Annotated in this window: 54 protein-coding genes and 1 pseudogene (2 of these 55 cut by a window edge); 40 read left to right on the forward strand and 15 right to left on the reverse strand. The window is 59.6% G+C overall.

The window, feature by feature from the left end; all coding sequences use genetic code 11:
* The 6 genes from ACM6IO_RS07750 to ACM6IO_RS07775 all read left to right on the forward strand — a co-directional run.
* On the forward strand, window positions 1-1523 hold the 3' portion of the coding sequence (locus ACM6IO_RS07750) for a phosphate ABC transporter permease (protein WP_414911251.1). Its footprint begins 760 nt before the window's first position; the window shows 1523 of its 2283 coding nt (coding positions 761-2283); its start codon lies off the left edge, out of view; the stop codon is at window positions 1521-1523.
* 15 nt (window positions 1524-1538) lie between these two features.
* The gene (pstA, locus tag ACM6IO_RS07755; RefSeq protein ID WP_008030699.1) at window positions 1539-3209 is read left to right on the forward strand and encodes a phosphate ABC transporter permease PstA; all 1671 of its coding nucleotides are present in this window, start codon (window positions 1539-1541) and stop codon (window positions 3207-3209) included.
* Window positions 3210-3368: 159 nt separating this feature from the next.
* Window positions 3369-4202: a phosphate ABC transporter ATP-binding protein PstB gene (gene pstB / locus ACM6IO_RS07760; RefSeq protein ID WP_008030698.1), complete on the forward strand. Its 834-nt coding sequence runs from the start codon at window positions 3369-3371 to the stop codon at window positions 4200-4202.
* A 71-nt stretch (window positions 4203-4273) separates the two neighbouring features.
* Complete coding sequence (gene phoU / locus ACM6IO_RS07765) at window positions 4274-5035, forward strand: phosphate signaling complex protein PhoU (RefSeq protein WP_008030696.1); 762 nt, start codon at window positions 4274-4276, stop codon at window positions 5033-5035.
* A 168-nt stretch (window positions 5036-5203) separates the two neighbouring features.
* Window positions 5204-6160, forward strand: a complete 957-nt coding sequence (locus tag ACM6IO_RS07770) for a response regulator (RefSeq protein ID WP_008038130.1) — start codon at window positions 5204-5206, stop codon at window positions 6158-6160.
* A gap of 207 nt (window positions 6161-6367) precedes the next feature.
* A complete protein-coding gene (locus tag ACM6IO_RS07775; RefSeq protein WP_192417719.1) occupies window positions 6368-7264 on the forward strand; it encodes a peptidoglycan DD-metalloendopeptidase family protein in 897 nt (298 codons plus the stop codon).
* A 113-nt stretch (window positions 7265-7377) separates the two neighbouring features.
* Here the strand turns inward: ACM6IO_RS07775 and ACM6IO_RS07780 are convergent, their stop codons facing one another.
* The 3 genes from ACM6IO_RS07780 to phoB form a co-directional block, all read right to left on the reverse strand.
* Entirely contained in the window at window positions 7378-8718 is a 1341-nt protein-coding gene (locus ACM6IO_RS07780; RefSeq protein WP_008030693.1) for a hemolysin family protein, read from the reverse strand.
* Between the two features lie 123 nt (window positions 8719-8841).
* Entirely contained in the window at window positions 8842-10128 is a 1287-nt protein-coding gene (gene phoR / locus ACM6IO_RS07785) for a phosphate regulon sensor histidine kinase PhoR (protein ID WP_230427582.1), read from the reverse strand.
* Between the two features lie 81 nt (window positions 10129-10209).
* A complete protein-coding gene (gene phoB, locus ACM6IO_RS07790) occupies window positions 10210-10899 on the reverse strand; it encodes a phosphate regulon transcriptional regulator PhoB (RefSeq protein WP_007896474.1) in 690 nt (229 codons plus the stop codon).
* 153 nt (window positions 10900-11052) lie between these two features.
* On the opposite strand from phoB, the gene ACM6IO_RS07795 reads away from it, so the two are divergent.
* Window positions 11053-11442, forward strand: a complete 390-nt coding sequence (locus tag ACM6IO_RS07795; RefSeq protein ID WP_192228182.1) for a hypothetical protein — start codon at window positions 11053-11055, stop codon at window positions 11440-11442.
* Between the two features lie 66 nt (window positions 11443-11508).
* Here the strand turns inward: ACM6IO_RS07795 and ubiA are convergent, their stop codons facing one another.
* Together ubiA and ACM6IO_RS07805 are read right to left on the reverse strand one after the other, a co-directional pair.
* Window positions 11509-12399, reverse strand: coding sequence for a 4-hydroxybenzoate octaprenyltransferase (ubiA, locus tag ACM6IO_RS07800; protein ID WP_414911252.1), 891 nt, complete (start codon window positions 12397-12399; stop codon window positions 11509-11511).
* Window positions 12399-12950, reverse strand: coding sequence for a chorismate--pyruvate lyase family protein (locus ACM6IO_RS07805; protein ID WP_008038114.1), 552 nt, complete (start codon window positions 12948-12950; stop codon window positions 12399-12401). Before ACM6IO_RS07805 ends, ubiA begins: the two co-directional genes overlap by 1 nt.
* Before the next feature lie 201 nt (window positions 12951-13151).
* Here ACM6IO_RS07805 and ACM6IO_RS07810 point away from each other — a divergent pair, with 201 nt between their 5' ends.
* The 3 genes from ACM6IO_RS07810 (at window position 13152) to ACM6IO_RS07820 (ending at window position 14956) form a co-directional block, all read left to right on the forward strand.
* Window positions 13152-13319 (forward strand): rubredoxin, encoded by a 168-nt coding sequence (locus ACM6IO_RS07810; protein WP_007954349.1) that lies wholly within the window; start codon window positions 13152-13154, stop codon window positions 13317-13319.
* Between the two features lie 20 nt (window positions 13320-13339).
* Window positions 13340-14488, forward strand: coding sequence for an NAD(P)/FAD-dependent oxidoreductase (locus tag ACM6IO_RS07815; protein ID WP_192228183.1), 1149 nt, complete (start codon window positions 13340-13342; stop codon window positions 14486-14488).
* 192 nt (window positions 14489-14680) lie between these two features.
* Window positions 14681-14956: an HU family DNA-binding protein gene (locus ACM6IO_RS07820; RefSeq protein ID WP_003213368.1), complete on the forward strand. Its 276-nt coding sequence runs from the start codon at window positions 14681-14683 to the stop codon at window positions 14954-14956.
* Window positions 14957-15368: 412 nt separating this feature from the next.
* Here ACM6IO_RS07820 and ACM6IO_RS07825 read toward each other — a convergent pair whose 3' ends face one another.
* Window positions 15369-15764, reverse strand: a complete 396-nt coding sequence (locus ACM6IO_RS07825; protein ID WP_192228184.1) for a DUF6124 family protein — start codon at window positions 15762-15764, stop codon at window positions 15369-15371.
* 904 nt (window positions 15765-16668) lie between these two features.
* Between ACM6IO_RS07825 and tssA the strand changes: the two genes are divergently transcribed.
* From tssA to ACM6IO_RS07965, 28 genes are all read left to right on the forward strand, one after another.
* Window positions 16669-18225 (forward strand): type VI secretion system protein TssA, encoded by a 1557-nt coding sequence (gene tssA, locus ACM6IO_RS07830; RefSeq protein ID WP_008038109.1) that lies wholly within the window; start codon window positions 16669-16671, stop codon window positions 18223-18225.
* A 32-nt stretch (window positions 18226-18257) separates the two neighbouring features.
* A complete protein-coding gene (gene tssB, locus ACM6IO_RS07835; RefSeq protein WP_008030679.1) occupies window positions 18258-18761 on the forward strand; it encodes a type VI secretion system contractile sheath small subunit in 504 nt (167 codons plus the stop codon).
* A gap of 25 nt (window positions 18762-18786) precedes the next feature.
* Window positions 18787-20262, forward strand: coding sequence for a type VI secretion system contractile sheath large subunit (gene tssC, locus ACM6IO_RS07840; RefSeq protein ID WP_008030678.1), 1476 nt, complete (start codon window positions 18787-18789; stop codon window positions 20260-20262).
* 13 nt (window positions 20263-20275) lie between these two features.
* On the forward strand, window positions 20276-20683 hold the full coding sequence (gene tssE / locus ACM6IO_RS07845) for a type VI secretion system baseplate subunit TssE (protein ID WP_008030677.1): 408 nt from the start codon (window positions 20276-20278) through the stop codon (window positions 20681-20683).
* 34 nt (window positions 20684-20717) lie between these two features.
* Entirely contained in the window at window positions 20718-21095 is a 378-nt protein-coding gene (locus tag ACM6IO_RS07850) for a hypothetical protein (protein ID WP_235864454.1), read from the forward strand.
* Window positions 21096-21138: 43 nt separating this feature from the next.
* Complete coding sequence (locus ACM6IO_RS07855) at window positions 21139-21651, forward strand: PAAR domain-containing protein (protein ID WP_414911253.1); 513 nt, start codon at window positions 21139-21141, stop codon at window positions 21649-21651.
* The gene (locus tag ACM6IO_RS07860) at window positions 21648-22451 is read left to right on the forward strand and encodes a hypothetical protein (RefSeq protein WP_192420511.1); all 804 of its coding nucleotides are present in this window, start codon (window positions 21648-21650) and stop codon (window positions 22449-22451) included. The genes ACM6IO_RS07855 and ACM6IO_RS07860 overlap by 4 nt, the downstream gene beginning before the upstream one ends.
* The gene (locus tag ACM6IO_RS07865; RefSeq protein WP_008030673.1) at window positions 22448-22654 is read left to right on the forward strand and encodes a hypothetical protein; all 207 of its coding nucleotides are present in this window, start codon (window positions 22448-22450) and stop codon (window positions 22652-22654) included. Before ACM6IO_RS07860 ends, ACM6IO_RS07865 begins: the two co-directional genes overlap by 4 nt.
* 86 nt (window positions 22655-22740) lie before the next feature.
* Entirely contained in the window at window positions 22741-23106 is a 366-nt protein-coding gene (locus ACM6IO_RS07870) for a hypothetical protein (RefSeq protein WP_414911254.1), read from the forward strand.
* Between the two features lies 1 nt (window position 23107).
* Window positions 23108-23536, forward strand: coding sequence for a hypothetical protein (locus ACM6IO_RS07875; protein WP_414911255.1), 429 nt, complete (start codon window positions 23108-23110; stop codon window positions 23534-23536).
* A 276-nt stretch (window positions 23537-23812) separates the two neighbouring features.
* On the forward strand, window positions 23813-24280 hold the full coding sequence (locus ACM6IO_RS07880; protein ID WP_414911256.1) for a hypothetical protein: 468 nt from the start codon (window positions 23813-23815) through the stop codon (window positions 24278-24280).
* Between the two features lie 24 nt (window positions 24281-24304).
* On the forward strand, window positions 24305-26092 hold the full coding sequence (tssF, locus tag ACM6IO_RS07885; RefSeq protein WP_008030663.1) for a type VI secretion system baseplate subunit TssF: 1788 nt from the start codon (window positions 24305-24307) through the stop codon (window positions 26090-26092).
* Entirely contained in the window at window positions 26056-27063 is a 1008-nt protein-coding gene (gene tssG / locus ACM6IO_RS07890; RefSeq protein ID WP_008030662.1) for a type VI secretion system baseplate subunit TssG, read from the forward strand. Before tssF ends, tssG begins: the two co-directional genes overlap by 37 nt.
* Before the next feature lie 13 nt (window positions 27064-27076).
* Window positions 27077-29719 carry a type VI secretion system ATPase TssH gene (tssH, locus tag ACM6IO_RS07895; RefSeq protein WP_414911257.1) on the forward strand — a complete coding sequence of 881 codons (2643 nt, stop codon included), beginning with the start codon at window positions 27077-27079 and terminating at the stop codon, window positions 29717-29719.
* Window positions 29720-29729: 10 nt separating this feature from the next.
* Window positions 29730-31247: a sigma-54 interaction domain-containing protein gene (locus ACM6IO_RS07900; protein ID WP_192228188.1), complete on the forward strand. Its 1518-nt coding sequence runs from the start codon at window positions 29730-29732 to the stop codon at window positions 31245-31247.
* Window positions 31248-31340: 93 nt separating this feature from the next.
* Window positions 31341-31481, forward strand: a complete 141-nt coding sequence (locus ACM6IO_RS07905) for a hypothetical protein (protein ID WP_008030659.1) — start codon at window positions 31341-31343, stop codon at window positions 31479-31481.
* Window positions 31482-31498: 17 nt separating this feature from the next.
* Window positions 31499-32695, forward strand: a complete 1197-nt coding sequence (tagH, locus tag ACM6IO_RS07910) for a type VI secretion system-associated FHA domain protein TagH (protein ID WP_414911258.1) — start codon at window positions 31499-31501, stop codon at window positions 32693-32695.
* Window positions 32696-32700: 5 nt separating this feature from the next.
* On the forward strand, window positions 32701-33201 hold the full coding sequence (tssJ, locus tag ACM6IO_RS07915) for a type VI secretion system lipoprotein TssJ (protein ID WP_008030657.1): 501 nt from the start codon (window positions 32701-32703) through the stop codon (window positions 33199-33201).
* 2 nt (window positions 33202-33203) lie between these two features.
* Complete coding sequence (tssK, locus tag ACM6IO_RS07920; RefSeq protein ID WP_008030656.1) at window positions 33204-34535, forward strand: type VI secretion system baseplate subunit TssK; 1332 nt, start codon at window positions 33204-33206, stop codon at window positions 34533-34535.
* A gap of 5 nt (window positions 34536-34540) precedes the next feature.
* The gene (gene icmH / locus ACM6IO_RS07925; RefSeq protein ID WP_008030654.1) at window positions 34541-35416 is read left to right on the forward strand and encodes a type IVB secretion system protein IcmH/DotU; all 876 of its coding nucleotides are present in this window, start codon (window positions 34541-34543) and stop codon (window positions 35414-35416) included.
* Between the two features lie 13 nt (window positions 35417-35429).
* Window positions 35430-38969: a type VI secretion system membrane subunit TssM gene (gene tssM / locus ACM6IO_RS07930; RefSeq protein WP_192228189.1), complete on the forward strand. Its 3540-nt coding sequence runs from the start codon at window positions 35430-35432 to the stop codon at window positions 38967-38969.
* A complete protein-coding gene (locus tag ACM6IO_RS07935) occupies window positions 38969-39697 on the forward strand; it encodes a PP2C family protein-serine/threonine phosphatase (RefSeq protein ID WP_414911259.1) in 729 nt (242 codons plus the stop codon). The genes tssM and ACM6IO_RS07935 overlap by 1 nt, the downstream gene beginning before the upstream one ends.
* The gene (locus ACM6IO_RS07940) at window positions 39694-40695 is read left to right on the forward strand and encodes a serine/threonine-protein kinase (protein WP_253405530.1); all 1002 of its coding nucleotides are present in this window, start codon (window positions 39694-39696) and stop codon (window positions 40693-40695) included. The genes ACM6IO_RS07935 and ACM6IO_RS07940 overlap by 4 nt, the downstream gene beginning before the upstream one ends.
* A gap of 28 nt (window positions 40696-40723) precedes the next feature.
* Window positions 40724-42790: a type VI secretion system tip protein TssI/VgrG gene (tssI, locus tag ACM6IO_RS07945; protein ID WP_414911260.1), complete on the forward strand. Its 2067-nt coding sequence runs from the start codon at window positions 40724-40726 to the stop codon at window positions 42788-42790.
* An 11-nt stretch (window positions 42791-42801) separates the two neighbouring features.
* The gene (locus ACM6IO_RS07950) at window positions 42802-43608 is read left to right on the forward strand and encodes a DUF4123 domain-containing protein (protein ID WP_223480126.1); all 807 of its coding nucleotides are present in this window, start codon (window positions 42802-42804) and stop codon (window positions 43606-43608) included.
* A 29-nt stretch (window positions 43609-43637) separates the two neighbouring features.
* The gene (locus ACM6IO_RS07955) at window positions 43638-44159 is read left to right on the forward strand and encodes a DUF3304 domain-containing protein (protein WP_414911261.1); all 522 of its coding nucleotides are present in this window, start codon (window positions 43638-43640) and stop codon (window positions 44157-44159) included.
* A gap of 98 nt (window positions 44160-44257) precedes the next feature.
* The gene (locus ACM6IO_RS07960; protein ID WP_414911307.1) at window positions 44258-44773 is read left to right on the forward strand and encodes a DUF3304 domain-containing protein; all 516 of its coding nucleotides are present in this window, start codon (window positions 44258-44260) and stop codon (window positions 44771-44773) included.
* Window positions 44758-47376: a T6SS phospholipase effector Tle1-like catalytic domain-containing protein gene (locus ACM6IO_RS07965; RefSeq protein ID WP_414911262.1), complete on the forward strand. Its 2619-nt coding sequence runs from the start codon at window positions 44758-44760 to the stop codon at window positions 47374-47376. Before ACM6IO_RS07960 ends, ACM6IO_RS07965 begins: the two co-directional genes overlap by 16 nt.
* A gap of 190 nt (window positions 47377-47566) precedes the next feature.
* On the opposite strand, the gene ACM6IO_RS07970 is transcribed toward ACM6IO_RS07965, so the two are convergent.
* Window positions 47567-47950 carry a DUF6124 family protein gene (locus ACM6IO_RS07970; protein WP_223434092.1) on the reverse strand — a complete coding sequence of 128 codons (384 nt, stop codon included), beginning with the start codon at window positions 47948-47950 and terminating at the stop codon, window positions 47567-47569.
* A gap of 333 nt (window positions 47951-48283) precedes the next feature.
* Between ACM6IO_RS07970 and ACM6IO_RS07975 the strand changes: the two genes are divergently transcribed.
* Window positions 48284-48667 carry a helicase gene (locus tag ACM6IO_RS07975; RefSeq protein ID WP_414911263.1) on the forward strand — a complete coding sequence of 128 codons (384 nt, stop codon included), beginning with the start codon at window positions 48284-48286 and terminating at the stop codon, window positions 48665-48667.
* A gap of 60 nt (window positions 48668-48727) precedes the next feature.
* Here ACM6IO_RS07975 and ACM6IO_RS07980 read toward each other — a convergent pair whose 3' ends face one another.
* Window positions 48728-49480, reverse strand: coding sequence for a Fic/DOC family protein (locus tag ACM6IO_RS07980; protein ID WP_253405522.1), 753 nt, complete (start codon window positions 49478-49480; stop codon window positions 48728-48730).
* On the reverse strand, window positions 49477-49734 hold the full coding sequence (locus ACM6IO_RS07985) for a hypothetical protein (protein ID WP_084317754.1): 258 nt from the start codon (window positions 49732-49734) through the stop codon (window positions 49477-49479). Before ACM6IO_RS07985 ends, ACM6IO_RS07980 begins: the two co-directional genes overlap by 4 nt.
* Window positions 49735-49830: 96 nt before the next feature.
* Between ACM6IO_RS07985 and ACM6IO_RS07990 the strand changes: the two are divergent.
* Window positions 49831-49944 (forward strand): annotated as a pseudogene (locus tag ACM6IO_RS07990) (helicase); the annotation flags it as partial.
* A gap of 95 nt (window positions 49945-50039) precedes the next feature.
* On the opposite strand, the gene ACM6IO_RS07995 reads toward ACM6IO_RS07990, so the two are convergent.
* From ACM6IO_RS07995 to exbB, 6 genes are all read right to left on the reverse strand, one after another.
* Window positions 50040-51440 carry an aminoacyl-tRNA deacylase and HDOD domain-containing protein gene (locus tag ACM6IO_RS07995; RefSeq protein ID WP_008030618.1) on the reverse strand — a complete coding sequence of 467 codons (1401 nt, stop codon included), beginning with the start codon at window positions 51438-51440 and terminating at the stop codon, window positions 50040-50042.
* Between the two features lie 78 nt (window positions 51441-51518).
* Window positions 51519-53594: an ATP-dependent DNA helicase RecG gene (recG, locus tag ACM6IO_RS08000; RefSeq protein WP_008030616.1), complete on the reverse strand. Its 2076-nt coding sequence runs from the start codon at window positions 53592-53594 to the stop codon at window positions 51519-51521.
* Between the two features lie 9 nt (window positions 53595-53603).
* On the reverse strand, window positions 53604-54533 hold the full coding sequence (locus tag ACM6IO_RS08005) for a LysR substrate-binding domain-containing protein (RefSeq protein ID WP_414911264.1): 930 nt from the start codon (window positions 54531-54533) through the stop codon (window positions 53604-53606).
* A 269-nt stretch (window positions 54534-54802) separates the two neighbouring features.
* The gene (locus ACM6IO_RS08010) at window positions 54803-55549 is read right to left on the reverse strand and encodes an energy transducer TonB (RefSeq protein ID WP_008038061.1); all 747 of its coding nucleotides are present in this window, start codon (window positions 55547-55549) and stop codon (window positions 54803-54805) included.
* Window positions 55546-55974, reverse strand: a complete 429-nt coding sequence (gene exbD, locus ACM6IO_RS08015) for a TonB system transport protein ExbD (protein ID WP_008030611.1) — start codon at window positions 55972-55974, stop codon at window positions 55546-55548. The genes ACM6IO_RS08010 and exbD overlap by 4 nt, the downstream gene beginning before the upstream one ends.
* Before the next feature lie 6 nt (window positions 55975-55980).
* A protein-coding gene (gene exbB / locus ACM6IO_RS08020; RefSeq protein ID WP_414911265.1) for a tonB-system energizer ExbB crosses the window boundary here: on the reverse strand, window positions 55981-56614 show its 3' portion. 335 nt of this gene lie beyond the right edge of the window; only the last 634 of its 969 coding nucleotides appear in the window; its start codon lies beyond the right edge, outside the window — the gene reads right to left on this strand; it ends in the stop codon at window positions 55981-55983.

Consider the following 56614-nt stretch of genomic DNA (forward strand, 5'->3'; position numbering starts at 1 on the left):
TCTTCGTCGACCCGCGTCAGCAGTGGCTGTATGTGATTAACGGTCGTGCGCAAGCCGACGTGTTCAGCCTGCGCGACAAGAGCCTCAACGGTCGCTACAAGCTGCTCGAAAACGGCGAAGCCGAGATCACCGCCAGCACCCAACTGGTGGGCGGTATCTCACTGATCCTCGGCGACTCCAAAGGTGGCCTGGCCCAGTGGTTCATGGCTCGCGACCCGGATGGCGAACTGCGCCTGAAGCAGATCCGCACCTTCCAGATGGGCGCTACGCCAATCGTTGAAATCACTGCCGAAGAGCGTCGCAAAGGCTTCATCGCCCTCGACGCTTCCGGCAAGCTCGGCGTATTCCACAGCACCGCGCACCGCACCTTGCTGGTGGACCAGGTCGTGGAAGGCCAGGGCCTTTTCGGTCTGTCGCCACGGGCCAACCGCGTGATCGTGGAAGCCGGCGGCAAGATTCAACCGCTGCTGCTCGACAACCCGCACCCGGAAGTGTCGTGGAGCGCGCTGTGGAGCAAGGTCTGGTACGAGAACTACGACGAGCCTAAATACGTCTGGCAATCGACCGCCGCCAACACCGATTTCGAACCGAAGCTGAGCTTGTCTCCGCTGACCTTCGGCACCCTGAAAGCCGCGTTCTACGCCATGCTGCTGGCCGCGCCACTGGCCGTCGCTGCGGCGATCTATACCGCGTACTTCATGGCCCCGGGCATGCGCCGCAAGGTCAAGCCGGTGATCGAGCTGATGGAAGCGATGCCGACGGTGATCCTCGGTTTCTTCGCCGGTCTGTTCCTCGCACCGTATGTAGAAGGGCATTTACCGGGCATCTTCAGCCTGCTGATGCTCTTGCCGATCGGCATTCTGGTGGCCGGCTTCGTCTTCAGCCGCCTGCCTGAGTCCATCCGCCTGAAAGTGCCGGACGGTTGGGAAAGCGCGATTCTGATTCCGGTGATCCTGTTCGTGGGCTGGCTCTCGCTGTACATGAGCCCGTTCATGGAGAACTGGTTCTTCGGCGGCGACATGCGCATGTGGATCTCCCACGACCTGGGCATCACCTACGACCAGCGCAACGCACTGGTGGTCGGGCTGGCCATGGGCTTCGCGGTGATCCCGAACATCTACTCCATCGCCGAAGACGCCGTGTTCAGCGTGCCGCGTGGCCTGACCCTCGGTTCCCTGGCCCTCGGTGCCACGCCGTGGCAGACCATGACCCGCGTGGTAATCCTCACCGCCAGCCCGGGCATCTTCTCGGCGCTGATGATCGGCATGGGCCGCGCGGTCGGTGAAACCATGATCGTGCTGATGGCCACCGGTAACACCCCGGTCATGGAAATGAACCTGTTCGAAGGTCTGCGCACCCTGGCCGCCAACGTCGCAGTGGAAATGCCCGAATCGGAAGTCGGCGGCAGCCACTACCGCGTGCTGTTCCTCTCGGCGCTGGTGCTGCTGTTGTTCACCTTCGTCATGAACACCCTCGCAGAACTGATTCGTCAGCGTCTGCGCAAGAAATACTCGTCGCTTTAAGAAAGGTAGAAGTCTGTGAAACAGAACTCCCTGAATGGATGGTTCAAGAGCGGCGCCCCCGGCGTCTGGATCAGCGGTGGCGCGGTGTCCATCGCGGTCATCATGACCATTGGCCTGCTGGCGGTGATTGCCGTGCGCGGTCTGGGTCACTTCTGGCCGGCGGATTTGATTCACGCCAGCTACGACGTGCCGGGCCAGGCCAATCACCTGGTCATCGGCGAAGTGGTACAGAAAGAAGAAGTGCCGCGCGCGCGCCTGAAAAGCGCCGGGCTGCCAGTGCCTGACGAAGGCCCGGAGTTCATGACCCGCGAGCTGATCAAGGTCGGCAACCGCGACTTGAATGGCAACGACTTCACCTGGATCGTCGGTGAGTGGCTGACCAACCAGAAGACGCCGCCTGAGCTGATGGCCATCGAGCGTCGCGAGTGGGGCAACTTCTACGGCTACCTGGTCAACGTCAAACAGGACGGCAAGGTCATCGCTGAAGGCGAAGCCGCGTGGCCTGAGTTGCAGGCCCGTGTTGCCCGCGTCAACCAGCTCGCCTCTCAGCTCAAGACCCTGGAAAAAGTCGACATCGGCGCGATCAACTCAGGTCTCGAACGCATCCGTCTGCACGGTCGCAAACTGGAACTGGCCGGCAAGCTCGATGCCACCGCACAAGCGGACATGGAATCCGAGCGCGCCGAGCTGAACGCACGTTATCAGGACATCGAAGCACGCCTGAACGACCTGCACGCCCAGTTCAATCGCGACAGCCTGACGGCCCGCGACGCCAACGGCAAAGAGATTGAAATCGGCATCGGCAAAGTGGTTCACGCCTATCAGCCGAACGCCATGGGGACGATGACCAAGATAGGTTTCTACTTCAGCAAGGTCTGGGAATTCCTCAGCGACGACCCGCGTGAAGCGAACACCGAAGGCGGGATTTTCCCGGCCATCTTCGGCACCGTGATGATGACCCTGATCATGGCAATGATCGTGACTCCGTTCGGCGTACTGGCGGCGGTTTACCTGCGTGAATACGCCAAGCAGAACACGCTGACGCGGATTATCCGCATCGCCGTGAACAACCTGGCGGGCGTTCCGGCGATCGTTTATGGCGTGTTCGGTCTGGGCTTCTTCGTTTACGTGCTGGGCGGCTCGGTCGACCGGTTGTTCTTCCCTGAAGCGCTGCCGGCACCGACCTTCGGTACGCCGGGTCTGCTCTGGGCTTCGTTGACCCTGGCGCTGCTGGCGGTGCCGGTGGTGATCGTGGCCACCGAAGAAGGCCTGGCGCGGATTCCTCGCACCGTGCGTGAAGGCTCGTTGGCCCTCGGCGCGACCAAGGCGGAAACCTTGTGGAAGATCGTGCTGCCGATGGCCAGCCCGGCAATGATGACCGGGATGATCCTCGCCGTGGCTCGCGCCGCCGGTGAAGTGGCGCCGCTGATGCTGGTGGGTGTGGTGAAACTGGCGCCGTCGCTGCCGCTGGATGGCAACTACCCGTACCTGCACCTTGACCAGAAGATCATGCACCTGGGCTTCCATATTTATGACGTCGGCTTCCAGAGCCCGAACGTCGAAGCCGCACGACCGCTGGTGTACGCCACCGCGTTGCTGCTGGTGCTGGTGATCGCGACATTGAACCTGTCGGCCGTTTATATCCGTAACCACCTGCGCGAGAAATACAAAGCGCTGGATAGCTGATTTAGCGCCGCTCCCTGTAGGAGCCAGGCTTGCCGGCGAAGGCGATTTCAAGGACGCCTTCGCGGGCAAGCCTCGCTCCTACAGGACGGCAACACCGCTGGCCCATTATGTGAGGCCAGCGGACAACCGAACCGAATTTGTCAGCACAGGGAGCTTCCCATGCAGCACGAAACACATACCCACGGCATCAACATGTCTGCCCTGGGCCGCGACAAACAGAGCCTGAGCCTTGCGCAGGAAACCGTGGCCATTGAAGTGCCGGGCCTGAGCCTGTTCTACGGCGACAAACAAGCGCTGTACGACGTCAGCATGAACATTCCGAAACAGCGCGTGACCGCCTTCATCGGCCCGTCCGGCTGCGGCAAGTCCACGCTGCTGCGCACCTTCAACCGCATGAACGACCTGGTTGACGGCTGCCGCGTAGAAGGTGAAATCAACCTCTACGGCAACAACATCTACCGCAAGGGCGAAGACGTGGCCGAGCTGCGTCGTCGTGTCGGCATGGTGTTCCAGAAGCCGAACCCGTTCCCGAAAACCATTTACGAAAACGTGGTTTACGGCCTGCGCATCCAGGGCATCAACAAAAAGCGCGTCCTCGACGAAGCCGTCGAGTGGGCGTTGAAAGGCGCGGCGCTGTGGGACGAAGTCAAAGACCGTCTGCACGAGTCGGCACTCGGCCTGTCCGGTGGTCAACAGCAACGTCTGGTGATCGCGCGCACCATCGCCGTGGAACCGGAAGTGCTGCTGCTCGACGAACCGTGCTCGGCACTCGACCCGATCTCGACGCTGAAAGTCGAAGAGCTGATCTACGAACTGAAATCGAAATTCACCATCGTCATCGTGACCCACAACATGCAACAGGCCGCGCGGGTTTCCGACTACACGGCGTTCATGTACATGGGCAAACTGGTGGAATTCGGCGATACCGACACCTTGTTCACCAATCCGGCGAAGAAGCAGACCGAAGACTACATCACTGGTCGCTACGGCTAGGAAGCTGTTGTTGCTCACTGAACTGACGCTGCGGTCCACCGCACCTTACCGGACGCTCCAAGGACGCCAACATGATTAGCAAAGAAGGCCTTACCCATCACATCTCCCAGCAGTTCAACGCTGAGCTCGAGGAAGTGCGCAGCCACCTCCTGGCCATGGGCGGGCTGGTCGAGAAACAGGTCAACGACGCGGTCACTGCGCTGATCGAGGCCGACTCCGGCCTGGCCCAGCAAGTGCGCGAGATCGACGACCAGATCAACCAGATGGAGCGCAACATCGACGAAGAATGCCTGCGCATTCTGGCCCGTCGTCAGCCGGCCGCGTCCGACTTGCGGCTGATCATCAGCATCTCCAAGTCGGTGATCGACCTTGAGCGCATCGGTGACGAAGCAACCAAGATCGCCCGTCGCGCCATCCAGTTGTGTGAAGAAGGCGAAGCCCCGCGCGGCTATGTCGAGGTGCGCCACATCGGCGACCAGGTGCGCAACATGGTTCGCGATGCACTGGACGCGTTTGCCCGTTTCGACGCCGACCTGGCGTTGTCGGTGGCGCAGTACGACAAGATCATCGACCGCGAATACAAGACCGCCCTGCGCGAGCTCGCCACCTACATGATGGAAGACCCGCGCTCTATCTCGCGGGTCTTGAGCATCATCTGGGTGCTGCGTTCGCTGGAGCGCATCGGCGACCACGCGCGCAATATTTCCGAGCTGGTGATTTATCTGGTGCGCGGCACCGACGTGCGTCACTTGGGCCTCAAGCGCATGAAAGAAGAAGTTGAAGGCACAAGTGGTGAAACCGCTAATGTTCCGGGCAAAGTTGACGATAAGTAAGATTGCCCAAGTAAAGCGCCCGGCCTTTTGGCCGGGCGTTTTTGTTTACGGGTTTGTGAATTTGAATGCAGCACCCGCGAACGAAAAGTCCCGGCGTGACTGAAGGTTTATGGCGATGCGCCATCAGTAAAGCGGTATGCTTGCCGGGATTTTTTAAAGGGGTGATGGATGAGTAAGGTCAGTGTATTGGTCGTGGATGATGCGTCGTTCATTCGTGACCTGGTGAAGAAGTGCCTGCGCAACTACTTCCCGGGGATCCGGATCGAAGACGCGGTCAACGGCAAGAAGGCTCAGGCCTTGCTGGCGCGGGAAGCGTTCGACCTGGTCCTGTGCGACTGGGAAATGCCGGAAATGTCCGGCCTGGAACTGCTGACCTGGTGCCGCGAGCAGGACAATCTCAAGACCATGCCCTTCGTCATGGTGACCAGCCGTGGCGACAAAGAGAACGTTGTCCAGGCGATTCAGGCCGGTGTATCCGGCTACGTCAGCAAGCCGTTCACCAACGAACAACTGCTGACCAAGGTCAAGCAGGCGCTGAACAAGGTAGGCAAGCTCGACACCTTGATGAACAGCGCACCGACCAAAATGAACTCGGCGTTCGGCAATGATTCCTTGAGCGCGTTGACCGGCGGCAAGCCTGCCATGGCCAGCGTTGCACCTGCTGCTGCACCGATTGCCCGACCTGCCGCCGCTGCACCCGCGCCAGCACCCGCGGCGGCTGCCCCGTCCCGTGGCCTGCTCAACAGCCCGCCGGTAAAAGCGCCGGCGGCGTCTGCAGCGCCTACCGGTGGTCGTGGCCAAGGCCAATTGCGCCTGCCCAATGGCATTCAGCAATGCGTGATCAAGGCGTTGAGCCTCAAGGAAGCGCTGCTGGTGGTCAAACGCAGCGAAGCCCTGCCGCAAGTGCTCGACAGCGCCGTGCTCGATCTGGAACAGGGCGACAACGCTGAAGTCGCCCGCCTGAACGGTTACCTGCACGCCATCGTCGCCCACGAGCAGAAACCCGACAGCGAATGGCTGCAACTGACGTTCCGCTTTGTCGACCAGGATGCGCAGAAACTGGATTACATCTCCCGTTTGATAGCACGTGGTACGGCGCAGAAGCATTTCGTTCCAGGCGCATAACCTTCGTCGCCTGACAGTCCGCCTTCGCGGGCAAGCCTCGCTCCTACAGTACGGTGTGAACCTGTAGGAGCGAGGCTTGCCCGCGAAGGGGCCATTAGATTCACCACACATCCCCCCGACCTGCCCATTTTGAAACATCTGCCGACTACCCGGGTCCATTGCAGCTGCTAGGCTCATCCCCAGGCCTTACTCGACAGAATCCTGCCCATGCTCGCGCGCCTGCTGTTTTGCTGTGGTCTGTTCATGGCGTCCTCTACGGCCATGGCCATGACCATCTACAAATCCACCGATGCCAATGGCGTGGTCTCCTACAGCGACCGCCCCACGAAAGGCTCCAAGGTGTTCACTTTTCGTGATCGCATGGTCGAGCACCTTGAGCGTCAGGTGTACCTCGTCATCACCAAGAAAAAAGGCGTGGACAGCGTGTACGTGCGCAACGACCTGTACGCGCCGGTACAGATCGAGTTGAGTTTCGCCGGGCTGCAGAACGTCAGCGGTGCGCCGAGCCGACCGATTCGCCGGGTCATGCCGGCGCGCAGCAGCATTCGTCTGGCGCTGCTCACGGCGACGCGGGCCGAAAGGCCGCTCGCGTACACCCCCAGATTTGAATACTTCCTGGGTGATCCCTCAGGGGCCGCCATGGCCTATCGATACCCGTTCCCCTGGCGCGGTGGACCGTTTCGGCTGAGCCAGGGCGCCAATGGCCAATACAGCCACTTCGGCCCCAAGAATCGCTACGCCATGGATATCGCGATGCCTGAGGGCACGCCGATCATTGCCGCGCGGGGCGGGGTAGTGGTGAAAACCGAGAACGCCCAGACCGGGCGCGGCAACGATCCGTCAGGCAATTTCGTGCGGGTGCTGCACGATGACGGGACGATGGGCGTGTACTTGCACCTCAAGCGAGGTTCGGTGAGTGTTCGCGAGGGGCAGCGGGTGTCGGTGGGCAGTCCGCTGGCGCTGTCGGGCAACACCGGCAACAGCAGCGGGCCGCACCTGCATTTCGTGGTGCAGCGCAATACGGGGATGGGGCTTGTGTCGATTCCGTACCAGTTCAATCAACCGGTGGGGGCATTGCCCAACTTTGCGTTGGGCAAACAGTGATGTGTGGTCCGGACTGACGCTTTCGCGGGCAAGCCTCGCTCCTACAGTACGGTGTGAACCTGTAGGAGCGAGGCTTGCCCGCGAAGGGATCGATATGGTTCCGGATCAGCCGATCAATCCAGCATCAACACCTTGGCCAAAATAATCTTCGGCCCTTTCATCTTCTTGATGATGATTCGCAAACCTTCAACTTCCAGCACTTCTTCCTCTTCCGGCACCCGTTTCAGGGATTCATACACCAGCCCGGCGAGGGTTTCGGCTTCGACGTGGTCCAGGTCAATGCCCAGCAGGCGCTCGACCTTGAACAACGGCGTATCGCCGCGAACCAGCAGCTTGCCTGGCTGGTACGCGAGGATCCCGCGCTCGGCCTTGCGGTGTTCGTCCTGAATGTCGCCGACCAGCACTTCCAGCACGTCTTCCATGGTCAGGTAGCCGATGACGTTGCCATCGGCCTCTTCGACCAGTGCGAAGTGTGAGCCGCCTTTGCGGAACTGCTCCAGCAATTGCGACAGCGGCATGTGGCGCGACACGCGTTCCAGCGGTCGGGTCAGCTCAGCCAGGTTGAACGACTCGGGAATGTGGTCCAGCGCGGCCAGTTCCAGCAGCAGGTCCTTGATGTGCAGCAGGCCGACGAACTCCTGGCGATCGCTGTCGTACACCGGATAACGGCTGAACTTGTGGCGACGGAACATCGCCAGGATCTCCTTGAGCGGCGCGTTGAACTCCAGCGTCACCAGGTCTTCGCGGGAGTTGGCCCAGTCGACCACTTCCAGCTCGCCCATTTCCACGGCCGAGGCCAATACGCGCATGCCTTGGTCGCTCGGGTCCTGGCCACGGCTGGAGTGCAGGATCAGTTTCAGTTCTTCGCGGCTGTAATGGTGCTCGTGATGGGGGCCGGGTTCACCCTGGCCAGCAATGCGCAGGATGGTGTTGGCGCTGGCGTTGAGCAGGTAAATCGCCGGGTACATCGCCCAATAGAACAAGTACAGCGGCACGGCGGTCCACAGCGACAGCAATTCGGGTTTGCGGATGGCCCAGGATTTCGGCGCCAGTTCACCCACCACGATGTGCAGGTACGAGATAACGAAGAACGCGGCGAAGAACGACACGGCCTTGATCACTTCGGCCGACTGCACGCCGACGGCTTCCAGCAGCGGTTCGAGGATGTGCGCGAACGCCGGTTCACCAACCCAGCCGAGGCCCAGGGAGGCGAGTGTGATACCCAATTGGCACGCTGACAGGTAGGCATCGAGCTGACTGTGAACGGTGCGCAGGATGTGCCCGCGCCAGCCGTTTTTATCAGCGATGGCCTCGACCCGGGTCGAGCGCAGTTTGACCATGGCAAATTCCGCCGCAACGAAAAATCCGTTGAGCAACACCAGGATCAGAGCAAAAAGAATCATGCCGAAGTCGGCAAAGAGTGTTGCGAGGGTCAAGCCAGGGGAAGGGTCCATGATGGAGTTTTGCGGGTTCCGTGTATTCGAAAAGGGGGTCAATGCGGTGCCTGAAGGGCAGGCACAAGTCAGCCAATGTAGCGGCTGACCGGGTGCTTGCCTAGTGGCGAATGCTGGCCGGTATCAGTCGGCCGTGCTGATGACCCGGGATTTGGTGACCTGGGCGGGCGCGAAATGGCAGGTAAACGTACTGCCGTGGCCCGGCACGCTGCTGATTTCCATCCGTGCGCGGTGGCGCAGCAGCACATGTTTGACGATTGCCAGCCCAAGCCCGGTGCCGCCGGTGTTGGAGTTGCGGCTGGAATCGACGCGGTAGAACCGTTCGGTCAGGCGCGGCAGGTGTTTGCTGTCAATGCCGATCCCGGAATCCTGCACGCTCAGGTGCGCGCCTTGCTCGTCAGCCCACCAGCGAATGCGGATATTGCCTTCGGCCGGGGTGTATTTCACCGCGTTGAACACCAGGTTGGAAAACGCACTGCGCAATTCGGCTTCGCTGCCCTTGAGCAGAATCGTCGGATCGGCTTCCAGGGTGATGCGCTGGTTTTTCTGCCCGGACAGTTGCTGAGCGTCGCCCTTGATCGATTGCAGCAAGCCATCGATGGCCACGGGCTGGTTGTCCGACGGGTAATCGGTGGCTTCCAGCTTGGCCAGCAGCAGCAAGTCGTTGAGCAACGTCTGCATGCGCCCGCCTTGCTGCTGCATTTGCTGCAGGGCACGGGTCCAGCGCGGGTTCACGTCATCGACGTTGTCGAGCAGGGTTTCCAGATACCCGCAGATCACCGTCAGCGGCGTGCGCAGTTCATGGGAAACGTTGGCGATAAAGTCTTTGCGCATCTGTTCCAGCTGATGGATGCGCGTCACGTCGCGCACCAGCATCAAGTGTTCATTGTTGCCGTAGCGGGTGATGTACAGCTGAATGCGCAGTCGATCGTTGATCGGCGAGGGGATTTCCAGCGGTTCGGCGTAGCTGTCCTGCTCGAAGTATTCCTTGAAGCGCGGATGGCGCACCAGGTTGGTCACTGGCTGGCCACTGTCCTGCGGCGTTTTGAGACCGAGCAGGGTTTCCGCGGCGCGGTTCCACCATTCGAGGTTGCCGTCGGTGTCGAGCATGATCACTGCGTCTTTCAGCGCGGCGGTGGATTCCTGGACCCGGTCGATCACCGCTTGCAGGCGTCCGCGCACGCGTTGGTCGCGGCGTTGCAGGTGATAGATGCTGTCGAACACTTCGCCCCACAGGCCGTAGCCATCGGGCGGCGCTTCATCGGGTTTGTGCAGGCGCAGCCACTCGTGCAGACGCAGCAATTGCTTGAGGGTCCAGGCCAGGTAAAGGCCCAGGCCCGCAGCGAGGCTCCAGCCGTAGTAGCCGGTAATCAGGCCGATCACCAGGCAGGCGGTGACCAGTAGCAGCATGTGGCGAATCAGGGTGCCATGCCAGTTTTGGTTCACTTGAACGCGCGTCCTTGTCAGCTTGTCGGGCGGGAAAGGGCTGAATCAGGCTTTGGTGGAAAACCGGTAGCCGGTGCCGCGCACGGTTTGTACCAGATTTTCGTAGGCATCACCGAGGGCTTTGCGCAGGCGACGGATGTGCACGTCGACGGTGCGCTCCTCGACATACACATTGCCGCCCCACACCTGATCCAGCAACTGGCCACGGGTGTAGGCGCGTTCCTGGTGGGTCATGAAGAATTGCAGCAAGCGGTATTCGGTCGGGCCCATCTCGGCGGGTTTGCCGTCGATGGTCACGCGGTGGCTGATCGGGTCCAGCAGCAGGCCGCCGACTTCAATCGGTGCCTCGCCATCGGTAGGGCCGGCGCGGCGCAGCACGGCTTTGAGGCGCGCAACCAGCTCACGAGGGGAAAACGGTTTGGTGATGTAGTCGTCGGCGCCAACTTCCAGGCCCTGGATCTTGTTGTCCTCTTCGCCCTTGGCGGTGAGCATGATGATCGGGATGTCCCCGGTCAGTTCATCGCGCTTGAGGCGGCGGGCCAGCTCGATGCCGGAGGTGCCGGGCAGCATCCAGTCGAGCAGGATCAGGTCCGGTTTACGGTCGACGATGATCGCGTGGGCCTGTTGCGAATTTTCGGCCTCCAGGCAGTCGTAGCCGGCCATTTCCAACGCAACGGCGATCATTTCGCGAATGGGCGCTTCGTCGTCGACGATCAGAATGCTCCTGCCAACCATGCCTTTAATCCTCTTGTCATTTAACTGTCTTGCGCCGCATTAGATAACGGAATTATTGCAGTCGTGTGACAGTATTTTAGTCGCCCGGCGATTGTCGCGAACCTGAACTAAGCTCTAAGTCCGAATCCTGACAACCACAAAAGGAAGGTTTCCATGAAGAAATACTCGCATTCCTTCAAGGCTTTGATGCTGACCGCAGCCCTGGCGTTGCCGGCAATGGCCTTCGCGGCTGAGCCTGTGATGATGAAAGACGGTGTGATGGCGGACCACAAGGGCATGACCCTGTACACGTTCGACAAGGACACCACCGCTGGCAAGTCGGTGTGCACTGGTGAATGTGCAGAGTACTGGCCACCGTTCAAGGCGGAAGCGGGCGCCAAGGCCGAAGGTGACTGGACAATCGTCACGCGTGACGATGGCACGATGCAGTGGGCCTATAAGGGCAAACCGCTGTACTACTTCAAGAAGGACGCGAAACCGGGTGACAAAACGGGCGACAAAGTGAAGGACGTCTGGCACGTGCTCCAAGGGCCGAAGATGTAAGCCCGATCCGAAACGGCGGCCTCGTTTCCGTAGGAGCGAGGCTTGCCCGCGAAGGCGTCAGCCGCCTCACCGCATCGCGTAATCCAAAACAATCCCCACAAAAATCGCCAACCCCGCCCAATGGTTGTGCAAGAACGCCTTGAAGCAGCGCATCCGGTCCTTGCCACGGGTGTACCAGAACTCCCACGCAAAACAGCCCGCCGCCGCCAGCAATCCCAAGTGGAACCAGCCACCCAGCTCGAATTTCGACCCGGCCAGCAGCAGGCAACCCAACGCCAAGCCTTGCAAGGTCAGGATGATCACCCGGTCCGCCTCGCCAAACAGAATCGCCGTGGATTTCACACCGATCTTCAAGTCGTCGTCGCGATCAGTCATCGCGTAATAGGTGTCATAACCCACCGTCCACAGCAGGTTGGCGATCCACAGCAGCCACGCCGCTGCCGGCAGTTCGCCGGTTTCGGCGGTGAACGCCATCGGCATCCCCCAGGAAAACGCCGCGCCCAGCACCACTTGCGGGTAATAGGTGTAGCGCTTCATGAACGGGTAAGTGAAGGCCAGCGCCAAACCGCCGAACGACAACCACACCGTTGCCGCATTGGTGCACAACACCAGCAGGAAACTCACGCCCATCAGCAATGCAAAGAACACCAGCGCTTCTTTGGAGCTGATCTTGCCGCTCGGCAGCGGGCGCTGTTCGGTGCGTTTCACATGGCCATCGACCTTGCGGTCCGCCCAGTCGTTGATCACGCAACCGCCGGCGCGGGTCAGCACCACGCCGAGCACGAAGATCACCACGTTGGCCAGCGACGGCGAACCTTTACCGGCAATCCACAGCGCCCACAGCGTCGGCCACAGCAGCAGATAAATGCCGATGGGTTTGTCCATGCGCGTCAGCTGAATGAAATCCCAGGCCCGAGGGTTCAAGCGGTTCAGGGACTTGAGCAGGCTCTGGTACATCAGCAGTTCTCCGGATGGGCGCGGGTGGCGTGCCACAAGGTCGGCAGGAAAATCTCGGCCACCAGCACGCTCAAGGCGCCACGGTCGAAGCGCGAGCGACGGCCCCACAATTCAGGTGCTCGGCACTCCACCGGCAGCCACTCCTGAGGATAGTGACAAACCTCGATGGCGCGACGCTGAAACGCCTGATCGCAAAACAGCAACTCGCCCAGCGAGCGACTGCCCAACTCGTCCATGTGCAACCCGTCGCCCTGCAACGCGCTGCGTGCCGCCACACTGCGGGCGAACACCCAGGCTTCACCGTGGCCGCGCAGATACACCTCGCGCACCCAGCCTTCACTGTCTTCGGCCAGGTCCAGTGCCGCACATTCGTCCGCGCGCAGCGGTTGCCAGCCTTCGAAAAGCGGCGTGACGCTGAAGCTGTCATTCGACAGACGGGTCAGCCGTCGGGTCAGCGAACCTTCGTCGAACAACCAGTCGAGGGTAGACGTGTCGGGGAGCGGCGAAAGTCGGCTTTGGGGAAGCCAGAAAGGAGGTTTTGAGTGCGGCACAGTGAGTCATTATTGGCAGCAAATGAGGCGGCGAGCTTACCATGTCGGTCGGTGATTTTGATTGATCCGGCGCCCCATTGCGTCGAACAGGCTTGCATCTGCCGGGCCCGATCAGTACAAAACGCCCTGAGCCGGACGGCAGCGCTGCAACCATCGACCGTTCGCGCCGGCAATAAGCCTGAATCCTGAGGATGTACCTGAATGAAAAAGTGGCAATGTGTGGTCTGCGGCCTGATCTACAACGAAGCCGACGGCTGGCCGGATGACGGCATTGCGCCGGGCACCCTGTGGCAAGACGTGCCGGAAGACTGGCTGTGCCCGGACTGCGGCGTCGGCAAGATGGATTTCGAAATGATCGAAATCAACTAAGACATTTAGAGGAGTAAGGAATGAACGCACCTGTCGTGATCGTCGGCACCGGGCTGGCTGGCTACAACCTCGCCCGGGAGTTTCGCAAACTCGATAGCGAAACCCCGCTGCTGCTGATTACCGCCGATGACGGGCGCTCCTACTCCAAGCCGATGCTCTCCACGGGCTTCGGCAAGAACAAAGACGCCGACGGCCTGAGCATGGCCGAACCCGGCGCCATGGCCGAACAGCTGAAGGCCGAAGTGCGCACCCACACGCGCATCAGCGGCATCGACCCGGGCCACAAACGCCTGTGGATCGGCGAAGAATCAGTGATCTACCGCGACCTGATCCTGGCCTGGGGCGCCGAAACCGTGCGCGTGCCCATCGAAGGTGATGCGGCGGACGCCGTGTTCCCGATCAACGACCTCGAAGACTACGCGCGCTTTCGTGCGGCAGCGGCCGGCAAACGTCGGGTGCTGTTGCTCGGTGCCGGCCTGATCGGCTGTGAATTCGCCAATGACCTGATCCTTGGCGGTTACGAGGTGCAACTGGTTGCACCGTGCGAACAGGTCATGCCGACCTTGCTGCACCCGGCGGCAGCCGCTGCGGTCCAGGCCGGGCTGGAAAGCCTCGGCGCACGTTTCCACCTCGGGCCGGTGCTCAACCGCTTGCAGCGTGTTGAAGAGGGTTTGGAAGCGCATCTGTCGGACGGTCAGGTGATCCCGTGTGACGTGGTGGTCTCCGCCATCGGCCTGCGTCCGCGCATCGACCTGGCGGCCGCCGCCGGTGTGCAGGTCAATCGCGGCGTAGTGGTCGACCGTCACCTGAAAACCTCCCACGCAAACATCTACGCCCTGGGCGACTGCGCCGAAGTCGACGGGCTGAATCTGCTGTACGTGATGCCCCTCATGAGCTGTGCGAGAGCGCTGGCACAAACCCTCGCCGGCAACCCGACAGCGGTGAGCTACGGCGCGATGCCGATCACCGTCAAAACGCCGGTTTGCCCGTTGGTGGTATCCCCGCCGCCACGGGGTTTGGAGGGCGTCTGGACCGTCGAAGGGCAGGGCGCTGACATCAAGGTTTTATGCCGCGATGCCGCCGGAAAACTGCTCGGTTATGCCCTGACAGGCACGGCGGTAATGGAAAAACTCGCACTGAACAAAGAACTTCCGCCGCTGCTGGCGTAAATACCGGTCGTTCTGTCGGAATCACCCCGCTTTTGCCCCCACAAACGTCGCGCCGAGACTGGCGCGGCTCTTCCGTGCGTGCCATTCTCACTCCCGTCTGCCGCAGAGTAGAGCACCTGCGGCGCTTTGGGCGCTGTTCCAACGAGAACAGCACGGACATAACAACAAAAAACCGTCAAAGGGGCTTCACTAATGCGTAAACCAGAACTCGCCGCCGCCATCGCGGAAAAAGCAGATCTCACCAAAGAACAGGCCAACCGCGTTCTCAACGCCGTTCTCGAAGAAATCACCGGCGCCCTGCACCGCAAGGACAGCGTGACGCTGGTCGGCTTCGGCACCTTCCTGCAACGCCACCGCGGCGCACGCACCGGCAAAAACCCGCAAACCGGTGAGCCCGTCAAAATCAAGGCCAGCAACACCGTTGCGTTCAAGCCAGGCAAATCGTTGAAAGACAGCGTTAATCCGTAACACGCACCGACGCCCGCATAGCGGGTGAGCGGAACAAAAAATGGGCACGCCAACCAGGTTGGGTGCCCATTTTTTATGGCTGACGAGGTTCATGCCGGGCGCCCACGGATCAGACAACACAAAACCATTGTAGGAGCCGGCTTGCTGGCGATAGCGGTGGATCAATCAACATCAATGTTGCCTGACACACCGCCATCGCCAGCAAGCTGGCTCCTACAGTCCTATGTGCCAGCGAATTCCCCACTCCCCCCGCAGTAATTCAGCGACAAGGGCCTCCCCATCTTTTCAGCTGACAACACTCACTGTAGGAGCCGGCTTGCCGGCGATAGCGTCCTATCAACCAACATCAATTTCGCCTGACACACCGCCATCGCCAGCAAGCCGGCTCCTACAGGTTTACGTGCGTGGCGAATCAGCCGGTTCGACTTTGTTGCCTGGCGAAAATCGCCGCCATTTCCGGATCATCGAGGTGATCCAGCGCCCGCTCCACCAACAAATGCACCCCGTCAGCCATACGACTGAGCGCCAGGGCTACGGAGCGGCGTGAGCCGTCCACATCGTCGGCGAGGTCGGCGGCGATGGCGCTGATGGATAGCAGGTCTTCCGAGGCGTTGGCGAGGAGGGCTTCGGTGTTGATGCCGGGGCAGACGCTGAAGAGTTGGCCGTTGTGTTTCGGTGGTTTGGGTTCGGTTGGCGGGAAGTGATGGTCGAGGGCGCGTTCGGCGGCTTCGTTGAGTTTGTTTGAGTCGGGGCTTTCGTATGGGGAAACCGGATCGGTTTCCGGTGGGTTTGGTGTGACCTTGAACATGGTTACTTTCCTTTAGTAGGGCCGTGACCATTTCGCGACTAAACGAAAAGGAGGCGGCTGTGCGCAAGTTAGTCGACCGGTAAAGTCACCAAAACCCGGCGCGCCCAAGGGCGCCATGCGCACAGCCACCATCAAGTGCAGGCAAACACCTGACTGGATGACACTTGTGCAACCGTAGATGACTAGCCGGGCGACTAAACCCGATCACTGATGAGCAGTGACACGAACCAAGTTACCGACCGCCCCCAAGGCGCACAAGCCGGCGGATTCTGGCGTAGCCGTAGGCAACGACGCAAGGTGTTGTAGCTTGCAGGACGTAACCTTGAGGTGTTTTAAACAAGCACTCTTGAAGGGTGTTTAACCATCGGAAATGTTGGCACTTCAATAATCCTCGTATTAAAAATATTGCGATACCGGAAGTTCCATTGTGGAACTTAAGCCTATATCAAACTGCCATCATAGTGATGGCACTTTTCTCTCGGGCTGTTGTCGCTGCTTTTCTGTCAAAAAATGACAGCACCTTTCGGAAGCCTCCTACATTTATTGTTTTTTATTCTTGTCATGATTCAAGCCTGCGTCAGCGATTCCATAAATAGCGATGGCGGATGTTTGGAGGCGGTGGCTCTAGGTCGTGGCTTTCAGCCCAATACATCAGGTGTGGAAATATTAAACAGCTATCAGGGAATCCCTTGCGATATATAAGGAATTCTCCTACGTGAATTAGGGACGCTTCGTCTTATTGTTTAATCGGGTGCTTGCTAGTGGCCATCATCGTGAGTACGATGCGCCCACTTTGAAAGAGCACGATCTCAATTGGATGAGACATTTCGCAGCTCTTTGATTCTGTCTCACGCCGTTGGAACTCCAATGAGCGTATGACCGTAATCCAAACTAAAGGCCATGGATGTCCTACTCAAGCAAACTTTCTGCTCATTACCTCGATCTCGCAAAAGCCTCTGTTTCCAAAGAGAATTTCGCGGGCGAGGATGTTCGCTTTTCGAGCGAATATGAGTCACTGGAAAGCGAGCTGGCCAAAGCCTCGTCCATGCACGAAAGCGGTCAGATCGACTGGCTGAAAATCCGTGAAAACAGCGAAAACCTGCTGCGCACCCAGTCCAAGGATTTGCGCGTCGGCGCCTGGCTGACCTGGGCCCTGTACCAGCGCGAATCCTTCCAAGGCCTGCTCGCGGGCCTCGGTTTGCTGCACTACCTGTGCGAAAGCCACTGGGCCGAAGTCCACCCGAACAAGGCACGTACGCGCTCCGCTGCGATCAGTTGGCTGGTGCCGCGTCTTGAGCAGGTGCTGACCGAAAACGTCGCGATCAAAGAGCAGTTGCCGATGTTCCGCCGTCTGGTGGAACACCTGGAAGGCCTCGACGCCGCGTGCACCGAGCACCTGGGCGATGACGCGCCGTTGCTGCTGCCAATCTCCCGCCGTCTGAAAAACATGGTGCAACGCGCCGCCGACAACCAGCCGGAACCAGGCGTGGTCGGTGCGGCCGTGGCTCAGGTCAAACAAGTCGCGACGCAACTGTTGACGCCCGGCGCGCCGATCGACAACGAAAAAGAAGCCCACAAAGCCCTGCGCGCGCAGCAAGAAAGCGCCCGGCCGCTGTGCGCCTGGTGGCTCAAGCAGAAAGCCACCGACCTGCGTGCCCTGCGCCTCAATCGCACGCTGTTGTGGTTGCCCATCGACGCTGTCCCCGAACGTAACGCCGAGCAGATCACCGTGCTGCGCGGCTTGCCGGCGGACAAGCTCAAGGCCTATCAGGACCGTTACGACCAGGGCAAATACGCTGACCTGTTGGTGGAACTGGAGGCGAGCCTGGCGAAGGCGCCGTTCTGGTTCGATGGCCAGCGAATGGTCTGGGAATGCCTCCAGGCACTCAACGCAGAAATGGCGATGCGCGAAGTGGAAATCCACTTCGCGCTTTTGGTTCAGCGCCTGCCCGGTATCGTCGAATTGCGCTTCCATGACGGCGCGCCGTTTGCCGATCCGGCCACCCGCGCCTGGATCAGCGCCAACGTCATGCCGCACCTGCAAAGCGCCAGTGCGCCGCGCAAAGTCGAAGTCGCCGACACCCAGCCCGCCTGGGAACTGGCCCTCGAAGAGGTCCTGCCGATTCTGCGCAAGGACGGCCTCAAGGCCGCTGTGCAAATCCTCAAGCAGGGCCTGCAAAGCGCCAACGGCGGGCGCGTGCGGTTCTTCTGGCAGTTCGCCCTCGCGCGGCTGTGCTTCATGGCCAAGAAATACGAACTGGCCAAGACCCAACTCGAAACCCTCGACCAAACATTACAGGACTCAGGCCTGCACGCCTGGGAGCCCGATCTTGCGCTGGAAGTGCTGCATTTACTGCATAGCTGCTGCGAGTTGTTGCCGCAGAACCATGCCGTACGTGAACGCAAGGAAGAGATTTATCGCAGGCTGTGCCACCTCGATCTCGAAGTGGTACTCGAATAGGCCCCAGGGCCACAACCGCAAGGAGAAAAGCCATGGCCAAAGAAGGCTCGGTAGCCCCCAAGGAACGCATCAACGTCACGTTCAAACCTGCCACCGGTGGTGCCCAGGAAGAGATCGAACTGCCGTTGAAACTACTGGCAATCGGTGACTACACCCACCGCAAGGACGAACGCAAAGTCGAAGATCGCAAGCCGATCAGCATCGACAAGATGACCTTCGACGAGGTGCTGGCCAAGCAAGAGCTGCAGCTGACACTGAGCGTACCGAACCGTCTTCAGGAAGAAAGCGACACTGAAGAACTGGCCGTGAAACTGCGCGTCAACTCGATGAAGGACTTCAACCCGGCCAGCCTGGTCGAGCAAGTGCCTGAGCTGAAAAAACTGATGGAACTGCGCGACGCGCTGGTGGCCCTCAAAGGCCCGCTGGGTAACGCGCCTGCGTTCCGCAAAGCCATCGAAGGCGTTCTCGCCGACGACGAATCCCGCGGTCGCGTACTGGGTGAGCTGGGCCTGAACGCCGCAGCCCAGGACGTCTGAGTCTCCATCAGCCAAGGAAGCCAACATGAGCACGAGTGCAGCGCAGCAAAAGAGTAACGAGAACGGCGAATACAGCATTCTCGACAGCATCATCGCCGAAACCCGCCTGACCCCGGACGACGAAGCCTACGACATCGCCAAGCGCGGTGTGTCGGCCTTCATCGAAGAGCTGCTCAAGCCGCAGAACAACGGCGAGCCGGTCAAGAAAGCCATGGTTGACCGCATGATCGCCGAGATCGATGCCAAGCTCAGCCGTCAGATGGACGAGATCCTCCACCACCCGGACTTCCAGTCCCTGGAATCGTCGTGGCGTGGCCTGCAGTTGCTGGTCGACCGCACCAACTTCCGCGAAAACATCAAGATCGAAATCCTCAACGTCTCCAAAGAAGACCTGTTGGACGATTTCGAAGATTCGCCGGAAGTGATGCAGGCTGGCCTGTACAAGCACATCTACACCGCTGAATACGGCCAGTTCGGTGGTCAGCCGGTAGGCGCGATCATCGCTAACTACTTCATGTCCCCAAGCTCGCCGGACGTGAAACTGATGCAGTACGTGTCCAGCGTTGCGTGTATGTCCCACGCGCCGTTCATTGCCGCCGCCGGCCCGAAATTCTTCGGCCTGGAAAGCTTCACCGGCCTGCCGGACCTGAAGGATCTGAAAGATCACTTCGAAGGTCCGCAATTCGCCAAATGGCAGAGCTTCCGCCAGTCGGAAGACTCCCGTTACATTGGCCTGACCGTGCCGCGTTTCCTGCTGCGCAACCCGTACGATCCGGAAGAAAACCCGGTCAAATCGTTCGTGTACAAAGAAACCGTCGCCAACAGCCACGAGCACTACCTGTGGGGCAACACCGCCTACGCGTTCGGCACCAAGCTGACCGACAGCTTCGCCAAATTCCGCTGGTGCCCGAACATCATCGGCCCACAGAGCGGTGGCGCGGTTGAAGACCTGCCGTTGCACCACTTCGAAAGCATGGGCGAAATCGAAACCAAAATCCCTACCGAGGTATTGGTCAGCGACCGTCGTGAATACGAACTGGCCGAGGAAGGCTTCATCTCCCTGACCATGCGCAAAGGCTCCGACAACGCGGCGTTCTTCTCCGCAAGCTCGGTGCAGAAGCCGAAGTTCTTCGGCATCAGCGCAGAAGGCAAGGCCGCAGAGCTGAACTACAAGCTCGGCACCCAACTGCCGTACATGATGATCGTCAACCGCCTGGCTCACTACTTGAAAGTGCTGCAGCGCGAGCAACTCGGTTCGTGGAAAGAGCGCACCGACCTCGAGCTGGAACTGAACAAGTGGATCCGCCAGTACGTGGCCGATCAGGAAAACCCGAGCGCCGAAGTTCGTGGCCGTCGTCCACTGCGCGCTGCCCAGATCATCGTCAGCGATGTCGAAGGCGAGCCTGGCTGGTATCGCGTCAGCCTGAACGTGCGCCCGCACTTCAAGTACATGGGTGCCGATTTCACCCTGTCGCTGGTTGGCAAGCTGGACAAAGAGTAAGCGGAGCTAACTCATGACTGGATACGGCAGCCTTTTCGAACGCCTGGGTGGCGACGCGGACAAACGCGTCGGCTGGAGCCGCGAGGTCTCCGCCATGGCGTCCGTGGCTGCCCATCTGGCCAAGATGCTCAGCACCCGTGCGGGCAGCGTGCAAACGCTGTCCGATTACGGGCTACCCGATCTCAATGACATGCGCCTGAGCCTGCACGACTCCCTGAGTCAGGCCCGCCTGGCCATCGAAAGCTTCATCGAAGCCTACGAACCGCGCCTGAGCAACGTGCGTGTCATCTCCCTGCCGCGTGACAACGATCAGCTTCGCCTGTCCTTCAGCATCGAAGGCCTGTTGGAAGTTGATGGTTTCAAGCGCCAGGTCAGTTTCGCCGCGCGCCTGGATGGCAGCGGTCAAGTCAAGGTGAGCTAGGGATATGCGATTGAGGGGTCTAAGTACGGTGGCAATGATCGTGCGTCGCGCTTTGCTGCTGATCGCCCTGACTGCCGCTGCTCTGGTGTTGGCTGCTTGCTACATGAAAGTGACGGCTTCAAGGCTCGCTCACATGTACTCCACAGTCTGGAACGAGTCTGGGACTTGTTACATCAATTCCTACATTCCGCAGTATTCGGCTCTTGGCATTCCCGGAAAGATCTTCCGTCTTTTCACCAGTGAAGCCTTTTTCAGGGTGTACGCAAAAGACGGCACGTTGTTGAAGTCGTCTGAATGGTTGATCTGGCAGAACGAATTCACGACGGATGAACGGGCGCAATGGGTAAACGCTCATGCGATCTATCCGACAGCGACGGGTTACGAGGGCTGGAAAATTCCAGTGTGTGGTTGAGCAATGAACAGTCATCAAGCCAAGGTCAATTAAGGAGAGCCCAATGTCAGGAAAACCAGCAGCACGCGTATCCGACCCCACCGCTTGCCCGCTCCCCGGCCACGGCACCAACCCGATCGCCGCCGGTTCCGGCGACGTCTTCTTCGACGGCCTCGCGGCCGCCCGCCAAGGCGATGCCTCGGCGTGTGGTGGTGCGATGTCGGGCGGGTTGGCGACGACGGTTTTGATTAACGGGAAACCGGCTGCGACAGTGGATTCCGTCGGGACTCATGGCAACAAGGTTACGGCCGGGTCCGGGACGGTGATTATCGGGAATTCGCATTCGCCGGTGCCGTTTGTTCCACCGTTGCCGTTAATGCTGTTTACCCACACTCAGCATGTAGTGATGGAAGATCAGGATGGAAATCCTCTGCAGGATATTCCCTATCAGATCACTACGGCTAAAGGTCAGGTCATCTCTGGCCAGAGCGATGCGATGGGAAGAACCCAGTTAGTCGGTGGTAAGGAAGGTGAAGCCTTCGACTTTCACGCTGCGATTGGGGGGGCAATGGTATGAGTGCAGAAGTTCTATCTACATTAATGGCGCGCTCAATTGCACTTACTCCAAAGGAAGACAAAGCACCAAAAAAAGTTACTTACAAGGTGTTCTGGAAAACAACTGCTTTCTGGACTGATGCGGATATTGCTGACTATCACAAAGAAGCACCAGAGATAGCAGAACGGCTTATCGTAGAAAAATACTGGACTAAAGAGGGGGCGGTTAGCGGAAATAAATTCACCTGTGAAGATTTCGCACTCAGATTGCTTTGTGAATTTTCCTCTAGTCGCGGGTTGCCGATTAAGCTAAAAACCGGAGTAAGAACCTATAGAAATATGGAGAACTACTCTGCCGCTGAGCATGATCGCTACCTATCGCACATGTATGGTTTCTGCGAAATGGTCATGTTGACTTACGGCGCCCCAGATATGCAGCGAGTTGGCGAAAATACGTTATCGGTCGAGACAGCCGAGGCCTTGCTACCTGGAGATATCCTCGCTCAAGCATTGGACCGGCCCAAGGACATCGCCCACCACGTTCAAATTACCGTGAGTGTCAACGAGTCGAAAATCGAAATTAGGCAGGGCAACACAAGCGGAGTAAGCGTCCGTCCTTTCACTACGATTCAAAAATGGCTTGGATCAAACATGGCTGATCCGCAAAACTCGGGCTACGCGGGAATGCCGATAGAGAAAGGATATTACACAAAGCATGCGGTGGGTTGGACTTACCGTAATGAAAGTACAGGGGCAATGGCTGAAGATTTCCTGAAGAAATTCCTGTTTTATAGGTGGAATTTTATGGAGTTCAACAAATGACTTTTCGAGACTATTTGGCAAGCGTTGCTGATAGCGATTTTTTTGGTGTGTTGGCGATTTTATGTTCGTTAGTGGCGCTGCTGGGGTTGTTTAGACAAGTCAGAGAAAGGCGCCTCCATAAAATTATGATGTATGTGTGTGTGCTGATAGTGCCGGTGATTCATATCATTGGTACTTATTACTTAAATCAGCCGCCGGCCTGAATGAGCCAGTTTTGTGAGTGGGGGCCGCGCAAAAAGGGGTCTGTCCCCATTGTCAATTTTGCTGATGACAAATTGGAAATAGACGAATGAAGATTCTGAAAAGACTAGCCATCTCACTCGCTATTATCTTTGTTCTGCTCGTAGTGGCGGTGTTTGCTCTGCTGGAGCGTGATGACGGAAAGGGGCCTGTATTGAAAGATCATCCAAATGCTTTTTGGAGCGGGGCGGAAGACGGTGGCTCCTTCTTTGAAATTACAAAGTCGAGCCCCCCAAGCTACTACGTCGAAATACGCCATGAAAGCGGTGATAGCTGGTCCAAAGGCTGGGTGACACATGTGAAGACGGACGGGAGCCAGCTTTCTAACGAAGATTTTATGGGTTACGACGGAGGTGATGAAGTTTACTTGCAGGACGAAACTGCATTGAAGTTGAACCCGGCGTTGGTGAAGTAACATGACAGCATGCGCATTCCTTAACTTAACGGAAAAGGGGGCTGTCCTCAATGTTTGCTTGGTTTCAGGTGAGCAGCGCCGGCTCGAATTGGCAAAGACCCTCTATTCGCGGAGGCTTGCGTTGATGAGTAGTGCAACAAAAGTCAAAGCTATGATCATCATGGCAGCTGCATTGATCGTACCGTTTGCATTGCTCGAAATTTATGCGGTTGTCCGGTTTGGATTTGCTGAACCTTATAGTTATTTGCTTTCCGTTCCATTGGGAGTGATTTCGTTCTTACTATTGCAGTTCGCTATTGGTTATGGGGTGGTTAAGGGGTGGGCGGTCTGCAGAATGCCTGGTAACTACTATTTATTGGTGCTTTGGATAGTCAGCTTGTTGGCGCTATTTGTGCTTCCTGTGTGTTATTCAGGTGGGCCAATGTCGTGATTAGGTATTTTTATTTTTTTATTTCTGCGAATTTGCTTTTTATGTCATTCACTGACCCAAAAACCAGATGGTTAGTGAGTGGTGTTGATGTTTACGGAAGTTTGTTTGTTTTTTGTGCGGTGCTTTATATTCCGCTGATGGCATGTGTTTTTTATTATTTTGTAAAGACAGTGGTAGTTGTTTTTAAGTCGAAGCGCTTACAAGGTGGATTTCATTCCTTGGTCGCTACCGCTGTAGGTGTTGTTGCGCTTTATAGCTTCAATCACTGGGTGTTCAATGAAATTTACTAATAATCCAGCGCAGAACATCCAGAAAAGTGGAAGTTGCGCTTGTCCGAATTTTTTCAGGGTTGTGCTCTGGGTACCGCTATTGGTGTTGCTGCTTCTCATATTGATTGAGCAGAGCAACGAAAGCGCGTCGGTTTTGAACTGGCATCAGATGATGTTGATCTACGTCCTCGCATTCGGCATCCCGGCCTATACCGCTTTTGCCCTGTGGGCAACGCGTGCGCTGAGCGGAAAAACCGAACAGCAGATCATCAAAAAAATCTGGTGTGCACCGTTGATGTTCATCCCGTTTTACGCCGTCCCCTGGGTGATTTATGGGCTGGTAAACGCATTGCTGGGTGATATGGCTGGCTTCGCAATGACGTTGGGCTGGCTGGCTTTTTTACCGTACCTGCTCATCGCCGGCTACGTGATTTCCGGTGTGACAGTCGCGCTCTACAGGACAGTTTTTTCATGAGATCCACCACCAGGAAGGTACCCCGTGTCCTTTAACCACTACTACCAAAGCGAACTCACCGCACTTCGCCAGTTGGGTCGTCGATTCGCCGAGCGTAGCCCGGCGTTGGCGCCTTTCCTTGGCCAGGCCGGCCGAGATCCAGACGTGGAGCGGTTGCTGGAGGGTTTCGCATTCCTGACCGGTCGCCTGCGTCAGAAGCTCGACGACGAACTGCCGGAGCTCAGCCATTCCCTGATGCACCTGCTGTGGCCCAACTACATGCGGCCGCTGCCGGCGTTCAGCATTTTGCAGTTCGATCCGTTGAAGCGTTCGGGTCCCGCGTTGAGGGTCGAGCGTGACACGCCGATCGAGAGCGTGCCAATCGATGACGTGCGTTGCCGCTTCCGTACCTGCTACCCGACCGAGGTGTTGCCGCTGGATCTGGCTGCGCTGAATTACTCGGTGAAGGGCGACGGTTCGCTGTTGAGCCTGCGTCTGGAGATGAGCGCCGACGGTCACCTCGGTGAGCTGGAGTTGAGCCGCCTGCGTCTGCACTTCGCCGGTGAGCGCTACATCAGCCAGATGCTTTACCTGAGCCTGCTGCGCAATCTGGAAGGCATCGAGCTGATTCCGCTGGACGGCGCCGGCAAGCCCATCAACGGCGTCAACGGCACGCCGATGGCGTTCAAGATGCCCGGCGACCGCGTGCAGCCGGTGGGTTTTGCCGAAGAAGAAGCGTTGATCCCGTATCCGCTGAACACCTTCCGTGGCTATCGCTACCTGCAGGAATACTTCGCCTTCCAGGACAAATTCCTCTTCGTTGATATCAACGGTCTGGACCTGCTCAAAGCCTTGCCGGAAGACACGCTGAAGCAGATGCGCGGCCTCGAATTGCGCTTCGACATTCGCAAGAGCGGCATCATGCGCATGCGTCCGACGCTGGACAACGTGAAGCTCTACTGCACGCCTATCGTCAACCTGTTCAAGCACGACGCCTTGCCGATCCGCCTCGACGGCAAGCAGGACGAATACCTGCTGCTGCCCGCCGAATTCGATCTGCAAAACTGCGGCGTGTTTTCGGTGGAAACCGTGACCGGCTGGAAGCCCGGCGGCCTCGGTTATCAGGAGTACGTGCCGTTCGAATCCTTCGAGCACGACCCGAGTTTCGACGTGCCCAACAGCCGTCCGCATTACAGCATTCGCCAGCGTTCCTCCTTGCTGCACGACGGCCTCGACACCTACCTGAGCTTCGGCATCCGCCACACCGAAGCCCATGAAACCCTGTCGATCGAGCTGATGTGCACCAACCAGAACCTGCCGCGCAAGCTCAAGCTCGGCGACATCTGCATGGCCTGCGAAGAGACGCCGGAGTTTTTGAGCTTCCGCAACATCACCCCGGCCACGTCGAGTTTCGCGCCGCCGCTGAACCGCGACTTCCTCTGGAAGTTGATCAGCAACATGTCGCTTAACTATTTGTCCCTGGCCGACGTCAATGCGTTGAAGGTGATTCTCGAAACTTACGATTTGCCGCGCTACTACGACCAACACGCGGAAAAAGTCAGCAAGCGCCTGCTCGGCGGGCTCAAGTCGATCAAGCACCACCACGTCGACCGGTTGCACCGAGGGTTGCCGGTTCGCGGGTTGCGCACCGAGCTGACCATCGACCCGGAAGGGTATATCGGCGAGGGCGACTTGTTCGTTTTCGCTTCGGTTCTCAACGAGTTTTTCGCGCTTTACGCCAGTCTCAATTCGTACCACGAGCTGCGGGTAAAAAGCACACAGGGAGAGGTGTACCAATGGACACCACGTATGGGCCTGCAGCCGCTTCTTTAAGCGGACTGACCCGAGGAATACGCGAGTACTCGCTGTTTCAGGCCGTGCTGCTGGTGATTGACCGGCTGCGCGAGGCCCACCCGCACCTGAGCGAAGACGACCTGTACGACCAGCTGGAATTCCAGGCCAACCCGAGCCTGGGTTTCCCTGGCAGCGACGTTGATCGCGTGGAGTTTTTCCAAGAGCACGGGCACATGCGTGCGCGCCTGCGGTTCAACCTGATCGGCCTGGTCGGTTCCGGTTCGCCGCTGCCGGCGTTCTACGGCGAACAGGCGCTGGGCGACAGCGAAGACGGCAATCCGACCCGCAACTTCCTCGACCTGTTTCACCATCGCCTGCAACGGTTGATGCTGCCGATCTGGCGCAAGTACCGCTACCGCGCAAGCTTCCAGAGCGGCGCGCTCGACCCGTTCTCGGCGCAGCTGTTTGCCTTGATCGGCCTTGGCGGCGAAGAGATCCGCAAGGCCCAGGAACTGAACTGGAAACGCCTGCTGCCGTACCTCGGTTTGCTCAGCTTGCGGGCGCACTCGGCGGCGCTGATCGAAGCGGTGCTGCGTTACTACTTCAAGCACGCCGAGCTGACCATCGAGCAATGCATCGAGCGCCGCGTGGAAATTCTCGACGAGCAGCGCAACCGTCTGGGCCGCGCTAACAGCCTGCTCGGCGAAGACCTGGTGCTGGGCGAACACGTGCGCGACCGCAGCGGCAAATTCCGCATTCACATCCGCGAACTCGACTGGCAACGCTTTCACGAGTTCTTGCCGATCGGTTTCGGCTACCAGCCGTTGTGCGCGCTGGTGCGGTTCACCCTGCGTGACCCGCTCGACTACGACATTCGCCTGGTGTTGCGCCAGGAAGAAATCCGCGAACTGCGCATCGGTGAGCAGAACGCCTGTCGCCTGGGATGGACCAGTTGGCTGGGCCGCGAAAAAGCGGACGGCGTGGTGACCCTGGGCAGCAAAATTCATTAAGGACAGATGACCAATGATCAACGTAGACCTGCAACAACTTATCCAGGCGCTGGACGCCGAAACCCGTCGTGATCTGGAAAGTTCTGCCGAGCGTTGCGTCGCCCGTGGCGGCAGCAAGATCCTCGTCGAAGACTTGCTGCTGGGCCTGCTGGAGCGCCCGCAAGGCCTGCTCGCACGCGCGCTGCAAGACGCCGAAGTGGACGCCGGCGAGCTGAGCGCCGCGCTGCAATCGCGAGTCGAGCACAGCGCCTCGCGCAACCCGGTGTTCGCCCCGGAACTGGTGCAGTGGCTGCAAGACGCGTTGCTGGTGGCCAACCTTGAACTGGGTCAGAGCCAGGTCGAGCAAGCCGCGTTGATCCTCGCGCTGCTGCGCAACCCGATGCGCTACGCCGGCAGCCGTTACCAGTCGTTGCTGGCCAAGCTGAACATCGAGCGCCTGAAAGAATTTGCCCTGTCGCAGAAAGAGCAACCGGCCACCGGCAAGCCTGCCGTGCCGGGCGAATCGCTGCTGCAGCGCTTCACCCACAACCTGACCCAGCAGGCCCGCGACGGTAAACTCGACCCGGTGCTGTGCCGCGATGGCGCGATTCGGCAGATGGTCGACATCCTCGCCCGTCGCCGCAAAAACAACCCGATTGTGGTCGGTGAGGCCGGCGTCGGTAAAACCGCCATCGTCGAAGGTTTGGCTTCGCGCATTGCCGCCGGTGAAGTGCCGCAAGTGTTGAAAGGCGTCGAGCTGCTGTCGCTGGACATGGGCCTGTTGCAGGCCGGCGCCAGCGTCAAAGGTGAGTTCGAGCGTCGCCTCAAAGGCGTGATCGACGAAGTCAAAGCCTCGCCGAAACCGATCATCCTGTTCATCGACGAAGCCCACACATTGATCGGCGCGGGCGGTAATGCCGGTGGTTCCGACGCGGCCAACCTGCTCAAACCAGCTTTGGCCCGTGGCGAGTTGCGCACCATCGCCGCCACCACGTGGGCGGAGTACAAGAAGTACTTCGAAAAAGACCCGGCCCTGGCCCGTCGTTTCCAGCCGGTGCAACTGCACGAGCCGACCGTCAGCGAAGCGGTGACCATCCTCCGTGGTTTGGCGCAGGTCTACGAGAAGAGTCACGGCATCTACCTGCGCGATGACGCGGTGGTGGCGGCGGCTGAGTTGTCCGCCCGTTACCTCGCCGGCCGTCAGCTGCCGGACAAAGCCGTCGATGTGCTCGACACCGCGTGCGCTCGCGTTCGCATCAGCCTCGCGGCCGCCCCGGAAAGCCTTGAACGTCTGCGTGGCGAACTGGCTGAAGGGGGCCGTCAGCGTCAGGCGCTGCGTCGTGATGCTGAAGCCGGTTTGTTGATTGATCACGAAGCGTTGGATGCTTTGGAAGATCGTCTGGCCACCGCCGAAGACGAAATGGTCGCTCTCGAAACGCTGTGGACCGAGCAGAAAGAACTGGCCGAGCGCCTGTTGGATCTGCGTCAGCAACTGGCCAAGGCTCGCGAAGCGGCTGCCGTCGAACCGACCGTCACGGTTGAAGAAGACGCCGAAGGCACCGTGATCGAAACCCTCGAAGCGGTGAATGACGTCGCGTCCCTCGAAACCGCGCTCAACGAAACTCACAAAGCCCTGACCGATGCTCAGGTCAAAGAACGCCTGGTCAGTTTCGAAGTCTGCCCGCGTCTGGTCGCCGAAGTCATCAGCGCCTGGACCGGCGTGCCGCTGGCGCAACTGGCCCGCGAGCACAACGCCAAGGTCGCCAGTTTCGCCACCGACCTGCGCACCCGCATCCGTGGTCAGGAACAAGCCGTTCACGCACTGGACCGCTCGATGCGCGCCACCGCTGCCGGCCTGAACAAACCGGACGCACCGGTGGGCGTGTTCCTGCTGGTCGGCCCGAGCGGCGTCGGCAAGACCGAAACCGCGTTGGCCCTCGCCGATTTGCTGTACGGCGGTGATCGTTTCATCACCACCATCAACATGTCTGAGTTCCAGGAGAAGCACACCGTGTCGCGCCTGATCGGTGCGCCGCCGGGCTACGTCGGTTACGGCGAGGGCGGCATGCTCACCGAAGCCGTGCGGCAGAAGCCGTACTCCGTTGTGCTGCTCGATGAAGTCGAAAAGGCTGACCCGGACGTGCTCAACCTGTTCTACCAAATCTTCGACAAAGGCGTGGCCAACGACGGCGAAGGGCGCGAGATCGACTTCCGTAACACGCTGATCCTCATGACCTCGAACCTGGGCAGCGACCGCATCAGCGACCTTTGCGAAAACGGCGCACGGCCAACCGCCGAAGTGCTCGAAGAAACCATTCGCCCAGTGCTCAGCAAACACTTCAAACCGGCGCTGCTGGCGCGGATGCGCGTGGTGCCTTACTACCCGGTCGGCGGTCCGGTGCTGCGCGAGCTGATCGAAATCAAACTCGGTCGTCTGGGCGAACGCCTGAACCGTCGTCAGCTGGATTTCACCTACTCGCAAGACCTCGTCGATCACTTGGCCGAACGCTGCACCCAAAGCGACAGCGGCGCGCGTCTGATCGACCATTTGCTGGACCTGCACGTACTGCCGCTGGTGGCCGACCGCTTGCTCGACGCGATGGCAACCGGTGAAAGCCTCAAGCGCGTCCACGCGACGCTCGACGGCGGCGCCAGCGTGACCTGCGAGTTCGCCTGAGGTGGGTGTGATGTTCACTCAAGTGCCGCAACCGCTGGTGTATGCCGAAGCGTTGCTGGCGCAGTTCGCCAGCCTGTCGCGTGCGGCGGACGGCGCTGCGCTGCTGGGTGACTTCGTGCGCGGCGTGGCGGAACTCAGCGGTTGCGAGCTGACTCAGCTGTATTTGCTGGACGCGACCCACACGTGCCTGGGGATGAACGCCGAGTGCCTGAACGGCATTCTGCAGCCGCGCGAATCGGCGAGCTTGCCGGCGGATTACAACGGTGAACAACTGCTGCAATTCGCCCTGTGCCAGAACCGCGTGGTGAGCCTCGGCGAACTGAGCGGCAGCCTGCACGAAACCAGCTTCCTGCCGCCGCAAGCCACGCCGTGGCAGTCGCTGCTGTGCGTGCCGCTGGTCAATCAGCAGAAGGCGGTCGAAGGTTTGTTGCTGTGCGCCAGCCGCCGGCACATCGACTTGCAAGGCTTTGCCGATTCCCTCGGGCAACTGGGTTCGTTTGTGCTCGGCCAACTGCATCTGCTGCAACGTCTGCGTCAGCCGGTCGGGGATGCACGGCCATTGAAGGCCAGCGTCCCGAGTGCCAGTGGTTACGGCTTGATCGGCAAGAGCAAGGCCATGCGCGAAACCTATTCGCTGATCAGCAAAGTCCTGCACAGCCCCTACACCGTGCTGCTGCGAGGCGAGACCGGCACCGGCAAGGAAGTGGTCGCACGCGCCATTCACGACTGCGGCCCGCGCCGTTCCCAGGCGTTCATCGTGCAGAACTGCGCGGCGTTCCCCGAGAACCTGCTGGAAAGCGAACTGTTCGGCTACCGCAAAGGCGCCTTCACCGGCGCGGATCGCGACCGCGCCGGGCTGTTCGACGCGGCCAATGGCGGCACCTTGTTGCTCGATGAAATCGGCGACATGCCGTTGTCGCTGCAAGCCAAGTTGCTGCGCGTGTTGCAGGAAGGCGAGATCCGCCCGCTGGGTTCCAACGACACCCACAAGATCGACGTACGCATCATCGCCGCGACGCACCGGGATTTGTCGGTGCTGGTCAGCGAAGGCAAATTCCGCGAGGACTTGTACTACCGCCTCGCGCAATTCCCGATTGAACTGCCGGCCCTGCGTCAGCGCGAAGGCGACATCCTCGACCTGGCCCGGCACTTCGCCGACAAGGCCTGCTCGTTCTTGCAGCGCGATGCGGTGCGTTGGTCCGATGCGGCGCTGGATCACCTGTCCGGTTATGCCTTCCCCGGCAACGTGCGCGAACTCAAAGGCCTGGTCGAGCGCGCGGTGTTGCTGTGCGAGGGCGGCGAGTTGCTGGCCGAGCATTTCTCCCTGCGCATGGAAGCCGTGCCGGAAGACAACAGCCTGAACCTGCGCGAACGCTTGGAGCAGGTCGAACGCAGCCTGCTGCTCGATTGCCTGCGCAAAAACGACGGCAACCAGACCCTCGCCGCCCGCGAACTCGGGCTGCCGCGTCGCACGCTGCTGTACCGCCTCGGGCGCCTGAACATCAATCTCGGTGACTTCGATGGCTAGGCAAATGACCGTCGATTTCACCTCATTCGCTTCTGATAGCGCCGCCCGAACGGGCCGGCGCTTTGTGCTTTGTCTACCCCTGGAGACCCTCTGATGTCTGTTCGTCACTGGCAAGCCGTCCTGCTGACCCTCGTCGTTCTATGCGGCCTTGGCGGCTGCAGCGGCAATTACAAATTCAACGACAACACCTATCGCCCATTGGGTGATCCGCAGGCGGTCAATCGCGGCAAGTGACCGCAAGGAGTATCACCATGGAATTGGTTTTCGAAATGCTGAACACCAAGCAGTTCGTGCCCACGGAGCTGTGCCAGAAGACCTTCAAGCAGGCCGGCGGCGTGATTGGCCGGGGCGAGGATTGCGACTGGATCATCCCGGACCGCAAGCGTCATCTGTCCAATCACCATGTGGACATCAGCTTTCGCGAAGGGACGTTCTTCCTGACCGACACCAGCAGCAACGGTGTCCAGGATGGCGGCAGCGGCGCACGCCTGCGCAAGGGTGAACCGATGCGCATCGAGCATGGCAGCACCTACGTGCTGGGTGATTTCGAGATCCGTGCGCGGCTGGTGCGCGACCCGGCCACCTTCGACGTCGAAGTCGGTCGCCCACAAGCGGCGGGCAGCATCATCCCGGATGACGCGTTCCTTGATCTCGATCCGCTGAACGCCCTTGATCAGCAAGAGCGCGTGTACTCGGAAATCGAAGAGCTGATCACCCCGAGCACCACCATCGAGGACACCCGTCAGCGCGCCGACTATGCGCGCATCGACATGGAAAGCCTGATGGTGCCGGAGTTGATCAACGCCCCCGCCGAACCTGCGCCAAACCCTGTCGCAAAAGCGCCTGAGCGCCAGAGCGAAGGTTTCTGGGAGCATTTCGGTGCGGCGCTGGGCGTGGACCTCAAAGGCCTCGACCACGACGCCCGCGAGGCCCTGGCGCTGAACGCGGCACGCCTGCTCAAGCAAAGCGTCGGCGGTTTGCAGCAGAGCCTGCGCACCCGCAGCGAACTGAAAAACGAACTGCGTCTGGCCCAGACCACCGTGCAAGGCACGAACAAGAACCCGCTGAAATTCGCCGTCGATGCCGGTGAAGCGCTGGGCATTCTGCTGCAGCCGAACAAGCCGGGCCAATTGCCGGCCGAGCAGTCGATCTCTCGTGCGTTCCGCGATTTGCAGGCGCATCAGGTGGCCTTGCTGACCGCCAGCCGCGCCGCCGTTCGCGGAACCCTGGAGCACTTCTCGCCGCAGCAACTGACCCTGCGTTTCGAGCGCGACAACAAGCCGTTGCTGGCCACCTCCGGCAGCCGCTGGAGAGCGTACGGTCGTTATCACCAGGCCCTGCGTCAGGACGATGACTGGAGCGAGCGCCTGCTGGCCCGCGACTTCGCTCAGGCCTACGAAGAACAGATCCGCCTGATTTCCACCCTTCACACCGACCACCAAGGATGATGCGCATGTCTCGCTGCTCGACCGCTTTTTTCAAGATGCTGACTGCGTTCGCGGTGCTGGTGCTGCTGGCCGGTTGTTCGTCGCTGTCGCCGTATTCCAAAGTGACCAAGGTCAACCTGAAGCTCACCGGCAGCGATCAGCTGAACCCGGACCTCAACGGGCGCCCGTCGCCGGTTGTCGTGCGTCTGTTCGAGCTCAAGCACCCGGTGACGTTCGAGAATGCCGACTTCTTCAGCCTGTACGAGCGCGCCAAGGAATCCCTGGCCCCAGACCTGGTGGCCAGCGAAGAACTCGAACTGCGCCCGGGCGAAACCATTGAGCTGAAACTCAGTGTGGAGGAGGGCAGCCGTTACGTCGGGATCCTCGCGGCCTACCGCGACCTGCCGGAAACCAAATGGCGCTACACGGTGCAAGTCACCCCGCTGGAAGTCACCGAGGCTGACCTGACCCTCGACCAGGCCGGTATTCGCAACAGCAACGAAAAGCTCGCCAAGGCGGATGACTGATCATGAATTCCCATAAAGTCATTTGGCAGGAAGGCATGCTGCTGCGTCCGCAGCACTTCCAGCACAACGATCGCTACTACGACCACCAGATGAAAACCCGCACGCAGTTGTTGGGCAGTTACACCTGGGGTTTCCTGAATCTCGACATCGATTTGCAGTTCCTCAACATGGGCAAACTGGTGATCAGCCAGGCCTCGGGGATTCTGCCGGATGGCAGCCTGTTCGAACTCGGCGGCAACACCGAGCCGCTGGCGCTGGACGTGCCGCCGAACACCGGCAACACGCCGATTTACCTGGCGCTGCCGCTGGTCACCGGTAACCACATCGAGTCGCGCCGCCCGGAGCAATCCGACGTGCTGGCGCGCTACACCGCGTACGAAGCGGAAGTGGCCGACTCCAACGCCGGCGACGACTCCGCCAGCCAGGTCAGCTGCGGTCGCCCGGACTTCAAACTGTTGCTCGGCGAGCAGCAGAGCGATCAGGCCTACGTGAAGCTGAAGATCTGCGACGTGCTCGACACCACGCCCGACGGCGTGATCAGCCTCGATCCGGATTTTGTGCCGACCTACATTCAGGCGCATTCCTCCAGCTATTTGCTGTCGTGCCTGAAAGAAGTGATCAGCATGCTCGGTCACCGGGGCGACACCATCGCCGAGCGCATCCGCTCCAACGGCAAGGTCGGTGGCGCGGAAGTCGGCGACTTCATGATGCTGCAACTGATCAACCGCACCGAGCTGCTGCTGCGTCACTACCTCGGTCTGGAACAGGTTCACCCGGAAGAGTTGTACCGCACGCTGCTGACCATGCTCGGTGATCTGGCGACCTTCTCCAGCGACAGCAAACGCCCGCGTCTGGACAGCCGTTACCAGCACAGCGATCAGGGCGCGAGCTTTCGCAAACTGATGGAAGCGATTCGTCAGGTGCTGTCGATGGTGCTCGAACAGCACGCCATCGAACTGGTCCTGCAAGCACGTCAGTACGGGATCATCGTCTCGCCGTTGCACGACCACAAACTGCTGGGCTCGGCGTCGTTCGTGCTCGCGGCCAGCGCCAACTGCGATTCCGAAGAACTGCGCCACCGCTTGCCGGCGCACCTCAAGGTCGGCCCGGTGGAGCGCATCCGCCAACTGGTCAACCTGCACCTGCCGGGCATCAAGGTCAAACCGTTGCCGGTGGCCCCACGGCAGATCGCGTTCCACTCCAACAAAACCTATTTCATCCTCGAACTCAGTTCCGAAGACCTGGCACAACTGGAGCGCTCCGGCGGCTTCGCGTTCCACGTGTCCGGCGAATTCGCCGAGCTTGAATTGAAATTCTGGGCCATCAGGAACTGACCGACATGATCAAGGACATGGAACACCATCAGGACGATAAAACCGTCTTGCTCGACCGCCAGGGCCACGGCCCGGCGCAAAGTCCGCTGACCGACTTCGCCGCACCGCCGCGTTTCGAACAACTCGAAGAGCGGATGATCTACGCCGCACGCCTGCGCCCGGCAGAGACCTTCAACATCAGCCTCAATTCGCTGGTGGCCGCCGGTTCCGACCTGTTGTCGGAAGTGGTTCGCCTCAAGCACAGCGATAGCCGCGAAGACATGTACGCGCTCAACGAGCGCCTGACCGCCGGGCTGAAACTGTTTGAAGTGCGTGCGCTGCACAACGGCGCCGAAAGCAGCCAGGTGATGGCTGCGCGTTACGTGCTCTGCACCGTGGTCGACGAAGCCGTCGTGACGACGCCGTGGGGCAACGAAAGCGAGTGGTCGCAGATGAGCCTGCTCAGCAGCTTCCACAACGAAACCTTCGGTGGCGAGAAGTTCTTCCAGCTGCTGGATCGCCTGTCGAAAAACCCGGTCAAGCACCTGCCGATGCTGGAGCTGATGTACCTGTGCCTGTCCCTCGGTTTCGAAGGCAAGTACCGCGTGCAAGCGCGCGGCATGCTCGAACTCGAAGGCATCCGCGACGCCTTGTATCGGCAGATTCGTCAGCTGCGCGGCGACGTGCCGCGTGAACTGTCGCCGCATTGGGAAGGCTTGAACGACCAGCGTCGCAGCCTGGTGCGCATCGTGCCGGCGTGGATGGTGGTGCTGTTCACCGTGGTCTGCCTGGTGGTGATGTATTCGGGGTTCGCCTGGGTCTTGGGCGAGCAGCGCGACACCGTTCTGCAACCTTATCAGCCGCTGGATTCCGCCGCGGCCCAGCCGCTGTCGCAGCCGTAAACAGGGACGTGTGATGAAAAAGTTTTTCAAGAAAGTCGGCGCGTTCGTGCGCCAGACCTGGGTCTGGACCTTGCTGCTGGTGCTGTTCGTCGCGCTGCTGGTCTGGTTTGTCGGGCCGCTGTTGGCAGTCGATGACTACAAGTTCTGGGAAGGATCGACCTCCCGCCTGCTGACCATCAGTGTGTTGTTCCTGATCTGGGGCCTGACCATGGTCTTCGTCAGCTGGCGTGCCGGTGTGCGCAAGAAAGCGGTCGAAGAGACTGAGGATGGTCAGGATCGTATCCGCCGTGAAGAGTTGATCGACGAAGAGCAGAAGGAGTTGAAGGAGCGTTTCAAGGACGCCCTGAAAACCCTGAAGACCTCGAGCCTCTATCGCGGCCGCAGCGAACGCTGGCGCAGCGATTTGCCGTGGTACTTGCTGATCGGCCCGCAGGGCAGCGGCAAGACCAGTCTGCTGGACTTCTCGGGCCTTGAGTTTCCGATCAACAAGATCGACCGCAAACTGACCCGCGACACCCTCGGCACCCGTCATTGCGACTGGTATTTCGCCGACCACGGTGTGCTGATCGACACCGCCGGACGTTACCTGACCCAGGCGGATGCCGAAGTCGATGGCAGCGCCTGGAGCACTTTGCTCGACCTGCTGCGCAAGCGTCGTCGCAACCGTCCGTTGAACGGCGTGCTGGTGACCATTCCCGTGGAATTGCTGCTGGGCGCTAACGAGCAGGATCTGGAGACGCTGGCGCGTCAGGTGCGTGCGCGCCTGCAAGACGTGCATCAGAAACTGCACGTCGATGTGCCGATCTATCTGGTCCTCAGCAAGGCTGACCAGTTGCTCGGTTTCGACGAGTTCTTCGACCAGCTGACCCGCGAAGAAAGCGATCAGGTGCTCGGCACCAGCTTCCGCAAAGAGCAGAGCGGCACCGACGTCACCGTGCTGCGCGCTGAGTTCGAAGAGCTGCTGCGTCGCCTGAACAGCCAGGTGATCATGCGCATGCACCAGGAGCGCGACACCCAGCGCCGTGGCCGCATCCTCGATTTCCCGCATCAACTGGGGCAGATCGGCGAGCGCCTGTGCCTGTTCGTCGACATGGCGTTCACCGGCAACCGTTATCAGCGTGTCAGCCAGTTGCGCGGTTTCTACCTGACCAGCGCACCGCACCTGACCCAGGAAATGGACCAGACCACCGCCGGCATCGGCGCCAATCTGGGGATCAACTCCGGCGTATTGCCGACCCTGCGCAGTGGCCGTTCGCGGTTCATTCACCATTTGCTCAGCCGGGTGATTTTCCCCGAGGCCGATCTGGCCGGTCTGGACAAGCGTGAACGCAGCCGCATCCATTGGGGCCAGCGTGCGTTGTACGTCGGTGCATTGGCGGCGTTGGGCCTGTTCGGCCTGCTGTGGGCGAGCGGTTTCTCGGCCAACTATGAGCGCCTGGAAAACCTGCGCAACCTGGCACAAACCTGGACGCAACAGCGCTCGGCCCTGACCGCCCGTGATGATTCGATGGCGGTACTGAAGACCCTCGACACCAGCTACGCAGCGACCCAGGTGTTCCCGAAAAAGGGTGACGTGGGTTACCACGAGCGTGGCGGTCTGTATCAGGGCGAAGACGTCAACCCGGTGGTCAAGGCGGCTTACGAGCGCGAGCTCGAAAAGCAATTGCTGCCGAAGGTCGCGACCCTGCTGGAAGGGCAGATCCGCGCCAACATGAAGGACCGCGAACGCCTGCTCAACAGCTTGCGCGCGTACCTGATGCTGAACATGAAAGATCGCCGCGATGCGGTGTGGCTCAAGGATTGGGTCGCGACTGACTGGTCCCTGCGTTACGCCGGCAACACGGCGGTGCAGAACGGCCTGAACACGCACTTCGAGCGCTTGCTCAAGCTTCCGTTTATCTACCCGCTGAACGATCAACTGGTGGCTCAGGCGCGTCAGGTATTGCGCAGCGAGTCGCTGGCCAACGTGGTTTACCGGATGCTGCGCGAGCAGGCCCGAGACCTGCCGGAATACCGTTTGAGCCAACACCTGGGCCCGCAAGGTGCGCTGTTTGTCGGCACCGATTACGTGATCCCGGGCTTCTACACCCAGCAGGGTTATCAGCAGTATTTCTCGGTGCAGGGCAGTGCGCTGGTCACCGACATCCTGCGTGACAACTGGGTGCTGGGCGAAGGTTCGGGCATCAGCGGCATGGACTTGCGTCGCCTGATGGTCGAACTGGAGCAGCTGTATTTCCGCGACTACGCCAACTTCTGGAGCGAAGCCGTGGGCCAGGTTGCACTGCCTCCGATCAGCGATTTCAGTGAGGGCGCCGAGCAACTGGCGGGCCTGACCTCGGCCAACTCGCCGGTGCTGCAACTGCTGGTGGAAGTGCGCGAGAACACCCGGTTCCCGGCAGAAGCCGAGGCGGTCGATCAAGCGGCTGATGCCGCTGCAGCACTGGGCGAGCAGAAAGGCAAGTTGGGCAAGCTGGGCAAACTGGCGTCTGCCGCCGCGGACAAAGCTTCGGACATGGCGGCGATCAAAAACCTGCCGGACACCGCGAAGAAATCCCTGCAACGCCGCTTCGAACCGCTGCACCGTTTGCTGGATGACAACAACGGCCCGGCTGCTGATTTGACCCCGGCGCTGACGGCGCTCAACGACCTGCAAATGCAACTGTCGAGCCTTGCGCGCGCCAGTGCGCCGGAGCAGGCCGCGTTCGAAATGGCCAAGACCCGCATGAGCGGCCAGCGTGATGCGCTGAGCAACCTGCGCAGTGCCTCGAACCGTCTGCCGCGCCCGGTCAGTGTGTGGTTCAACGTGCTGGCTGAAGACACCTGGCGTCTGGTGCTCAACGATTCCTACCAGTACCTGAACCAGCGTTATCAAAGCGAGCTGTATAGCTTTTACGGCAAGGCGATCAACAAGCGCTACCCGTTCAGCGCCCACAGCACCAGCGATGTGGCGATCAGCGACTTCCGCGAGTTCTTCAAGGCGCAGGGCATTGCCGATCGCTTCTTTGATACCTACATGCGTCCGTTCGTGAGTGGCGATCCGGGCAACTACCGTCTGCGCAGCATTGACGGTCACAGCATGCCGATCTCCAAGGTCTACCTCGACCAGATGGCCGCGGCCCAAGTGATCCGCCAGAGCTTCTTCTCGATCAACCCGGCGGAACCGCAAGTGCAGTTCAAACTGGAGCCGTACACCCTCGACCCGGCCGTCAGCCGTTCCGAGTTCAAGTTCGGCGACAAGACCATCGAATACCGTCACGGCCCGATTGTGCCGGTGTCGTTCAAATGGCCGACCGATGCTGAAGACGGGCGCACCAGCCTGGTGATGGACAAGATGGCGGGCCGCCCGATCGGCATCGAGAAGAACTCCGGCCCGTGGTCGCTGTTCCGCCTGTTCGACCTGATGCAGACCGAGTACCTCAGCGGTCGTGACGTGCTGGTGCTGAAGGCGGACGTCGGTGGCCTGCGCGCCAACTATTTGCTGACCAGCCAGCGCACGCCGAACCCGTTCGACATGGGCGTGCTGCGCACCTTCCGTATGCCGGTGCAGCTCTGATGCTGGTTGCCAGTTCCTGGCGCAGCGCTGCGCGCACCGATGCCGGCAAGGTTCGGGCGCGCAACGAAGATGCTTTCCTCGACTGTCCGCAGCAGGGGCTGTGGGTGGTCGCGGACGGCATGGGCGGTCATCAGGGTGGCGACGTTGCCAGCCAGTTGATCGTCGCCAGCCTGGCGGAATTGCCGGCGCAGGATGACTTCGACGAACGACTCAAAGGCATTCGCCAGTGCCTGCACTGGCTGAACCGCCGCTTGGGTCAGGAGTTGACCGTCACCGCCGGGCGCCACGACAGCATCATGGGCAGCACCGTCGTGGCGCTGCTGGTGGAAGGCAATCGCGCGGCCTGCATCTGGGCCGGCGATAGCCGTTGTTACCTGTGGCGCGGCCAGCGTTTGTATCAGCTGTCCAAAGACCATTCGCTGCAACAGCAACTCATCGACGAGCAACAGATGAGCGTCGAAGACGCCAGCGCGCATCCCGCCGCGCATGCCTTGACCCGTGCGGTCGGGGCGGCCGAGCAACTGACGCTGGACGTGCTCGAACTCGAGGTTTACCCCGGCGATGCGTTTCTGTTGTGCAGCGATGGTTTGTACAACGGGCTGAGCAGCGATGCCTTGGGTAGCGCCCTGAGCCTGACCGCGCCGCATATCGCGCTTGAGCGTCTGTTTGACGGCGCGCTGCGTGGTTCGGCCCGGGACAACCTGACTGCCGTGGTGATCCGCCAATGACCCAACTCATGCCGCCGCTCGACGACCTGCTGATGAGCGAAGAGCAAGCCAATAACCTGACTTACTTTGCGTTCGCCAAGTCGCATCAAGCGGAGCCCGCGTTGGCGCCGACCAAGGCCAGTGTCGGTGAACTGCCGGACGTGCTGGCAGGCCGTTACCGCATCGAGCGCCTGCTCGGTGCCGGCGGCATGGGCGCGGTTTACCGTGCACGGGACTTGCTGAGCGAACAGTTCGGCGATCCCGACCCTTACATCGCGCTGAAAATCCTCAGCGAAGAATTTGCCGAATCGCCGGACGCCAGCGCCTTGCTCTACAGCGAGTTCGCCCTGACCCGACGCCTGCGCCATAACAATGTGTTGCGACCGCACACCTTTGAAGTGGACACCGATTGCCAGCGCGCCTTCATCACCATGGAACTCATGCGTGGGCTGACCCTGGACAAACTGCTCTGCGAGCGACCACTCGGCCTGCCGTGGAACGAACTGCGCGACATCGCGCTGCCGCTGCTCGACGCACTGGCCTACGCCCACGCGCGCGGCGTGCTGCACGGCGACATGAAGCCAAGCAACGTGATGCTCAGCGAAGAAGGCGTGCGCCTGTTCGACTTCGGTCTGGGCCAAGCCGAAGAGGGCATCCTGCCCGGCCTACCTCATTTGAGCCGCGACCGCTTCAACGCCTGGACCCCAGGCTACGCCGCACCGGAACTGCTCGAAGGCCAGCCGCTGTCCGCCAGCGCCGACGTCTACGGCGTGGCCTGCGTGCTTTACGAATTGGCGGGCGGCAAACACCCGTTCCGCCGCTTGCCCTCGACCCAGGCCCGTGACGAACACCTGGAGCGCGAGCTGCACGCCCCGAAAAATCTACCGAAACACTGCTGGCCAGCCCTGCGAACGGCGCTGGCATTCGATGCGGCCGATCGAACGATCACCGCCGCACAACTGCGTGACGCCATGGGCGCCACTTCGTCTTTGCTGCAACGTCTGCGACTTCGGGCGTAACGGATGACTACCGAACAGGGAGCAAGCAATGTTCAACTCAGCTAACGAAACGCACTTCAGCCTGACTGTCGAAGACTACGTCGGCGACCTGCAAGTGCTGTCGTTCACCGGCACCGAAGGCATCAGCCAGCCGTATCGCTTCGACCTCGAACTGGTCAGCGAAAACCCCGATCTGGACCTGGAAAAACTCCTGCACAAGCAAGCGTTCCTCGCGTTTGATCCGCAGGGTTCCGGCATCCACGGCCAGATCTACCGCGTTGCCCAGGGCGATGCCGGCAAGCGCCTGACCCGCTACAAAGTCTCCCTGGTGCCGCACCTGCAATACCTGCATCACCGCACCAACCAGCGCATCTACCAGCAGATGTCCGCGCCGAAAATCATCGCGCTGATCCTCGAAGAACACGGCATCAAGGGCAACGCCTACAACTTCCAGCTCAGCCAGCCATGCCCGGACCGCGACTACTGCGTGCAGTACGACGAAACCGACCTGCACTTCGTCCAGCGCCTGTGCGAAGAGGAAGGCATTCACTACCACTTCCAGCACAGCGCCAAAGCTCACCTGCTGGTGTTCGGCGACGACCAGACCGTATTCCCCAAACTCGGCCAGCCAACCGCGTACGTGCAAGGCAGCGGCATGGTCGCCGACGAACCGGTGATCAAAGGCTTCAAACTGCGCCTGGAAACCCGCACCAGTCGCACCACGCGCCGCGACTACGACTTCGAAAAACCACGCCTGCAACTCGAAGCTGCCTACAAGCCCGATGTTCAGAGTGACGAACCAGACCTCGAAGACTACGACTACCCCGGCCGCTTCCTCGACCGCGCGCGCGGCAAATTCCTCAGCCAGCGCATCCTCGAACGCCACCGCGCCGACTACCAGCAAGCCGAAGGCCACGGTGATCAAACCCGCTTGATCAGCGGCCACTTCCTGGAAATGTCCGACCACCCACGCACCGAGTGGAACGACCTCTGGCTGCTCACCGAAATCGTCCACGAAGGCAAACAGCCGCAAGTCCTCGAAGAGTCGGTGACCAGCGACACCACCGACAACAAAGACGACTTCCACCAGGGCTACCGCAACCGCTTCCTCGCCACCCCATGGGCCGTGTTCTACCGCCCGGCGCTGCAACACCCGAAACCCCGCGTACTCGGCAGCCAGACCGCCAAAGTCACCGGCCCCGCCGGCGAAGAAATCCACTGCGACCAATACGGTCGCATCAAAGTGCAATTCCACTGGGACCGCGAAGGCCAGGCCGACGACAAAACCAGCTGCTGGATGCGCGTCTCCTCAAGCTGGGCCGGCGACCGCTACGGCGCAATCGTCATCCCGCGCATCGGCATGGAAGTGCTCGTCACCTTCCTCGAAGGCGACCCCGATCAGCCGTTGGTGACTGGCTGCCTGTACCACAAGGAAAACCAGGTTCCCTACGACCTGCCGGCGAACAAGACGCGCAGCGTGTTCAAAACCCTCAGCTCACCGGGTGGCGGCGGGTACAACGAACTGCGGATTGAAGACAAGAAAGGCGCGGAGCAGATCTTCATCCATGCCCAGCGGGATTGGGATGAAAACATCGAGCACGACCAGAAGATTCGCGTCGGCAATGAGCGGCATGACACGGTGGTGAAGAACACCTACACCGAGCTGAAGGCTGAAGAGCATCGCACCACGATTGCTGATCGCAAGGTGGAAACGCGGGTGGATGATCACCTGACGATTGGGCAGAACCAGCATGTCAAACTCGGCACCGCACAACTGACCAGCGCCGGGAAAGAGATACACCTGAAGGCTGGGGCGAAGATTGTTATCGAGGCCGGCTCGGAACTGACCATCAAGGGCGGTGGCAGCTTCATCAAACTGGATGCCGGCGGCGTGACCGTGGTCGGACCGATCGTGAAGATCAATGCCGGCGGCTCGGCAGGCTCGGGGACCGGGATCGGCATCAAACCGCCGATACTGCCAGGTGCAGCGGACAAAGACATCGCCGGCGCCGTGCCGCCTCAGGCTCTCGGCAACGCACCGATGGCGCCGCCCCCGGTTTGCAAGGAATGCCTGGCCCGGGCCAAACGTAACGCCCAGGCCCTGGCCGCACGATAAAGGACGACTTCATGTACACAAGCAACGTGCACTGGCTGGATGAGTTATGGGTCAACGCCCTGCAACTGAAACAGTCGCACCTCGACCTGTTGATCGACGCCACCAGCCTCGACTACCCGCTGCTGCAAGAACTGGCGGAGCAGCCCGACGGGCCAAAACTGGCCAAGCTGTTTGAAAACACTCCGGAAGTCGCCATCGCCGATTTCGGCCCGCTGCTGCTGCGCGTCGACACGGCCCAACGCGCCTGGCTGAAAACCTTCATCAGCGCCGTCGACTGCAACAAACACGTCGTCGCCCTGTTCAGCCCTTGGGCGTTCGATGCACTGGCCGAACACCTGCGCGGCTACACCCAGGCAAAATGGAACCAGGGCCGCTCCGAAGGCGTGCTGCGCTACTACGACCCGCGCATGCTGCTGCCCGTCGCCGAAACCCTGACCCCGGTACAAAGCAACGCCTTCCACGCCGCCGTCATCTCCTGGCACTGGCTCGACCGCGACCAACACCCACAAAGCCTGCCCGGCAACTACGTCCGCCACGCCCCCACACCAGCCAACGGCCCTGTCATGTTCGACCACCCACAAGTCGCCAACCTGCTCGCCTGGACCGAAGCCGACGCCTACCGCGTCGACCGCTGCGCCGTGCCGCAAAACTACGGCTTGAGTCGTAATGAGAGCCTTATTCGTCATTTGTATCGCAGCCAGATCGCGGCGAATCAGAAGGGGTTGAAGGAACCGGAAGAGCGGGAACCGTTTATTGAGCAGTGGTTGGTGGAGAATTCGCCGTTTGTGATTGATGAGCCGCCGAAGGCGTTGATTTGATGGAGGGGCTTGCTCGTGGGCTGGGGGGGATGAGTTCTTCCTGGCGGGTTCGTGGGTGGGTGTTAGGGGGTGTGATGATGTTGAGTGGTTGCAGCAGTGCTCCATCGAAAATGCTGGCGGCACCGGTGACTGGATACAACCATACTTCTTCTGCCATCAATCGCTTTACTGTGAATGGTGCAAGTGGTGCAAACGTAGGGCCTCATCAGGGTGGTGGTAGCGAAGTTTGTTGTGGGGTTGTGCCAAGAGTATGGACTCCAGGTTTGAGAGCTATTGTTGAATGGGAGAAAGACCCTAATGCAAGACCTTCTGCCAAATGGCCACCACTTGGTACGGATGCATACCGTGCAGAATATAAAAAACATGCGGCGCAATATTCCCAGCATTCAGTAACTGTCGATATTCCAAAATACGATACGGCGGGTTCTTTGAAGGTGCATTTTCTTCCATGTGATCAAGTTCGCGTGTCAGCTGACAACATCAAACGCGGAGATCCAGCCTATCCGTATAACTTTTCAATGAATATGGAGGAGCCGAAGGTATGTCAATAATGAATGATGTAGTTAAAGAAATATGCTTGTTTGCGGCAGTTATGCAAGACGTTTTTGTGCGGAAACTTTGCTTGGGGCTAAGAAAAATCGGTTCCAATATGATGGCGCGATCATTAGTTCTTGTATTCAGCATGTTCGGTGTAAGCGCTTGCAATGCTGGCCCTGAAATGGTGTCTGCACCGGTTAAAGGTTTTAATCATACATCCGCAGAAATTACGCGGTTCACTATTAATGGTGCTGGGGGACCCCGAATTCCACCTAATCAAGGGGGGGGGAATGAAGTTTGCTGCGGCTTACTTCCCATGCAATGGAAGCCCGGGCTCCGAGCTATTATTGAATGGGACAAAGACCCAAACCCATATGGAGACGTAAAGCGAGATAAGTATGGCCAAATTGATAAGGCAGCCCTAGCTAGCCATTCCACTGCCTATTCTCACCATTCAGCGACCGTTGAAATTCCTAAATATGCTGAAGAACTGTGTGCATTGCAGGTTCACTTTCTTCCTTGTGACCAAGTAAGGGTGTCTACGACTTGTTACGGAGTCGGAAGTAAAAATTACCCAGATAAGGCATATTTTCAAGTCAAGGAGCCGGCATCATGTTCGAATCACTAATCGGAGAGTCCTCTCCTCCGCCGGCTGGAGCATTGGTTGCTCCAAAGTTTCCAATTACACGTCGACTGCCAGTTGAACCAAGCCAGTTGGCAAAGAATATAAAGCAGCAAAAAGAAGATGAGCGGCGATTTGGTAGTCAACAGCGTAAGCTCATTCAGGCGCAGGGAGGGGCAGATAGCGGAGTACCTTGTTGTAAAACTCTACATATCACACTGGCATTTGATGGCACTAACAACAACGACCAAGCAGACGGCGCATCAACGCCGAATTCGCGTAGCAACATTGCGCGAATTTTTCATGCAAGTTTGGGTGCCGAAAGTGATATGCGGCAGGCTGGTTTTATTAAGTACTATTGTCCCGGAGTTGGGACGGTGTTTCCTGATGTCGAAGAGTATATTCCTGACCAGCAGGGACTGGTCGGGGCTCGAGGGGGAGAAAACCGAATTAATTGGGGCCTCACCCGATTATTAGATGCATTAAGACTAGGCATGGGAGAGGGGGGGCTACCCATTGATAAAACCAAGTTAATGCTAAAAGACATGGCGACGAATGGTTACGCAAATACCTTCGGCTTAGGTTTATTCGAGAGCGGAGCAAAAAAACGCGAAACGACGTTGCGAAAAGAAATTCAGGATCTTCAGGATAAACTGAAAAAGCGAGATGACTCTGGAGAGAAACCGCATATTTTGGCGATGCGACTTTATGTTTACGGGTTTTCCCGGGGGGCTGCCGAAGCTCGAACTTTTGTCAATTGGTTACAGGAACTCGTTCGTTGCGAAAATGAAAGTGGTGGCGTTGAGTACCGATTTGCGGGACTACCGATATCGATCAACTTTCTAGGTGTTTTCGACACCGTCGCCGCAGTTGGGCTTGCCGACAGTGTTCCATTTGCAGCAGGGCATATGGACTGGGCTGATGGCACTATGCGCCTTCCCGACGAAGCAGAATCCCTTTCTCAGAGCACAGCGCTGCCCGATGATTGCTCTTATCTAAAACGCTGCGTTCATTTGGTTTCTGGCCATGAGCAGCGAGCAAGTTTTCCATTGGATTCCATACGCCGCCGCCCCAAAACAGCAGATGGCAGTCGTGATAAAAGTAAGGCTTCAAGTTATCGACAAGGCACCGTTGAGTACATTTATCCAGGGGTTCATTCGGACGTAGGTGGCGGGTATCCACCCAATGACCAAGGGAAAGCAACCGCTGGATCAGACCACGTCTTGTCCCAAATTGCTTTGCAGCACATGTACGCCGAAGCCTTCATGGCGGGTGCTCCATTGCTGGTTCCGAAGCCCGCACTGCAAGATGGGGTTCACGACACATGGAGAGCGATGCCCATAGATCTTGAGGGTGAGTTTTTAATCTCCGAAACACTCATCAATCGATTCAACGCATGGCAGGCACAAGGCCAAAGTGGTCCGTTGGAAGAGATGATGAAACGTGAGCACGCTCTAATCACTGGTTGGCGAATTGATCGATATGCAGGCGGTGTAGAAAAACAATCGTTCTTCAAAAATGCTGCTCCGGACATGCCGAAGGCCAAAATTGACGCTTGGAAGGCTATTGAAGAGCGCAACAATGCTGAAATCATGGCTAATAATACGGGGTTGCCCAAGCCAATTTACACTGAAGCTCAGGAGAATGAGCACCAGTTGAATATACAGATAGTTGGCGGCGAGGAAAAAGTCGATAAGTTGCGTCCGCAGAAGGTATTTGAACCTCCCTTGGACCGTAGACAGTTGAGTGGTGCTGCGGCTGAGTTCCGCCATGATTACTTACAAGAATGGGGCATGGTAGAGGACGGATTCACCCTAGGTGGCGTTGCCGATATGCTGCTGGGCGGTACGGTCTACTTGATTAACGAGGAAGATGAAGCCGAGGAGTATTCGTATCTTTATACAGAGGGGACCAAGCGCTACAACCAAATGTTCAGCGGGCCAAATGTACCGAGGAAAGGTGAGGAGGACCTAGTTGCATTGTTCGATGAACAGGTTCATGACTCGCGCGCGTGGTTTATGAACTTTTCGGCAGCCGGCCCACGTGAGCCCTTTACCGACTACTTCCGAATTCGACTGGTTCATTTCGATAATGAATCGAATAAACAGTTGTCGCTTTTGATTAGCGCAGGACGGGTGATCGGACTCGGAATTGCCTTGGCGAGTGTCGGCCTTAGTATCAAGAAAAGAGATCCCCGTATGTTGCTGGGTCTGTTCTTGCCGTCGTTGGCGCGTCCTGTCCTGAGCGGAAAAGTAGGTCTGCCGGAAATCAGTGCGTTCGACCCACTTACAGGCATTGCGCTTCCAGTGGCAAGCAATCTGGATGCTCTACGAGCGTTCACTAAAGAACCGGGTGACCTAGTGGCCAAAGTCGCAGCCTTGCCACCGCTGAAACCATTGACCGAAGCCACCGCGAACACCCCGGCGCTGCAGAAAATTCTGGTAGCCCATCAGGCGCTTGAAGCAGTCGAAGCTGCTCGCAAGAAAGACGTGGGTGCATTGGCCGGTATGCTGGCGAATGCGGCGAACGAAGAGGACAAGCCCAGTGGCTGGCTCGACTTGGTGGCTGATCAGGCCAGTAACTTGAAGTCGTCTGAAAAGAACGTGTAGCCGTACAAAGATAAGGGCGGCTCTGGTGGGCCGTCCTTTTAGTTTGGTACCCAATTACCCTGACAAAGCCTATTTTGAAGCGAAGGAACCAAAGGTCTGCCCGGGTTCCTGAGCCAGAAAAGAACACGGCCCCGATTGTTGGCAACATCAATCGGGGCCGTTTTTGTTTGCTTGGTTAGCCAGTTCAGCCTTACGCCTTGGCGCGATGTTCTTCTGGGGTCGGCGAATCAATGTGGTCCAGCGCTCGCTCCACCAACAGATGCACACCGTCCGCCATTCTGCTGAGGGCCAGGGCGACTGAGCGGCGGGAGCCTTCTACACCGTCGGCCAGGTCGGCGGCGATGGCGCTGATGGACAGCAGGTCTTCGGAGGCATTGGCCAGGAGGGTTTCGGTGTGGAGATCGGGAGCGACGATGAAGAGCGCACCCTTGCGGGATTTCGATGGTTTATCCGCAGTTGTGCCGAAGTGATGGTCGAGGGCGCGCTCGGCGGCTTCGTGGAGTTTCTTGGAATCTAAGGATTCGTAGGGGGAAGTGGCTTCATTTTCGGGCGATTTGGATGTCGGATTGGTCATAGGTGTAAATCCTTGGAGTTAATAAAATGTTTTCTCCGATTTCGGACTTGCACATCCGGTCGCCGATTTCGCGGCGACGGGCAAAGGTTATCGGTGAAGTAAGAGGTTGCCTAGTTCATGGACAGCTCGGCGTTTAGCAGGAAATGTCTGATAGGAGTGAGCGTAGAAACCTCAATAAACATCAGCTTTTAAACAACAGCGTTTCGTCAATGACTTGGTAGTCATCAGCGTCAAAAACCACGGCATCTTCTTCTAACACTGCGCAATGGTGGCGTTCTCGCTCGAAGCCGCTACACTGCGCCGGCCGTTCATTTTCCTTTTGAGGCTGTGCGCATGAAATTTCGTTTTCTTCTGTGGATGCTGGGTTTGTTGATGGGTAAGGCCAGTCGCACCAATCCTGCGTTTCAACAGCAGTTGGGCGACAAGGAATTAGTGTTTCAGCTACAGACCCAGGACGGGAAAGTGGCGCGGCATTTCTTTGTGAAGGATCAGCGCATTACCAGCAAGTCGGGCGTGTATGCCGAGCCTGCCTTTGCAATTGCCTTCAAAGATGCGGCGTATGGCTTTGCCACGATGCAGGCGAAGAACAAGCAGTTGGCGTTTATGACGGGGATTCAGGACAAGTCGATTCAGATCAAGGGCAACCCGGCGCTGGTGATCTGGTTTCAGGGGTTGACCAAGTATTTGAAGCCGAAGAAGGCCAAGCCAAAGGCATAGGTCCTTCAAGTAGTTCGCCGGGGTTCTTCGAGAGCAGGCTCGCCTCTTCAGCCATCTGGTTCAGGGGGGCTCGAGGATGTCGAGTGGCAGGGCTCGGTACGTTTTGTAGATCTGCTGGACTTCCGGATTGTCCAGGCTCTCGTAAGTGATGCCTTCTTTGTCGAGACCATCCAGGCCCCTGATGCCGCTGATCGTTGCTGGCCAGTCGTCGCGACTGGATATATCGACCACGAACGGTTTCAGGTAGTTATCGAGATACCCCTCACGAGGTTCTCGGATCTCGTCGCTGAGTGCCCGCAGGTAGTCGTCCTTGTTTGTCCTGGACCAGTCGATGGCGAACTTGGCCCTATAGCAGAGCTCCATGAAGACCAATAGGATCGTACGCCCGTTGCCGTCCAGGAAGGGGTGTGCGAAAGCGAGTTGGCCCATCACTCCGCCTGGATGGTCTCTAAAGCGTTTTTTGTCTGCTGCGAGCTTAAGCGCGTAGTCGACGGACATGTTGATGGAGTCCGGGCGCTCAAACACGGTGCTTCGGGGATCGTTGAGGGAGCCCTTGAAGACTGCCAGGTGAGGGACAAGCTCGTTCCGGTCTTTTCCTGCCCAGTGATAGAAGCCGGAGAACAGGATTTCGTGAACGTTGAGTACTGTCTGGTAATCGATTGGCTTTTTCTTGGCCAAATAGGCAAGCGCATCTTCGATGCTTAATTCGAACGAAAGATGCTCTGACTCTTTTACTTCGGTGGGATCTTTCAGTTGCAGCGAATTTTGAAGATATCCTGCAGTTTCAAAGTCGCCGAACGGGTCAAAAGTCATGCGCTTTGTTTCTTTGAGCGTCTTTCCTGAAGGTAGCGTCCTTGCAGTGCCATGGTTTCAGACTTGCTCAGAACGCCTTTCTTCTTGAGGTTGACGAGCAATTGTTCGACGCCGTCCAACTCAACGACATCGCCTGCCATACGAGTAATGGTCACCGCCATGAGGCTCATGCCGTCAGGATCAGCAGAGACCATGTGATCTTTTGCAAGCTTGCGGACTTGGCTTGCAACACTGACAGCAGCTGTTTGGGTCATCAGAAAGCCCTCTATTTGCAGTCAAATCATAGCAGGGCACTTGCTCGTTGTCCTAGCTGGCCGATAGCCGCGGATTGAGCGAAAAACAAGCAGGCGGGGATTCAGGATAAGTCGATTCAGATCAAGGGCAACCCGGCGTTGGTGATCTGGTTTCAGGGGTTGACCAAGTATTTGAAGCCGCGCAAGGCGAAGGCTGCCGCTAAGGTTTGAGGTGTTCAGGTAGACCGAGGTGGATTTTTCGCGGGCAAGCCTCGCTCCTACGGGATATCGGTGATCTGTAGGAGCGAGGCTTGCCCGCGAAGCTTTTAGGCCTGAGTGAATTGCGAGGCGAGTTCGCGCAGCAGCACTTCAGCCTCAAGCACTTTGCTGACGACGTCGTTGGCTTTGTCGCGGGTCAGGCCGACGCGTTCCAGCAGGGCGTCGGGGATGTCTTCATCCGGGCCGGAGCCGATGCCGCGGCTACGCAGCAGGCGCACGGACAGGCACACGAGGTTCGGGTATTCAGCGTAGGCGCCGTCGTAGCTTGGGTCGTGCTGGAAGCGCAGCGCGGTGGCCAGTTCGTCGGGCATGTCCCAATAGCGCATCAGCCATGAGCCGATCTGTTCGCGGCTGATGCCGAGCAGGTGTTGCTCGACGTAGCTGTGGCACAGGTGCGGGTTGACCTCCAGGTGGCGGCAGATCAGCGAGAAGTGCGGCGGGAACACGTGGGCCAGCAGCAAGTAGCCGAAGTTGTGCAGCAGGCCGGCGAGGTAGGTCAGGCCAGCTTCCGGGCGCTGGGCGCGCGGCATGGCGCGGGTCAGGCCTTCGATGACGGCGGCGGTGTAGATTGATTGCTGCCAGTACGGCGTGGTGTGTTGCGGGTGGTCTTTGGGCAGGCTGAGGGTTTTGCCCAGGGCCAGGCCCAGCGCGAGGTTGATCACCAGGTCGAAACCCAGCACGCGGACGATGGCGTCTTCAACGGAGCGAATCTTGCCCGGCGAGGCGTAGTACGGCGACGCCGCCCAGCTCACGACTTGTGCGGCCAGGGCCGGGTCGGTTTCGACCACGCCGGTGATGTCGTCGATGGTGGCGTTGGGGTCGACGCGCAGTTTGATGATTTTCTGCGCGGTCTCGGCCAGCGGCGGAATTTCGATGGTGGCTTCCAGGCGCTGCTGGATGCGTCGCGCGGTGAACGCCTGGACGGCCTGGGTGATTTCCTCGCGGTCATCGTCGGGGCGGTCGAGGTTCGGGCGGATGCTGCTCACGTTCTCGCCGAAGTTGGCGGCGCTGGCCTTGGTCAGCATGGTCTTGAAGGCTTCGCTGGTGATTTCCAGCAGTACACCCGGCTCGCCCGAGTTGATCAGCAACTTCGGTTCGCGCAGCAGGCTTTCTTCGTACAGGCAGGGCGAGCTGGTCAGCGCCGGCAGGCCGGGCAGCAGGCTCAGGTTGTGTTTGCCGAGCATCTTTTCCAGGCGCTCGGTCGACACGGCGGCGAGGCGGCGGCCGGTCAGTTCGGCGAGGCGGTTGAGGTCGAGCAACTGGCTTTGCGGGAACAGCACCATCAGCGCGCCCACGGCGTCGTCGAGCAGCACCGCTTGCACTTTGCGCGAGGCGTTCAGGCCGTGGTGGTCGAGGACTTCTTCGTAGGCGATGCCCAGTTTGGCGAGCAGCAGCCGAATAACAGACGGAGCGTGCGGGGTTTCAGGGACGAGGGCAGCTTCAGTCATGGTCTGTATCCGTATTCAAACAATTGCAGGAGTATAACCAGCTTGTTTAAGGGCAGGGTCCAGAAACTGCGACGGTGCTCACACTTGGCCGTATTGCTGCCCGTGGCGCAGCCAGCGGTCGAGCAGCGGGCTGACGTGATCCGGCCAGCGCTCCAGCAATGCCTGGGCGGCATCGCGCACGGCGGGTAGCAGATCGGCGTCACGCATCAGGTCCGCGACCTTGAATTGCAGCAGACCGGTCTGGCGCGTGCCGAGCATTTCGCCGGGGCCGCGCAGTTCGAGGTCTTTTTCGGCGATGACAAAACCGTCGTTGGTTTCGCGCATGATGCCCAGGCGCTGACGGCCGATCTGTGACAACGGCGGATGGTAGAGCAGCACGCAATGGCTGGCGGCGCTGCCCCGACCGACACGACCGCGTAATTGGTGCAGTTGCGCGAGGCCGAGGCGTTCGGGGTTTTCGATGATCATCAGGCTGGCGTTCGGCACGTCGACACCGACTTCGATCACGGTGGTGGCGACCAGCAGTTGCAGGTTGCCGGCCTTGAATTCGGCCATCACGGCGGCTTTTTCCACGGGCTTCATTCGGCCGTGAATCAACCCGACTTTCAACTCGCCGAGGGCGGCGGTGAGGTCCTCAAAGGTGGTTTCCGCCGCTTGGCAGGTCAGCTCTTCCGACTCTTCGATCAGCGTGCACACCCAATAGGCCTGACGCCCTTCGGCGCAGGCGCCGCGCACCCGTTCGATGACTTCGACGCGCCGGGTGTCGGTGACCAGCACGGTGTTGACCGGGGTTCGGCCGGGCGGCAGTTCGTCGAGGATCGAGGTGTCGAGGTCGGCGTAGGCGCTCATGGCCAGCGTGCGTGGGATCGGCGTGGCGGTCATGATCAGCTGATGCGGACACATACGCCCGCCGACGCCTTTCTGGCGCAGCGCCAGGCGCTGTTGCACGCCAAAGCGGTGCTGTTCGTCGATGATCACCAGCGCGAGGTTCTTGAACTGCACTTCGTCCTGGAACAGCGCGTGGGTGCCGACCACCATCGGCGTGCCGCTGGCGATCTGTTCCAGCGCGGCCACGCGGTTCTTGCCTTTGAGCTTGCCGGCCAGCCACGCGACTTCGATGCCCAGCGGTTCGAGCCAGCGCTTGAAGGTGATGAAGTGCTGCTCGGCGAGGATCTCGGTGGGCGCCATCAAGGCGACTTGATAACCCGCTTCCAGTGCTTGGAGCGCGGCGAGGGCGGCGACCACGGTTTTGCCCGCGCCGACGTCGCCCTGAATCAAGCGCAGCATTGGTTCGTGCTGGCTGAGGTCATAGGCAATTTCGTTGCCGACACGTTGTTGGGCACCGGTCGGATTGAAGCCGAGATTGGCCAGGTATTGGGCCGGCAATCGGCTGGCTTTCGGCATCGCCGGCGCGCGCAGGGAACGCATGCTTTCGCGCAGACGCTGCTGCGAGAGTTGATGAGTCAGCAGTTCTTCAAAGGCCAGACGGTGCTGCGCCCAATGATGGCCGAGGGCGAGTTCGTCGACGTCGGCGTCGGCCGGCGGGTGATGCAGGTAACGAATCGCGTCGGCCAGCGGCGCCAGTTGATAGTCCCGCGCCAGTTCGTTCGGCAACCAATCCGGCAGGCTGGTCGGGCCGAGCATCGTCAGGGTTTGCATGCAGAGCTGGCGCAAACGCTGCTGGGTCAAACCTTCGGTGAGCGGGTACACCGGCGTCAGGGTTTCATCCACGGGCGGCGGCTCGTCGCCGGTGAGGGCGCGGTATTCCGGGTGGTAGATCTCCAGCCCCGACGCACCGGGCCGCGCTTCGCCGTAGCAGCGAATCCGCGTGCCACGTTTGAGGCCTTCTTTCTGGGCGTTGCTGAAATGGTAGAAGCGCAGGCTGAGCCCGCCGGTGCCGTCCTGCAAGCGCACGACCAGGCTACGGCGCCGGCCCATAACCACATCGGCGCCGCTGACGGTGCCTTCGATCACGGCATCTTGCCCCGGTCGCAGGTGGCCGATCGGGACAACGCGAGTGCGGTCCTGATAACGCAGCGGCAGGTGAAACAGCACGTCCTGGAGATTCTCCAGGCCGACCTTGGCCAGTTTCTCGGCCATGGCCTCGCCGACACCCTTGAGTGCCGTGACCGACACTTGCGACAACTCGGTCATGACAGCGACTTAAGCCGCAGCCACTGGTGCGGGCGGCTTAGCCACCGAGCACAGGCGAATGGAGTCAGCGAGGATCTCAATGGCCTTCGGACGCGGGAAGCTCGCACGCCAGGCAATGGCCACGGTGCGGAACGGCACCGGTGCGCTCAGTGGGCGCACTTCAATTACACCGGGGGCGTAGTGATGGCTGTCTACGGCCGACAGCGGCAGGATCGAAATCCCGAGCCCCGAGGCGACCATGTGACGAATGGTTTCCAGCGAGCTGGATTCCACCGTGGTGTGCTTGGCGCCGTCGTTGCCTTTGGTCAGCGTCGGGCAGGCTTCCAGCACTTGATCGCGGAAGCAGTGGCCTTCGCCGAGCAGCAGCAGGCTCTTGTCGTTGAGCAGGGCGGCGTCGATGGATTCTTTTTGTGTCCACGGGTGCTGGGCCGGCATCAGGACGTAGAACGGCTCGTCGTAGAGCTGCAGGGTCAGGACGTCGGCTTCGTTGAACGGCAGGGCGATGATGATCGCGTCGAGCTCGCCGTTGCGCAGTTTGTCGCGCAGCACGTGGGTGAAGTTTTCCTCGATGTACAACGGCATCTGCGGGGCGACCCGGTGCAGTTGCGGAATCAGGTGCGGAAACAGGTACGGGCCGACGGTGTAGATGGCGCCGACTTTCAGCGGGGCGGTCAGCTGGTTCTTGCCGGCCTGGGCCAGTTCGCGGATGCCTTGGGCCTGTTCCAGGACTTTTTGTGCCTGGGCCACGATGCCTTCGCCGACCGGGGTCAGGCGCACGGCGCTCTTGCTGCGCTCGAAAATCAGCACACCGAGTTCGTCTTCAAGCTTTTTCACGCCCACCGACAGGGTCGGCTGGCTGACGTGGCAACGCTCGGCCGCGTGGCCAAAGTGCTGCTCTTGGGCGAGGGTAACGATGTAGCGTAATTCTGTAAGAGTCATAGCGAGCGTCCATGAAGTTGCGGGCCAAGCATACCGGCTGCAATCGATAGACGCACGTTATCAGAGAGAGTGTGTCGAGTGACACCGGGTAATGCCGGTTTGCCGCTGGCGGATATGCAAAAGGCACCTTTCGGGTGCCTTTTGCATATCTTGTTACCGCCACAGAATCTGTAGGAGCGAAGCTTGCTCGCGAAAGCGGTATGTCAGTCGAATCATTCGTGAATGACACACCGTTTTCGCGAGCAAGCTTCGCTCCTACAGGGTTCTCTTTAGCGGCGGCGTTCCAGCGAGTAAACAAACGGTGCAACAATTTCGATGGAGCCGTTGTTCAGCATGTCGGCCGGCGGCTTGGGCAGCGGCTGGGCACGCTTGATCATTTCCAGGGTGGCCCGGTCCAGATCGGCGTTGCCGGAGCGGCCCACCAATTCGAACGACAACACGTTACCTTCGCCGTCCACCACGAAGCGCAGACGGTTCAAACCTTCCTTGCCCCGCGCCTGTGCACTGGCCGGGTACTTTTTGTACTTGGCCAGGTGCGCCAGCAGGGTGCCTTGCCAACTGGCCTTGGCCGCTTGCTGCGCAGGTGATGGGCCTGGTGCCGGTTGAGCGGATTTCTCCGTCGGCGCCTGGGTCGGTTGCGCTTCGCTCGGTTTTTCCTCGGACGGTTTTTCCTTCGGCGGCTCCGGCTTTTTCTCCACAGGCTTGGGCGGTTGAGGCTTGGGCTTGGGTTTGACCGGCTTCGGTACGGTGATTTCTGCCTTCGGCACTTCGGCCAGTTTCGGGATCGGCAGCTCTTCCACCGGAGCAGGGGGTTGTGGCGGCGTTATCACCTTCGGCGGTGCCGGAGGAGGCGGTGCCGGAACCGGCGCCAACTCGACCATCATCGCCTGCGGCGGCAGCTCGATAGGTGGGCGCGACGTCCAGTTCAGCGCCAGCGCAATGGCCAGCGCATGGACGCCCAGCACCACGGCCAGGCTACCGCCGTAACGCGTCAGCTTATGGCGCGTCGTGATCATTTCTTCACTGCCGTCTCGAGTCCGACCAGACCGACCTTCAGGTAGCCGGCAGCGCGCAGGTTGTCCATCACGCTCATCAGGTCGCCGTAGTCCACGCCTTTATCGGCCTGGAAGAAGATCGTCGTGTCTTTCTTGCCCTGGGTCTTGGCGTCGAGCGTGGCGCCGAGTGCTTCGGCTTTCACTTCGTCTTCGCCGAGGAACAGGCGCTGGTCAGCCTTGACGCTGAGGAACACCGGTTTCTCTGGCCGCGGCGCCGGTTTGGCGCTGGAGGCAGGCAGGTCGACCTTGATGTCCACGGTGGCCAACGGAGCGGCCACCATGAAGATGATCAACAGCACCAGCATCACGTCGATGAACGGCGTGACGTTGATTTCGTGGTTCTCGGCCAGATCGTCGTCTGCGCCTTCTTTCAAATGCAGGCCCATGGCCGATTACCCCACTTTCACCATGTGCGGTTGCGAGCTGCGCTCAGGCTGGTGGTCGAGGTCGCGGCTGACCAGCAACAGGACTTCTGCCGAGGCGTCGGACACTTGCGCCTTGTAGCCGGCGATGGAGCGGGCGAACACGTTGTAGATCACAACGGCTGGAATCGCGGCAACCAGGCCCAGCGCGGTGGCCAGCAAGGCTTCGGCGATGCCGGGAGCCACGACGGCGAGGTTGGTGGTCTGGGTTTTGGCGATGCCGATGAAGCTGTTCATGATGCCCCACACGGTGCCGAACAGGCCCACGAACGGCGCGGTGGAACCGATGGTGGCGAGGACGCCGGTGCCGCTGCTCATGTTGCGACCGCAGGCTGCGACCAGGCGCTCAAGACGGAAGGCGACGCGTTCCTTGATGCCTTCTTTCTCGCGGCTGTTGGTCGACAGGTGCATCTCTTCCAGCGCATCGTGCACCAACAGGTTGGCGAGGGTACCGGGCTTGGCTGCCGTTACACTGGCTTCCTTGAGGGTGGCCGCCTTCTTCAGGTGGACGATTTCAGTGCGCAGACGACGCTTGGCGCCCATCAGCTCGAAGCCCTTGGCGATCCAGATGGTCCAGGTGATGACCGACGCGATGGCGAGGCCG

The organism is Pseudomonas sp. IT-P44 (assembly GCF_949768225.1).
Taxonomy (GTDB): Bacteria; Pseudomonadota; Gammaproteobacteria; order Pseudomonadales; family Pseudomonadaceae; genus Aquipseudomonas; species Aquipseudomonas migulae.

Coding starts and splice junctions, on each gene's coding strand:
- ACM6IO_RS07995 (WP_008030618.1), bottom strand. CDS start 51,440: ATGACTGAAGCTGCCCTCGTCCCTGAAACCCCGCACGCTCCGTCTGTT.
- ACM6IO_RS07825 (WP_192228184.1), bottom strand. CDS start 15,764: ATGTTCAAGGTCACACCAAACCCACCGGAAACCGATCCGGTTTCCCCA.
- tssA (WP_008038109.1), top strand. CDS start 16,669: ATGTCCTACTCAAGCAAACTTTCTGCTCATTACCTCGATCTCGCAAAA.
- ACM6IO_RS07880 (WP_414911256.1), top strand. CDS start 23,813: ATGAAATTTACTAATAATCCAGCGCAGAACATCCAGAAAAGTGGAAGT.
- tssE (WP_008030677.1), top strand. CDS start 20,276: ATGACTGGATACGGCAGCCTTTTCGAACGCCTGGGTGGCGACGCGGAC.
- ACM6IO_RS07870 (WP_414911254.1), top strand. CDS start 22,741: ATGAAGATTCTGAAAAGACTAGCCATCTCACTCGCTATTATCTTTGTT.
- tssM (WP_192228189.1), top strand. CDS start 35,430: ATGAAAAAGTTTTTCAAGAAAGTCGGCGCGTTCGTGCGCCAGACCTGG.
- ACM6IO_RS07860 (WP_192420511.1), top strand. CDS start 21,648: ATGAGTGCAGAAGTTCTATCTACATTAATGGCGCGCTCAATTGCACTT.
- ACM6IO_RS07965 (WP_414911262.1), top strand. CDS start 44,758: ATGTTCGAATCACTAATCGGAGAGTCCTCTCCTCCGCCGGCTGGAGCA.
- ACM6IO_RS07865 (WP_008030673.1), top strand. CDS start 22,448: ATGACTTTTCGAGACTATTTGGCAAGCGTTGCTGATAGCGATTTTTTT.
- ACM6IO_RS07875 (WP_414911255.1), top strand. CDS start 23,108: ATGACAGCATGCGCATTCCTTAACTTAACGGAAAAGGGGGCTGTCCTC.
- ACM6IO_RS07975 (WP_414911263.1), top strand. CDS start 48,284: ATGAAATTTCGTTTTCTTCTGTGGATGCTGGGTTTGTTGATGGGTAAG.
- ACM6IO_RS07960 (WP_414911307.1), top strand. CDS start 44,258: ATGATGGCGCGATCATTAGTTCTTGTATTCAGCATGTTCGGTGTAAGC.
- ACM6IO_RS07900 (WP_192228188.1), top strand. CDS start 29,730: ATGTTCACTCAAGTGCCGCAACCGCTGGTGTATGCCGAAGCGTTGCTG.
- ACM6IO_RS07855 (WP_414911253.1), top strand. CDS start 21,139: ATGTCAGGAAAACCAGCAGCACGCGTATCCGACCCCACCGCTTGCCCG.
- ACM6IO_RS07955 (WP_414911261.1), top strand. CDS start 43,638: ATGAGTTCTTCCTGGCGGGTTCGTGGGTGGGTGTTAGGGGGTGTGATG.
- ACM6IO_RS07935 (WP_414911259.1), top strand. CDS start 38,969: ATGCTGGTTGCCAGTTCCTGGCGCAGCGCTGCGCGCACCGATGCCGGC.
- ACM6IO_RS07775 (WP_192417719.1), top strand. CDS start 6,368: ATGCTCGCGCGCCTGCTGTTTTGCTGTGGTCTGTTCATGGCGTCCTCT.
- ACM6IO_RS08005 (WP_414911264.1), bottom strand. CDS start 54,533: ATGACTCTTACAGAATTACGCTACATCGTTACCCTCGCCCAAGAGCAG.
- ACM6IO_RS07940 (WP_253405530.1), top strand. CDS start 39,694: ATGACCCAACTCATGCCGCCGCTCGACGACCTGCTGATGAGCGAAGAG.
- tssC (WP_008030678.1), top strand. CDS start 18,787: ATGAGCACGAGTGCAGCGCAGCAAAAGAGTAACGAGAACGGCGAATAC.
- phoB (WP_007896474.1), bottom strand. CDS start 10,899: ATGGTTGGCAGGAGCATTCTGATCGTCGACGACGAAGCGCCCATTCGC.
- recG (WP_008030616.1), bottom strand. CDS start 53,594: ATGACCGAGTTGTCGCAAGTGTCGGTCACGGCACTCAAGGGTGTCGGC.
- tssI (WP_414911260.1), top strand. CDS start 40,724: ATGTTCAACTCAGCTAACGAAACGCACTTCAGCCTGACTGTCGAAGAC.
- ACM6IO_RS07810 (WP_007954349.1), top strand. CDS start 13,152: ATGAAAAAGTGGCAATGTGTGGTCTGCGGCCTGATCTACAACGAAGCC.
- ACM6IO_RS07795 (WP_192228182.1), top strand. CDS start 11,053: ATGAAGAAATACTCGCATTCCTTCAAGGCTTTGATGCTGACCGCAGCC.
- tssJ (WP_008030657.1), top strand. CDS start 32,701: ATGTCTCGCTGCTCGACCGCTTTTTTCAAGATGCTGACTGCGTTCGCG.
- ACM6IO_RS07770 (WP_008038130.1), top strand. CDS start 5,204: ATGAGTAAGGTCAGTGTATTGGTCGTGGATGATGCGTCGTTCATTCGT.
- ACM6IO_RS07970 (WP_223434092.1), bottom strand. CDS start 47,950: ATGACCAATCCGACATCCAAATCGCCCGAAAATGAAGCCACTTCCCCC.
- icmH (WP_008030654.1), top strand. CDS start 34,541: ATGATCAAGGACATGGAACACCATCAGGACGATAAAACCGTCTTGCTC.
- pstB (WP_008030698.1), top strand. CDS start 3,369: ATGCAGCACGAAACACATACCCACGGCATCAACATGTCTGCCCTGGGC.
- ACM6IO_RS07950 (WP_223480126.1), top strand. CDS start 42,802: ATGTACACAAGCAACGTGCACTGGCTGGATGAGTTATGGGTCAACGCC.
- phoU (WP_008030696.1), top strand. CDS start 4,274: ATGATTAGCAAAGAAGGCCTTACCCATCACATCTCCCAGCAGTTCAAC.
- ACM6IO_RS07815 (WP_192228183.1), top strand. CDS start 13,340: ATGAACGCACCTGTCGTGATCGTCGGCACCGGGCTGGCTGGCTACAAC.
- ACM6IO_RS07905 (WP_008030659.1), top strand. CDS start 31,341: ATGTCTGTTCGTCACTGGCAAGCCGTCCTGCTGACCCTCGTCGTTCTA.
- ACM6IO_RS07820 (WP_003213368.1), top strand. CDS start 14,681: ATGCGTAAACCAGAACTCGCCGCCGCCATCGCGGAAAAAGCAGATCTC.
- ACM6IO_RS07985 (WP_084317754.1), bottom strand. CDS start 49,734: ATGACCCAAACAGCTGCTGTCAGTGTTGCAAGCCAAGTCCGCAAGCTT.
- tagH (WP_414911258.1), top strand. CDS start 31,499: ATGGAATTGGTTTTCGAAATGCTGAACACCAAGCAGTTCGTGCCCACG.
- phoR (WP_230427582.1), bottom strand. CDS start 10,128: ATGCTGCTACTGGTCACCGCCTGCCTGGTGATCGGCCTGATTACCGGC.
- tssK (WP_008030656.1), top strand. CDS start 33,204: ATGAATTCCCATAAAGTCATTTGGCAGGAAGGCATGCTGCTGCGTCCG.
- ACM6IO_RS07980 (WP_253405522.1), bottom strand. CDS start 49,480: ATGACTTTTGACCCGTTCGGCGACTTTGAAACTGCAGGATATCTTCAA.
- tssH (WP_414911257.1), top strand. CDS start 27,077: ATGATCAACGTAGACCTGCAACAACTTATCCAGGCGCTGGACGCCGAA.
- ACM6IO_RS08010 (WP_008038061.1), bottom strand. CDS start 55,549: ATGATCACGACGCGCCATAAGCTGACGCGTTACGGCGGTAGCCTGGCC.
- exbD (WP_008030611.1), bottom strand. CDS start 55,974: ATGGGCCTGCATTTGAAAGAAGGCGCAGACGACGATCTGGCCGAGAAC.
- tssB (WP_008030679.1), top strand. CDS start 18,258: ATGGCCAAAGAAGGCTCGGTAGCCCCCAAGGAACGCATCAACGTCACG.
- ACM6IO_RS07780 (WP_008030693.1), bottom strand. CDS start 8,718: ATGGACCCTTCCCCTGGCTTGACCCTCGCAACACTCTTTGCCGACTTC.
- tssG (WP_008030662.1), top strand. CDS start 26,056: ATGGACACCACGTATGGGCCTGCAGCCGCTTCTTTAAGCGGACTGACC.
- ACM6IO_RS07850 (WP_235864454.1), top strand. CDS start 20,718: ATGATCGTGCGTCGCGCTTTGCTGCTGATCGCCCTGACTGCCGCTGCT.
- ubiA (WP_414911252.1), bottom strand. CDS start 12,399: ATGTACCAGAGCCTGCTCAAGTCCCTGAACCGCTTGAACCCTCGGGCC.